The 47,908-nt window shown below is 43.4% G+C and carries 32 protein-coding genes (1 of these 32 running past the window's edge); 20 read left to right on the top strand and 12 right to left on the bottom strand.

The features are described 5' to 3' along the window. Positions 1-112: 112 nt before the first annotated feature. From K339_RS34000 to K339_RS33995, 6 genes are all read left to right on the top strand, one after another. Positions 113-829: a hypothetical protein gene (locus K339_RS34000; RefSeq protein ID WP_037300851.1), complete on the top strand. Its 717-nt coding sequence runs from the start codon at positions 113-115 to the stop codon at positions 827-829. Between the two features lie 102 nt (positions 830-931). Further along, on the top strand, positions 932-3,688 hold the full coding sequence (locus K339_RS0117150) for a hypothetical protein (RefSeq protein WP_028524693.1): 2,757 nt from the start codon (positions 932-934) through the stop codon (positions 3,686-3,688). Then, entirely contained in the window at positions 3,669-5,309 is a 1,641-nt protein-coding gene (locus tag K339_RS0117145; RefSeq protein WP_051398069.1) for an ArnT family glycosyltransferase, read from the top strand. Before K339_RS0117150 ends, K339_RS0117145 begins: the two co-directional genes overlap by 20 nt. After that, on the top strand, positions 5,309-6,283 hold the full coding sequence (locus K339_RS0117140) for a glycosyltransferase family 2 protein (RefSeq protein ID WP_229598760.1): 975 nt from the start codon (positions 5,309-5,311) through the stop codon (positions 6,281-6,283). The genes K339_RS0117145 and K339_RS0117140 overlap by 1 nt, the downstream gene beginning before the upstream one ends. A gap of 2 nt (positions 6,284-6,285) precedes the next feature. Beyond that, positions 6,286-7,260 (top strand): SDR family NAD(P)-dependent oxidoreductase, encoded by a 975-nt coding sequence (locus tag K339_RS0117135; protein ID WP_028524690.1) that lies wholly within the window; start codon positions 6,286-6,288, stop codon positions 7,258-7,260. Positions 7,261-7,299: 39 nt separating this feature from the next. After that, positions 7,300-8,718, top strand: a complete 1,419-nt coding sequence (locus K339_RS33995) for an undecaprenyl-phosphate glucose phosphotransferase (RefSeq protein ID WP_051398068.1) — start codon at positions 7,300-7,302, stop codon at positions 8,716-8,718. Positions 8,719-8,838: 120 nt separating this feature from the next. On the opposite strand, the gene K339_RS38120 is transcribed toward K339_RS33995, so the two are convergent. Further along, positions 8,839-9,027: a PIN domain-containing protein gene (locus K339_RS38120; RefSeq protein WP_374754649.1), complete on the bottom strand. Its 189-nt coding sequence runs from the start codon at positions 9,025-9,027 to the stop codon at positions 8,839-8,841. Between the two features lie 173 nt (positions 9,028-9,200). Beyond that, on the bottom strand, positions 9,201-9,428 hold the full coding sequence (locus tag K339_RS0117120) for a hypothetical protein (protein ID WP_028524689.1): 228 nt from the start codon (positions 9,426-9,428) through the stop codon (positions 9,201-9,203). 127 nt (positions 9,429-9,555) lie between these two features. Here K339_RS0117120 and K339_RS0117115 point away from each other — a divergent pair, with 127 nt between their 5' ends. Beyond that, positions 9,556-11,592, top strand: coding sequence for an alginate lyase family protein (locus K339_RS0117115; RefSeq protein ID WP_037300847.1), 2,037 nt, complete (start codon positions 9,556-9,558; stop codon positions 11,590-11,592). 13 nt (positions 11,593-11,605) lie between these two features. Here K339_RS0117115 and K339_RS0117110 read toward each other — a convergent pair whose 3' ends face one another. The 7 genes from K339_RS0117110 to K339_RS0117080 form a co-directional block, all read right to left on the bottom strand. Continuing rightward, positions 11,606-12,808 carry an exo-beta-N-acetylmuramidase NamZ family protein gene (locus tag K339_RS0117110; protein ID WP_169731870.1) on the bottom strand — a complete coding sequence of 401 codons (1,203 nt, stop codon included), beginning with the start codon at positions 12,806-12,808 and terminating at the stop codon, positions 11,606-11,608. 111 nt (positions 12,809-12,919) lie between these two features. Continuing rightward, entirely contained in the window at positions 12,920-15,403 is a 2,484-nt protein-coding gene (locus K339_RS0117105) for a hypothetical protein (protein WP_084332244.1), read from the bottom strand. Positions 15,404-15,418: 15 nt separating this feature from the next. Further along, positions 15,419-17,353, bottom strand: coding sequence for an FAD-dependent oxidoreductase (locus K339_RS33985; protein ID WP_084332243.1), 1,935 nt, complete (start codon positions 17,351-17,353; stop codon positions 15,419-15,421). A 38-nt stretch (positions 17,354-17,391) separates the two neighbouring features. Continuing rightward, positions 17,392-19,104: a RagB/SusD family nutrient uptake outer membrane protein gene (locus K339_RS0117095; protein ID WP_028524685.1), complete on the bottom strand. Its 1,713-nt coding sequence runs from the start codon at positions 19,102-19,104 to the stop codon at positions 17,392-17,394. A gap of 19 nt (positions 19,105-19,123) precedes the next feature. After that, on the bottom strand, positions 19,124-22,477 hold the full coding sequence (locus tag K339_RS0117090; RefSeq protein ID WP_229598759.1) for a SusC/RagA family TonB-linked outer membrane protein: 3,354 nt from the start codon (positions 22,475-22,477) through the stop codon (positions 19,124-19,126). A gap of 162 nt (positions 22,478-22,639) precedes the next feature. Next, a complete protein-coding gene (locus K339_RS36055) occupies positions 22,640-23,644 on the bottom strand; it encodes a FecR family protein (protein ID WP_051398067.1) in 1,005 nt (334 codons plus the stop codon). A 23-nt stretch (positions 23,645-23,667) separates the two neighbouring features. Further along, positions 23,668-24,219, bottom strand: a complete 552-nt coding sequence (locus K339_RS0117080; protein WP_229598758.1) for an RNA polymerase sigma factor — start codon at positions 24,217-24,219, stop codon at positions 23,668-23,670. A 285-nt stretch (positions 24,220-24,504) separates the two neighbouring features. Here K339_RS0117080 and K339_RS0117075 point away from each other — a divergent pair, with 285 nt between their 5' ends. From K339_RS0117075 to K339_RS0117055, 5 genes are read left to right on the top strand one after another with little or no spacing between them, the layout of a single operon-like run. Then, positions 24,505-24,705 (top strand): helix-turn-helix transcriptional regulator, encoded by a 201-nt coding sequence (locus K339_RS0117075; RefSeq protein ID WP_028524682.1) that lies wholly within the window; start codon positions 24,505-24,507, stop codon positions 24,703-24,705. Beyond that, entirely contained in the window at positions 24,698-27,223 is a 2,526-nt protein-coding gene (locus tag K339_RS0117070; protein ID WP_028524681.1) for an ATP-binding protein, read from the top strand. Before K339_RS0117075 ends, K339_RS0117070 begins: the two co-directional genes overlap by 8 nt. Beyond that, positions 27,220-27,873: a DNA-binding transcriptional response regulator gene (locus K339_RS0117065; protein WP_028524680.1), complete on the top strand. Its 654-nt coding sequence runs from the start codon at positions 27,220-27,222 to the stop codon at positions 27,871-27,873. Before K339_RS0117070 ends, K339_RS0117065 begins: the two co-directional genes overlap by 4 nt. After that, a complete protein-coding gene (locus K339_RS0117060; RefSeq protein WP_028524679.1) occupies positions 27,870-28,460 on the top strand; it encodes an HNH endonuclease in 591 nt (196 codons plus the stop codon). Before K339_RS0117065 ends, K339_RS0117060 begins: the two co-directional genes overlap by 4 nt. A gap of 1 nt (position 28,461) precedes the next feature. Beyond that, the gene (locus K339_RS0117055; protein ID WP_028524678.1) at positions 28,462-30,306 is read left to right on the top strand and encodes an HsdM family class I SAM-dependent methyltransferase; all 1,845 of its coding nucleotides are present in this window, start codon (positions 28,462-28,464) and stop codon (positions 30,304-30,306) included. Between the two features lie 115 nt (positions 30,307-30,421). Here K339_RS0117055 and K339_RS0117050 read toward each other — a convergent pair whose 3' ends face one another. Then, positions 30,422-31,930, bottom strand: coding sequence for a family 16 glycosylhydrolase (locus K339_RS0117050; protein ID WP_037300843.1), 1,509 nt, complete (start codon positions 31,928-31,930; stop codon positions 30,422-30,424). Positions 31,931-31,960: 30 nt separating this feature from the next. Continuing rightward, a complete protein-coding gene (locus K339_RS0117045; protein ID WP_169731869.1) occupies positions 31,961-34,384 on the bottom strand; it encodes a T9SS type A sorting domain-containing protein in 2,424 nt (807 codons plus the stop codon). 515 nt (positions 34,385-34,899) lie between these two features. Between K339_RS0117045 and K339_RS0117035 the strand changes: the two genes are divergently transcribed. From K339_RS0117035 to K339_RS0117005, 7 genes are all read left to right on the top strand, one after another. Beyond that, positions 34,900-36,702 (top strand): FAD-dependent oxidoreductase, encoded by a 1,803-nt coding sequence (locus K339_RS0117035; protein ID WP_028524675.1) that lies wholly within the window; start codon positions 34,900-34,902, stop codon positions 36,700-36,702. Further along, positions 36,672-38,495 (top strand): 2-oxoacid:acceptor oxidoreductase subunit alpha, encoded by a 1,824-nt coding sequence (locus tag K339_RS0117030; RefSeq protein ID WP_028524674.1) that lies wholly within the window; start codon positions 36,672-36,674, stop codon positions 38,493-38,495. Before K339_RS0117035 ends, K339_RS0117030 begins: the two co-directional genes overlap by 31 nt. Positions 38,496-38,556: 61 nt before the next feature. Continuing rightward, positions 38,557-39,609 carry a 2-oxoacid:ferredoxin oxidoreductase subunit beta gene (locus K339_RS0117025; RefSeq protein ID WP_028524673.1) on the top strand — a complete coding sequence of 351 codons (1,053 nt, stop codon included), beginning with the start codon at positions 38,557-38,559 and terminating at the stop codon, positions 39,607-39,609. A 170-nt stretch (positions 39,610-39,779) separates the two neighbouring features. Continuing rightward, a complete protein-coding gene (locus K339_RS0117020) occupies positions 39,780-40,934 on the top strand; it encodes a DUF4856 domain-containing protein (RefSeq protein WP_028524672.1) in 1,155 nt (384 codons plus the stop codon). Between the two features lie 95 nt (positions 40,935-41,029). Next, positions 41,030-42,166, top strand: coding sequence for an imelysin family protein (locus K339_RS0117015; protein WP_028524671.1), 1,137 nt, complete (start codon positions 41,030-41,032; stop codon positions 42,164-42,166). After that, on the top strand, positions 42,153-43,505 hold the full coding sequence (locus K339_RS0117010) for an HTTM domain-containing protein (protein ID WP_157607629.1): 1,353 nt from the start codon (positions 42,153-42,155) through the stop codon (positions 43,503-43,505). Before K339_RS0117015 ends, K339_RS0117010 begins: the two co-directional genes overlap by 14 nt. Further along, positions 43,483-45,906 carry a TonB-dependent receptor gene (locus K339_RS0117005; protein WP_028524669.1) on the top strand — a complete coding sequence of 808 codons (2,424 nt, stop codon included), beginning with the start codon at positions 43,483-43,485 and terminating at the stop codon, positions 45,904-45,906. Before K339_RS0117010 ends, K339_RS0117005 begins: the two co-directional genes overlap by 23 nt. A gap of 6 nt (positions 45,907-45,912) precedes the next feature. Here the strand turns inward: K339_RS0117005 and K339_RS0117000 are convergent, their stop codons facing one another. Continuing rightward, positions 45,913-46,932, bottom strand: a complete 1,020-nt coding sequence (locus tag K339_RS0117000; protein WP_028524668.1) for a LacI family DNA-binding transcriptional regulator — start codon at positions 46,930-46,932, stop codon at positions 45,913-45,915. A 278-nt stretch (positions 46,933-47,210) separates the two neighbouring features. Between K339_RS0117000 and K339_RS0116995 the strand changes: the two genes are divergently transcribed. Next, positions 47,211-47,908, top strand: partial view of a 3-keto-disaccharide hydrolase gene (locus tag K339_RS0116995; RefSeq protein WP_028524667.1) — the 5' portion only. Its footprint extends 658 nt past the window's final position; the window shows 698 of its 1,356 coding nt (coding positions 1-698); the start codon lies at positions 47,211-47,213; its stop codon lies off the right edge, out of view.

Below are 47,908 nucleotides of genomic sequence, written 5' to 3'. Positions count from 1 at the left end.
GTGACCCAAATCGGAGTTTGGGTCAAGCTTAGTAGTTGCGTCGGAGACGCGTTGCCGTTAGTGACCCAAATCGGAGTTTGGGTCAAGCTTATGCTTTATAACATTTTTGGATATGTATCGTAATATAGTGTCGTCTATCGTACTGGTATTAGGATGGCTAGTAGCAAGCCATGCCTACGCTACTTCCAGAGATTCGAGTGTTCGTTGGCAACCTGGTGGGATTGGCATTCAGGTAGGGCTGACGGGCGTGGGAGTCCAGCTTGCGTGGAAGTTAAAAACCAAGCCACGGCTGGTGTTGCGGGTAGGTGCCTCCTACGTGGGGTATAAAAAAGCCACGGTTATCGACATTGGAGAAGGATCGAAAATTGACCTTTTTCCCAATATTGTGATTGGATTGGTGCAAAGCTCCGTTAAATGGCATCCATTTAAGAAAGGTGCTTTTTTTCTTACGGGGGGCGTGGGTTATACGTGGCGGCCTGATTTGAGACTAACAGTACAAGCTCAAAACGATTTGAATTTGGGAGGTATCTCAATGAAAGCCGACGAGTTTGGTACGGTAGGCTTGGGCTTAAAATGGTCGCCGATTGTCGGGTATGCTGGACTGGGGATGGGTCGTTCGATTCCTAGAAGGCGATGGGGGGTAGGTTTTGAGCTAGGTTGCTACTATTTAGGCCCTCCCAAAGTTCAAATGGATTTGAATGGTTTTTTAGAAACAACGACGCTCGAAGCGCAAATTCCGTTGATTGAGCGTAACATGAGCGGGTACCGTTATTTGCCTAGCTTCCAATTGACGGTTTCGTATGCACTCGTAAAAAAAGCGTGGCGATAGGTGCAGCAGGTTGCTCAGAACCTGCTGGTTTTGGTGGGTGCAGTGGGTTGCTCACAACCCGCTGGTTTTAACGTACTGTCAATGCGTTTAACCTAAACACAGATGAAAAAGATTAATAAAGCCCTTATTTTAGGTTTCCTTGGGTTGGTAGGGTGGTTGACATCCTGCCAAAACCCCATTGAGGGGCTAGAAATATTTTTTAAAAAACCGTATCCCATTGCTTTAGAAGCGCAATATTACACGGCGGAGGGTACGGTTCCTGACAAAATACAGGTACAAATCACGGGCCCTGATCAAAAACGAGTGATTACGACGGTCAATACCAAAAAATTCAGAGTTACTTCCGATGGCTCATTGTTCTTAGCCATTGACTCGCTGGGGGTTCGGCCCAGTGCTACGCAGCCGTTGCGATTTACGGTGGTGGTGCAAGCCGAAGGTTTTTTCCCGTCGGTGCTGCCCCTTGAATACACCAGTGATAGCCCACGGTCGGTGGGGATTGTTTTGCAGCCGCTTTCGGGTGCATCTTCGATTAAACAAGCAACGACTTCGGCTGATGCCAAAGGAAGTATTACCAGTGCTTGGACTTTTGAAACCCCCACGGGTGAAGGAACGACCAAAGCCACGGTTTCTGCTGGCACGGAAGTAAAAGACCCCGCTGGACAACCCGTTTTGGGGAAAATTGAAGCTACTTTTCAAAGCCTAGCTATCACTAAACAAAACGCAAGTCTGTTGCCATTTCCAATTGATAATCAAATGATTGTTAAGCCATTGTTGGCAGATGGTACGGTGGGGAGCGATCAACAGCTTACGCAATTGGCAGGCGCGTTTTTGTTGCAAATGCACAACGAACATTATCAGGTTGTAAAAACTTTCTCTCAACCGATTGAAGTGAAAATGCCTGTGTCAGCCCAACTTTATAATACCAGGGAGCGCCGTTTGGTGGCGGAGGGAGATGCGATACCGTTGTTTAGTTACGACATCGCCACCAACCAATGGAAAGTAGAGGAGGCAGGAAAAGTGCAAAAACTGGCCAATGGTTCGTTGGAATACGTGGCACGTTTACCACATTTATCGGTATGGGTAGCAGGTTTTACCAAGCAAAAATGCGAAACAGGACTCAGTTTTAGGGTTAAAAGCACTTTGCCCAACAGCAGTAGTACGTACCAGTGCGAGGTGATTGATGAGGTCAGCGGTGCAAGGCTTCAAGTATTTAAGTCCACCATCAACAACGGTGAAATCATCAAAGTAACGGGCTTGGACAGTGACCAGCATGTACGCTTACGGATTACGGACAATTGGAGTACAACGATGGCTTTATCGACCTTGGTCAGTGGTTGTACGGCGGATGTGCAAGAAATAGATGTGACAACGTTCAAAAAACCGACCGTTAAATGTGACAACGGGCCTGGGTTTCGGATCAAAAGTAATTTCCCTCGGAGCGATTATCGCTATACTTGCGAGGTTATCAACGAAACGACGAAGGCAACGCTCCAAAGTTTTCAGACAACGGTCAATAACGGGGACGTGATTCGGGCTAATGGACTAGATAGTGACCAAAAAATTCGTTTAAAAATTTATGACATTGTGAGCGCGGCCACGGCCATTTCGGAAGTAGTCGAGTCGTGCGCTACGGATATTCAAACGCTTGACATTACCCACTTTAAGCTCCCACCGCAGGCTTGCGCCACTACGCCGACGTTTACCATAAAAAGTAATTTGCCCGATAGTGACCGCCAATATACCTGCGAGGTCATTCGGGCTGATACCAAGGCGCGTTTACAAATTTTTCAAACGAGCGTAAACAACGGTCGTCAAATCCGATTGGGTGGTTTGTATGACAATACAGGAAGTATCCAATTCCGAATTTTTGACATGGCCAGTTCAGCAGTGGTGACGACGAGTCCTTTGGATGCTTGCAGTGGTCAAGTAGTTACGGTAGAATTGGCCAACTTTAAAGTGCCCGCCCCCAAATGCGCTTCGCCGCTTGGGTTTAGGGTGGTGAGCACGTTACCCAATAGTTCGTTGGTGTATCAGTGTGAAGTGTTGAATGCCGCAACAAATGCCAAAATGCAGTCGTTCCAAACAACAATCAATAACGGAGAGGTAATTCGGGTCAATGGGTTGTACAGTGACGAAACCGTGAAACTCCGCATTTATGACCTTTCAAGCAATGCTGTCGCCACCTCTACTGCGGTCGAAGCTTGCAATGCGGCGATTCAAAGCATTGACGTAACTTCCTTTAAAAAACCAATTGTGAAATGTGCCTCACCTTTGTATTTTAGGGTTACCAGTAAACTCCCAACGAGCTCGCAATTGTATGGTTGTGAAGTAATTAATGAAAATACCAAGGCAGTGTTAGCGCGTTTCCAATCCACGGTCAACAACGGCCAAGTACTAAAAATCGAAGGATTAGACAGTGATCAAAAAGTACGCTTACGGATAGCCGATGTGGCGAGTTCGGCGGTGGCGACATCGGCTGCGGTGGATGCTTGCGCCAGCGAGACGCAACCCATCGACCTGTCTTCTTTTGCTACTTTACCGCCCATCGAAACGGGTGAAGTGCTCATTACCTTGCAGTTTCCTTGTACCGAAATTGACGCTACCAAGCTACCTACCCAAGAATTATTTGGCCGTTTTAGGCTTTCGGGGACGGTACAATGGCAAAATTTGCCCAGTATTAAGTACATTCAAGGCAAAACGACGTTTAGCACTACAACGACCTTGCTAAAGGTGGGCTCAACCTATGATTTTCAGGCAGGGCCTGCGCCAGGTTATTATTCGTTTAGTGAAAACAACTATAAACTTGAATCAAGTAACTGGGTTATCAAAATAAAAACGGATGAGTATTGCAAAAAGTAATAAATGGCATTTGTTGGCTGTGATTTTGGCAATACCTGCCCTTTTTTCACATTTGGGCTATATTCCGTTGGATATGTCAACCGACGAAGCGCGGCGGGCGCTGGTGGCGTTGGAGATGGATTTGACGGGAAATTATTTGACACCTACTCTAAATGGGGAACTTTACTTTAACAAACCGCCGCTCTATAACTGGTTGATTTTAGCCTCGTTTCGGTTTTGGGGCGATTACTCGTCATGGAGTCTGCGGTTTCCAATGGCGGTGTCGATAATTGGGTTTTCATTTACGATTTTTTACTGGCTACGTCGGTATGTACCCTACCAAATAGCGGCCATGGTGGCTTTGTTGCAGTTGGTCAACGGACGGGTACTTTTTTACGAAACCCTTTATGGGCTGATTGATATTACCTATTCTTGGGCGACGTTTACGGCCTTTATGGTGATTTATGAATATGACCGACGCAAAAAATATGGCTTACTGTTTTTGTACTCGTATGTCATTTGTGCTTTGGGGTTTCTAATGAAAGGACTGCCTTCGGTGGTGTTTCAGGGGATGACGTTGGTCGCTTGGCTGGGGTATCAGCGGAAGTGGCGTGTGTTGTGGCATCCAGCTCATTTTTTGGGAATAGCGGTTTTTCTCGGCATTGTGGGTACCTATTATGCCTTGAGTATCGTAGGGTTTGGTTTTCCGCTTCAAAAAGCAATCAATGTGCTCTGGGATGAAAGCATAAAGCGCACAGGTGTTGCGTTTGGGTTAACGGCTACGGTGCTTCATGTGCTTACTTTTCCGTTTGAATACATCTTTCATTTTTTGCCTTTTACGTTGTTTATTCTCTTGTTTTACCCCTCAACACCCCAAAAATCTTGGTCAGCGGCACTGGCTTCTTTGCGAAAATATACGCGTCCAATGGACTCCTTTTTGCGGTTTTGTGTCATTACTTTTGTGGCTAATGTGCTGGTTTACTGGGCGTCGCCGCAAGTGTATGCGCGTTATACGTTGATGCTCCTTCCGTTGTTTTTTACGCTGGTAGTAGTGGCTTATTACGAACAAGAAGGAAACTGGCAACGCCGCTGGATAGAGGTTTTTATGGGGGGCGTCATGTGCGTGACAATTTTTGCGATTTGGATAGCATTTGGCATTGAAGCTACCCGAAAACTGCCCTACGTGTGGGCCGCTTGTTTGGTCTCAAGTGGGGTATTTGGCGTATTGAGCTGGTGGTATTTTGGTCAAAAAGAATACCGTTTAGATATTTTTGTGGTGTTCTTGCTGGTGGTGCGTATTTCCTTTAATTTTTTGTTTGTTCCGCCCCGAGAGGCCAAGCGGCAACGGTATTTGGAAGATAATGTGAAAGCGGCACTGATGACCATGGACGCTGGGGGAAATGCCTTGCCTTTGAAGAGTTATAAAACGACCATTGGCAACGATGGCTCGACGGATGTCAATAGTTTTCACATCGAAGCCACGCGGCGAAAAATCCTACCCATCAGTTTTAAGAAAGAAAAAGGGGTGTATTACTTGGCTGATTCTAGTAACTTGGCGGGCGAAAAGTACAAAGAAATCGCCAGGCTGACGCTTTATCCAGAGCGCCCTGCCAAAATAGTCCGCTTCGACCTAGCACCTTAATGATGATAAACTCCCTGTCTCAACCAGTTCCACTTGTATCGGTTGTCGTTTGTGTATTCAATGAAGCCGAAAACATTCGTCCTTTGATTGTTGAAATAGATGACGCACTGCGTGGATGTTCCTATGAAATTATTTACGTCAACGATGGTTCAACGGATAATACGCTTTTGGAACTGAAAAATATTACGCACAAAAGCCTGAAAGTGATTGATTTTCAGCGAAATTATGGCCAAAGTCAGGCGCTGGCGGCGGGCATAGAGGCGGCATCAGGTGAGTATATCGCTACTTTGGATGGTGATTTGCAAAACGACCCTGCGGACATACCTGCTTTGCTGACTGTAGCCCAGCAAGGTGATTATGACATGATTGCCACGGTACGGTTGAAACGAAAAGATAGTTTTACCACCCGAAAACTGCCAAGTATCATCGCCAATTGGCTCATTCGTCATCTATTGGGTGTACACTGCAAAGACTACGGAAGTACGTTGCGGGTATTTAGGGCATCTTTGGCGAAAAGACTGCCTTTGTACGGAGAGTTGCACCGATTTATTCCAGTACTTGCTGCCTTGGAAGGAGCAAAAATGACCGAAGTGCTGGTGAAGCACCGTCCGCGGATTTCGGGGACGTCCAAATATAATTTGGGACGAACCAGTAAAGTACTTAGTGATTTGGTTTGGGTATATTTTATGAAAAAATACTTGCTAAAACCCATTCATTTTTTTGGAAAAATAGCGATTTGGATGTTTGTGGGCGCGTTTTTTGCGTGCTTATACATGGGGTGTACGTTGGTGGCGCGGCCAGAAGTTAGTTTGGCGTCTTGGCCAACGGCTGCGCTGATTCTTTCTGTTTCAGGGGTTCAGTTGTTGGGGATGGGCATTGTAGCCGAGCTTGTCATGCGTTCACTTTTTGAATCGCAGGGTAAAAAACCATACATCATTCGTCAGATTTATACTTCTCATAACCAACGACAGTAAGCATGGTCATTTTGATAACGGGTGGTGCTGGTTTTATTGGCTCCCACCTTTCGGAACAATTACTTCAGCAAGGACATCAAGTAGTATGTATTGACAACCTTGACGAGTATATCTATTGTTCGGCGTTGAAGCGTGAGAACCTCAGTACGTTGGCACAGTACGACAACTTTATTTTTATCAAGGGAGATATTCGCGATAAAGCGGTTGTACAACAACTTTTGGTGAATTATCAATGTGAACTGGTGATTCATTTGGCGGCGTATGCGGGCGTGAGGCCGTCGGTGATTGAGCCCGAAAAGTTTTTTGAAATCAATGTAAACGGAACATTGTCGGTGTTAGAAGCAATGCGAAATGCAAGGGTTCGTCGAATCATCATGGCGTCGTCGTCGTCGGTATATGGCAATAGTTCGGCGCGTTTATTTAGAGAAACAGACACCGCAGATCAGCCGATTTCACCCTACGCTGCGTCAAAAAGAGCGGCGGAGTTGGTCGCTTATTCATATCATTCGCTCCACCAATTTGAAGTAACGTGTTTGCGGTTATTCACGGTGTTTGGCCCAAGGCAACGCCCCGAAATGGCCATCCGAAAATTTATTGAGCACATTCAAGCAGGGCATCCGATAGAGATTTATGGCGATGGGCAGTCGATCCGAAATTATACTTACATCTCAGATGTTGTCGATGCGTTTCTAAAAGCGATAGACAAACCGCAAGGGTTCAATGTCTATAACATCGCTGGGCCAACTACCACAAGCCTTTTGGAAACCATTGAAGTGATTGAAAAACAGGTTGGAAAGAAAAGCCAACGTACCTATAAGCCAGAACAAGCAGGTGATATGCGGCAAACAGCGGCTGATATTTCAAAAGCCCAACAGGAACTTGGCTATATTCCTCAGGTTGAATTTGGAGAGGGAATAAGCCGAGTAATCGACTGGATGGTGAATGAGTCTTCAAAGCAACTGCTGGCTTCTACCTAGAATTACTCCTATTTTATACTTTTTGTGATTGTTGAGACTATGTCTATTTCTAACGCACATCCTCCGTCTCCCAATTACCGTATTCGGCGCCGAAAAAATCACCTTCGATTGCTGGTAGATTTTGCTATTATTGGGATTGTTTATGTTTTTAGTTCTATTTTTTACGAGCGATCGTTAAAGCAATTAGATATTCTGATTGTTGGGGGGCTTGTTTTGGCTTGGTATTTCTCCTCAAAAGTAAGTAAGTTATACCAAGATTTTCGGATGGCTTCTTTTATTGAGGAGCTACTGCCGTTGTTTCTTACATTATTTGTTCAGTTTGTCGCTTTAGCTATTTCATTATTTTTATTAAATGACCATTTCTACGCCCGTAGTTTTACGATTGTCTATACGGTTTCTTTGGTAGTTACGATTGGCCTAAAAATGTACGTTATCCGCCAAATAATGAATTATTGGCACACGAAAGGCACCAATCAAAAAAATGTAGTAGTAGTAGGAGATTTTGCTTCTGTACACGAGTTTATTGATTTAGTACAGCAGAAACCACATTATGGATATAAAATTGTAGGTGCGCGCGTTCATGACTTCGTTAAAAATGATAGAATTGTATTAAAAGAAACATTAAATTTTTTACAATTTACACCCACAAATGAAGTGGATGAGCTGGTGATTGCCATTCAAAAATTTAGCGAAATTTACGTAGCAGGTCTCATTGAGTGGGCAGATAAACAAGGAGTACTCGTTAAATTCACACCTGGATTTTTTCAATTTAATGCCTCTCGATATTCGTTTGAATTATTTGGTCAATATCCATTGGTGACAGTACGAAGTACACTGCTTGATTTGAATTATTGGCAAGGCGTAAAACGAGCTTTTGATGTTGTTTTTAGTGCGCTTTTTTTACTGCTGATTGCCTCATGGCTGTTTCCGATTATTGCCATTGCCATAAAAATAAACTCCAAAGGTCCCGTGTTTTTTATCCAAGGTCGTTGGGGGCAAAAAGGAAAAATTATCAAAGTTTGGAAGTTTAGGACGATGTATTACGGCGCATCGACCATCAAAATGGAGGGAGGCTTTAGCCAAACCACCTCCAATGATCCACGGGTGACGCGCGTCGGGCAGTTTTTACGAAAAACCAATTTTGATGAGCTTCCGCAGTTTATAAACGTTTTTTTGGGAAATATGTCAGTGGTGGGGCCTCGTCCACATGCTACAAAGCACAGTGAAGAAACCCTACCGTTGATTGATAATTACATGATTCGGCACCGCGTTAAGCCAGGTATTACGGGTTGGGCGCAGGTCAATGGCTACCGAGGCGAAACCCACGAGATTGGTCTGATGCGCAAGCGAGTAGATTATGACATTTGGTACATCGAAAACTGGAGCCTTTTGTTAGATATACAGGTAATTTTTAAAACGGTGTATAACATGTTCAAAGGTGACCCCAAAGCGTATTGATTTCGTTGAGGATTTTTTGTAGGTGGGAAGATAAAGCGAGAAATTTCTCGGGAGCTGGCTTTAGGGAGGGAAGAGTTGGGGAAGTTTAATGAGTTATTTTCTAAGCCAAGCTTTTAGAGGTTAATGTATTGGATTAAAAAGTTTTATGCCTTCTATTTTTTCAAAATCAGCAATATTATTGGTATTGAGTTCAGCGTTGTAAAGCAGTGCAGTGGCAGCTATTAGCGCGTCACCAAGTGAGTATTTGCGCTGTTGCTTTAATGAAACCGCAATGTTTATTACGTATTGGTCAATGGGTAGTTGAGGCACAACTTCAAAAACACTCTCAAAAAAACGTCATTCCTCTTCAGTTAATTTGTGGTAGCCCAATGTTTCGGCTTTTGAAATAACGGATACATGGACATCTTCTGAAAGCAGTAAAGGCCGTAAATACGCAAATTCATCTTTAGCTGCGTAAATAATGATGTTAGAATCAATTAATCTCATTCTGCTCTAAAAGGAAGTTTTCTGCCTTGACGAGCCTGTTTTACATGTTTTTGCATCTTAGCTACATCTAATGTATTCGCTCCGTGCATGATGATTTCTTTTGCACGTTCACGTTTTTTAGTTTCATTAGCCTCTACCTCAAAAGGTACTTGTAAACGAAGCCGAAGCTCAACGAGCCATTGAGCTTCGGCTTCGTTGGGTAGGTTGATGGTGATCTGGGTCATCGCTTTCTTTTTTACCCAAATATAACGATTTTACTAATAACTCGCCACGCTGGTACGAAAGCCAAAGGTAGAAATGGCAGGGTTTTGTCCTTACTGTTTTTAGGCCAAAACCAAAAAACATCCAACCATGAAACGTAGAAGTAACCTGCTTTTGTCTCTTTTATTTTTTCTATCCCTGAACCTTTTCGCTCAGAAATCTTGGCAAAAAATTGTGACGGTAGAGGATGTTTGTGAAAGTTATCCCAAAGAAATGCAACGGCTTTTGGAGCAGCTCAATTTGGAAACAAAAGGCTTGGAACAAACCCGTGAAGCATACCAAAAAGGGGACTTGGTAAATGCTTGCAAAGCCTTGTTGGCGTATTATAAAAATAATGGGAAAGTAGCTTTCTTACGCAAAACTCAGCCTGTTAAAGGCACAAAAACCGTGGCCAGCGCCGACACGATTTTGAAGGATGTGTTTGTGGTGCAAAATGTAAAAGGGAAAGTAGCGTATGGTGCCGATGGTCACCGTGATTGGTACTACAAAGGCCCCAACAACGACCGTGAATGGGCCTGGCTTTCTAATCGTCATAGTCAGGTGTTGGAGGTGTTTGAGGCGTATTTTGACACAGGAAACCCAAAATATGCCCAGTACATTGATGGTTTTTTGCGTGATTTTATCATAAAAAGTTGGCCTTATCCTGCTGCCAAAGGAAGTGAATCTATCTGGCGTGGACTGGAGGTGGCGGCTCGGGCAAAGGCATGGTCGAAGGTTTTTTACGGTTTAATCAACAGTGAATATCTATCGCCAGCTACTCAATTATTGATGTTGAGCAGTTTGCCTGACCACGCTCATTACAATCGGTATTTTCACGGAGGAAACAATTGGCTTACGATGGAAATCTCGGCTTTGGCAACGGTGGCTACTAATTTTTCTGAGTTCAAATCGTCGAATGAATGGCTTGATTACTCCATTGCCACGATGGCCGAGAGCATGAAAGGACAGGTCTATCCTGATGGAATTCAGACCGAACTAACCTCTCATTATCACAATGTTGCTTTGGATAATTTTGTGCTTTTCAAAGAGATTTGCGACCGTGCCAACAAGCCTTTGCCCGATTTTTTTAATCAAACCATCGAAAACATGTACAGCTACATTGCCCACGCGATTCGGCCTGATGGTTTTCGGATTTTAAACAACGATGGCGACCGAGGGAGTGACCGAGCAATCGTGTTGGAAGCAGCCAAAAAGTTCAATAAAAGTGATTGGGCGTATATTGCTTCCAACGGAAAAACGGGGACAAAACCTGCGGATGGGCCTTCCTATTTTTTCCCTTGGGCGGGGCAGCTCATTTCAAGAAGCGGCTATGATGCCCAGGCGCACTGGTCATTTTTTGACATCGGCCCTTGGGGAAGCGGTCACCAGCACAACGATAAGCTGCATCTGTCAGTTTCGGCTTACGGCCGCGATTTGTTGGTGGATGCGGGGCGGTTTGCCTACACGGGAGAAACGGCGGATAAATTTCGTCCCTACGCCAAAGGCAGCGAAGGACATAATCTTTTGTTGATAGACGGCCACGGTCAAAAGCCAGGCCCGACGCACGCCAAAAGCCCGCTGGGAGATTCGTATTTTAAGCTACACAAAGACTTTGATTATGTCTCCAATTCCATGAGTGATTTTATTGATTTGGAAGGCAAAGCCGAACACAGAAGGACACTTTTTTATGTAAGAGGAGCGTTTTGGGTGGTGGTTGATCAAATCAAAACCGATAAGCCAAGGCAAATTGAAGCGCTTTGGCATTGGCACCCGACCTGCCTGGTGGTCAAGGATAACGCAGTAGTAAAAACCCAAAATCAGTCTGGAAACTTGGCCATCGTTCCAGTTAGTTCACAAAAGTTTGACATAACGTTCATCAAAGGACAGGAAAAACCGACGATTCAGGGATGGTACAGTCGGGAGTATAATTTGTACGAGCCCAATACCATGAGCAAGTACAGTACGACCATCCAAGGCAATGATACGTTGGTTTGGTTACTACTTCCTTCTGAAAAAGAAACGCCCACGGTGAAAGCTAAGATTTTAACCCAAAACGAAACTGAAATGAGCCTTGAAGTGAAAATGAAGGGAAAAACATGGCAGTTAACCATTCCCTACGCGGATAGCCGTGGTGCAAGTATCAAATGAGAAAAATGACAAATTAATCTGGATATAGAAGATATTTTGCCCGAATCGCCTTGAATTTTTGCAATCCAGGCTCCCAACTTTTCCTGATGTCGGCTTCTGACATTCCCGCGATGATTTGCTTTCTAAGTTGATTTGTCCCTATACGTAAATCAAAGGGAGATACACCGTTGGCTCTTTCCTGCTGGAAGAAATTAGGTTTGTCAGGATAGGCATTGTATAGTTCAATGACCCACGCTAAATTAATCTGACGACTCTTGCGTAAAGGGCTTATGTCATAGCCACGAAGGTCGATTCCATAACAAACAGAATCTTTTTGATTGGGGCGTTCGCTCATTCCAGGAATGCTTACTGGTTTGTACGAAAACGAATATTTGCCTTTCAATGCGGGTGCTCCCAAAATGGTAAAGGGCATGTAAGTCCCTCGGCCTTCGTTGATTACTGTCCCTTCAAACATACATAAACTCGGAAAAAGTACCACCGCTTGCTGTGTATTTAAGTTTGGAGAGGGATTGATAGGTAGGTCATAAGGGGTAGTATGGTCGTAATTGGCAACTTTTATCACCTTAATTTTGCATGGTTCTTTGAGGTAGCCTTCACCGTTGAGGTAGTGGGCAAATTCCCCGATGGTCATGCCATGGGTCATAGGCGTATAATGTATCCCAATGGCCGATTTATATTTATCTTCCGTCATTACGGGGCCATCCACGACGTAGGCGTTTGGGTTTGGCCTGTCAAGAATCAGCAGTTCTTTGTTGTTTTCTGCACAAGCTTCCATCACATACTCAAGTGTATTGATGTTGGTATAATAGCGGCAGCCCACATCCTGAATGTCAAACACCATTAAGTCGATATCTGCCAACTGTTCCTTGGTGGGTTTCTGATTTTTACCGTATAGAGAGATAATCGGCAGACCCGTTTTTGCATCTTTTTCGTCGCTTACTACTGCTCCATTGCTAGCATTGCCTCTAAAACCGTGCTCAGGTCCAAACACTTTTACAATCTTAATTCCGAGACTTAATAAACTGTCCACACTACTTTTTTTGCCAATAATAGAACTCTGATTGGCAACCAGCGCAATTCGTTTTCCCTTTAAATAAGGTACATATTTTTCAGTCTGGTCGGCACCCGTAATAACTCTCCGCTTGTTGGATTGTGCAATACCTGTACAATTGGAGAGAGTCAGAAGGGTAAAAAAAAGGATGGAAGCAAATCTCATTATTTTAGAGGGACTTTATTGTTGGTTTTTGTAGGATACGGGGCTAAGTTAGTAAATTTTGGTTAGTTTAGACCTATAAGGTTTCAAAAACCTTATAGGTCTAAAGGTGAGTTATTTATACGTCAACCAAGCCGTAGCTTCGCAGTTTTTGTTGGCTGAAAAACGAACCCAGCGCGCTTGAAAACCAGCAGGAAAAGTGTAGTTGAAAGTTTCCCCCGCTCTCACGGTTACTTCTTTATAATTCATCCAAGGGCCATGACCAATCGGCTCTACTTCTACCGTAAAGGTGACGGCTTCGCTACTTTTGTGGGAAAGTTGGAGGCTTTTTTTGTCATAGAAACCAATCAAATACGGGTCAGAAGGGGTATTGGCACGTACTTGGCTATTTTTCCAAGGACCACCTTGTCCCGTAGGTTTTCCCAATTTCCAAAGGTCGTCGATGGTGCCTGCCCATACTTTTGCTTTACCATCGGTGGAAGCAATAATGTGGTTGCTGTTGGGTGTTTGGGCATCTAAACCTGTCATCACAAACAACCCACGATAAGAAGCATAATCGTGAATCGTCAACGAGTGAGAAGCTACTGGACGAATTTTGGCAAAACCGTCGGCGTTTTCGGCGGGTAGTTCGTAAAAAGTGCCGTGTACGTTCATCAAGTCGCGCTCGGTAGCCACTTCCCGACAAATCCGCAAGGAAGCATTGTTCGTTTTGGCGGTAAATGCTTCATCTCCTTTGGGTAAACGCCAGCGGCGGCCTGAGTCATCTACAATCAATACCGAAGCCTCGTCCACACTGACCACGTCTTTGGGAATGGCAAATTCTTTACGAATAAACTGCGCCGTGGCAACGTCCTCTTTACGGACGAGATTGAGGGCGCTATCGAGTTCATAATAACCGTTTTCGCTAAATTGCCCGTTCACAAAATCTCCCGCTAAAATCCCCAACTGACGGCGGTTTTTGCCCAAGCCGTACAAAAGCCCCGCTTTATAATTGTTGCTATTGATGTTGGTCAATCCGTCAAATGATTTATCTTTGGCAACGGTAAAACGACTTTCGTCTGTGTAGTTGAAGTTGACGGTAGCAGTGGTGTTTTTATTGGTTTTCACCCGAATCCATTCACCTTGTTCGGTTGCGGCAAAAGCAACTGATGCCGCTTGCCCCGCTTTTACGGTGACTGATTTGGCCGATTTCCAGCTTCCTTTGCCGTTGGTATCTATGTCAAACGTAAACGTCACGTCTTCGTTACCCGCATTTTTTACCCACGCCATGCGCTGTGACCAACCCGCAAACAAAAATGGGTCGGAAGCCACGTTTGCTTCTACTTTATCGTTGAGCCAAATCGCTCCTTGGGCTGTATTGGGGCCTAATTCGTCGGGCTTGCTGAGGGAGGTAAACCATAAATTAGAGTTCGACTGTCCTGGGCCTTCGATGTTTCCTTTGGTTTTGCGTTTGTTCAAAAACTCCTTTTGAGCTGAATCATCGCAGCCAAACACGAGGCCATTTTGCCAACGGGTAAAGTCACCAATGACTTTCAAATAAGCCGAACGGGGGCGAATGCCAGCGGTGTTTTTAGACGAAAACGTTTGAGGAAAACGCCAAAACAGGCCGTGCATGGTCATCAAATAGTCGGGAGATTGTGCGGTGCCAATGTCGCGGATTCGGGGCCATTCGGTATTCCAGCCGTGCGCACCGTCGTAGCTGTGACTGGCTTTGGGAAGTCTAAAAAACGACCATTTGCCGCTGTCGCGTACGGCCAAAAGTACCGAGCGATGGTCCCAGCCCGTTGCCCAAATGGGGTCGGTTTCGGGGTTTTTGTTGCCATAAATTCCGCCAGGCCCTGTCACCTCCACAAACTGATTGCGACGCACCACTTTCCAATCTTTTCCATTCCATTCGGCCAGCACACCAGCTTCAATATCAAACTGCTTGAGGGCTTGCGGGCCAGGCTCTCCGTTGTTGGAATACACCATCACGCCTTGTCCCGAATACAAGCCTTTTCCGTGCGCTCCTGGGAGCAAAGTGCCGTTGTGGTTGTTGGCTACATCGTTAGCTTTTTTGTCTTTGACGTTGCCGTCTTGGTACAAAAGTTTTGATTCTAAGGTGCTGACATCCACTTCATAAAACCCTTCCTCCATCGTGCCGTAGTAAATCTTGTGGGTAGGGTCGGTCAAGTGCCGTGCATTTCCCGTATGGCGGCCAGGCATTTGGGTGTAAGGAATAGTTCTGACCTTCCCGCTGTTGGCAATGGCATACGGGCCAATGAATAACTGATTACTTTCGGCATGAACCATGCGGTTGGCGGGTGTTCCACCGATGCTTTCCGAGCGGATGGTTTTGTGCAAATCAGGGGTGATTTCGTAAAGCCTGTCCGAAGAGCCGAAGGGCAAGTGCGGGCCGTACGTAATCACCCAGAGCTTTCCAGCCCAAGGGACTACGGCGCCAGTGCCGCACTCGCCTTCGTTGTTATAATAAGCAAGGTGTGGATATATGCCGCTGATTTGTCGGTAGTTGGACTTGTTTTGGGCAGTTGCATTGCTACATGCTAGCACAGCTGCCAGTAGTCCTACGGATAGGGACTTAATATTTGATTTAATCATGATTTTTAGTTTCGTCTATTCACTTTTTTCACTGCCAGGTTTTTGCATTAAACTGTGCAATTCACCCAAGTAATCAGTATAAACTCCCCTTGGGCTCGTTGATTTTTTAATGCAAACAGCGGCTGCTTTACCTACTATTTCGCCCATCATTCCACAAGTTCGCATCACCCTAACGGGGCCAAGTCCTGTCTTTGACACACTGATACACCTACCTGCCATGAAAAGGTTTTTGATGTTTCGGCTGTAAAGCGTTCGGTAGGGAGCCCAGTAAACTTCTCCGTATTGATATTCAGCACCACGGGTATAATCTGAAATGAATTCATTGCCCTCAAACCCATTTTGATATTCTTTTTTAGGCGTGTGGAGATCTACGTGCCAAGAACATGGGAAAGCAGTATCTTCAAATTTTCGCTGTTTTTTAAAATCCTCCGCTTCCAAAACCACATCACCCATCAGTCTGCGGGATTCTCTCTTGCCAGCAATAAAAGCCGACCAACCTAATCGGTGCTTTGGGTACATGTTATCTATATTTTTGAGTACATCCCAAGCACCGTACATGGCCCTGAAATTGTGGTCACGTATGAGTTCAACTTCATTGACTTGGTCTTTATTAAACCCACTTTCCCAGTACCACATATTGGCAAAAGATGAAAGGTCTTCCTTGCCAAAGGTTTTCACCCCTTTTCTCCCTGGAAATGGTTTGTCAGATAAATCCAAAGCCCAAGGACAGCGAGGGAAGGGCTGCTCGTAGTCGCCAACCTCACATTTTAGCGCCAAAGCACTTTTGTCTTTGCATTCACAGGCCAATACCTCTTCTTTGTTTGTTGTATCAAGTACATTGAAAAGATTTGAACTACCCATTAAATTTTCGACCTTATATTCGTAATCTGCTCCTGCTTTGAAACCAACAGTTGCATCGCCAGTACAATCGGCAAATAACTTTCCATGTAGTCTAAGCTGACGAGAAGTAAGTGTACTTTGAATGATTAGAGACTTAATTTCGCTGGCTTCGGTTTCTACTTCAACCACTCTATGATTCAATAAAAGGGTAATATTGGGTTCTGATTGGACCACCTTTGCTTTTCGGGCATCATCGTAATAAGTAGCGGCGACACCATTTAAAACCTCACCCGAACGCTTCGTAATGGGAGGAAGAATTTCATTGACGATATCACCTATGTGCGGAAAAAGGCTTTTATTGGTATGACCTTCTGGCCAAACGCGCACTTCTGAGCTACCGTTTCCTCCAAGTACTGGTCTGTCTTGCACAAGGGCAACTTTGATTCCATTGCGTGCCGCTGAAATAGCCGCACAAGTACCTGCTAAACCTCCACCAGTTACAATAAGGTCAAATTTGCCACCATTTTCAGGCTTTTGGGGAAGCCCAAGCAGTCGGCGCCGAAATTGAGTCAGCGCTGCGATGTCATTGGTAGGTTTAAAATTTGTGTCTTTACAAAACAAAATGGCTTCACAACGGCCTTCGAAGCCTGTCAAATCGTGAAGAGCTAGGGTAGCGCTTTTTCCCACGTTCACAATACCTCCGTCGTGCCAATGCCAAGTAGCACTTTTTGTCCCAAAGACTTCTGGAATTGCTTTTCCGTTTAGTAGCAGTTGAAATTTGCCTGGGGCACCTGGGGCATTCCAAGGAGCTACCCAATCTTTTGTGCGTACCCATACCCGATAAGAACCCGCTTTCGGAAATTGAATTTCTGTGGTGGCATCTTGTACTGGTATTCCTAAACCATGCGCCAAAAGATAAGGAGAACCCATTTGTTCCATGGATTGCTGGTCTAATTCCCATCCTCCATGATTGGCAAATTGTTCTGCTTCAACAAAGACAAACTCCTGGGCTGTTTTTTTGGGTTTACCCTGCCCCAGTGCGGGTAGTTTACCTGCCAATAAAACAAGGCTTGTATTTCCGAGTATTCCAATAAATTGTTTTCTTTTCATCTCTCAAAATGTTTACTAAAAGAACCAAAAGAGTGTTTTTAATACCCTTCGTTTTGTTTCATGTTGGAGTTGATTTGGATTTCGGCAGTAGGAATTGGCCACAAATATTGGCGGTCGTTCCAAGTGGTAGGGACTAAGTTTTTGATGAGTCCTGTTTTTTCCATTTCGCTAAAATCAGGCGTGCCGTCTTCGTCGATTTTGGGCGTTCCAGGGAAAAACCACAGGTTTTTATCGACCACTTTGGCGCGTAAGTCAACGGGGTCGAGCATTCCATAAATTGGGCGGTTGAGCACTTTGCCCGCAATGCGCCAACGAACGATGTCCATGTAGCGAAGCCCTTCAAAGGCCAACTCCATGCGGCGTTCCATGCGGAGTTCACGGCGCAATTCGGCTTGATTGGTAGTTGTAATAGCAGGGTAGGAGCCAGTGGCGGTCAGGGCTACCTTGTAGGCGCGAGCCCTCACAGAATTGATGGCATCCAAGACTGATTTGTCAATTTGATTTTGTTCAATTTTGGCTTCGGCATACATCAACAGTACATCGGCATAGCGGATGATAATTTGCTCAGGATCAATCATTCGTCCATTGAGCAACCACGAGTCGTCCACCCCTTTTTTCCAAACCAATCCGTTGAACGACGCAAATTGCGCGTTGGCACGGTTATCGTTGTTGGTCACTTTGGTATTGGTACTGATGCGGGTTACTTGTAGCGCGTTGGGGTGCGGGTCATAGATAAAACCTAAGTGAGGCTGACCAAATTCCACGATGGTAGCTGTACAACGCGGGTCGCGGTTTTTGAAGGGGTTGCGGGGGTCATAAAGGGGTGACTTGTCAATGGTTTTACCATCGGTGCAGAGGTAGGAACAAAACAAATCCCAACTCGGGTCAGCGGCGGCAAATCCGCCTGAGTTACGACTAATAATATCTGAGGTCGGGCCCGTGGTTACTTTTAATTCTAACGAGCGGGGAATGGAAAAAATAACCTCTCTTGAGTTTTTGGTACTTTGTAAAAACAAATTGGCATAGTCGGCATGTAACACGTATTGGTTCAAATCCATGCAGGCTTTGGCGGCATCGCTGGCGGTTTTGTAGTCTTTTTCGTAAAGAGCAAAACGCGCTTTCAAAGCCAACGCAACACCCTTTGTGGCGCGCTTGAGTGCCGAAGTGGCGTAGCTTGTAGGTAAATTGGCAATGGCATAATCAAAATCTTCGTAGATTTTTGTGGTCACCGTTTTTTTGTCAGTACGCCCTTTGGTGTACGCCTCTTCGATGCTGATGACACCGTCGCTATACACTACATCGCCAAACTTGTTGACCAGCTTCGCATATTGACTAGCCCGATGTAAACGTGCTTCTGCCAAATATATATCTAGTTTTGCTTGGTTTACTTTTGCCTTTGTTTCGGCACTGTTGAGGGCCAAAATAGCCCTGTTGGCGCGGGCAATAGTCTTGTAAGAATTACGCCAAAGTGCGGTCGAGAAAGCCCATTGACTCGTCACGGTGCCCGATTTAATGGGCGTGAGGGTTTGGCGGTAGAAACCGTCATCAGAAAGATAATTGATACTTGTACCATCTTCGTCCCACTGCCAAAATTCAATGTGGTAGAGGTCATTGAGCGCCAGTTGGATTTCGGTTTCGTTAGAGTACCACTTTTCAGCGGAGGGTTCAGCCAACGGATAAAGGTCGAGGGAGTTTTGGCAGGAAGCTAACAATAAGAAGCTAAAGACTGCGATGTATATGTTCTTTTTCATTGAAAGTCAAATGGTTAGATTAAAAGCCAATGGTGAAGCCACCCAACACGGTTGTCACGATTCCCATTCCTTCTGGATCCCACCCTTTGGGGTATTTGTTGAGTGAAAATACGTCGGTAGCATTGAGATACACTCGAATGTTGTTCGAGAGAATTTTGCGCGAAATCCGTTGTGGAATGGTGTAACCCAACGTGATATTTTTCAGACGGAAATAACCGCCGTTAAACAACCAAAAATCAGACATGGCGCGGTTCAAGCCCTTGTTGGTTTCGGTAAATCTTGGGTATTTGGCGGCTAGGTTTTGGTCGGTTGTATTGTTCATACTCCAAGTGCTTCCGTCCATATACACGGGAAAGACACCCCAGTTTTCGGCGTTGTAATCGGTGTAAGGCAACAGCGAAGTGCTTTGATAACCAATGCCCTGAAACGAAACGCCCAAATCAAATCCGTTGTAGTCCAACTTGAAATTTCCGCCGTACATCCACTGAGGCTGTGAGCTACCGAGCAATACACGGTCATACTCAGGAGAAATTTTGCCGTCAGGCACGCCGTTGGGGCCGCTGATGTCGGTGTATTTCATGTCGCCAACTTTGACGTTCGCGTTGATTTTGGGAGAATTATTAACGTCTTCTTGGGTTTGGTAAATTCCTTCCGAACGGTAGCCGTACCATTCGTCAAACTGGCTTCCTAACTTTCGGATGCGGTCGCCGATAAACTCAGTTCCGCCCAAATCGCCCATGACAGATTTAAACTGTGATAGATTGAAAGAAGCAGAGTAACGTAGTTTGCCGATGTTGTCGGTCCAGCCCAAATCCAAATCAATACCCTTCGTCGTCATAGTCCCTGTATTTTGGTTTGGGTTTTCAAACCCTACAAAAATCGGAATCTGCAAGGCCAACAACATGTCTTTGGTTTGCTTGTAATAGGCATCGGCGGTAAAACGCAAACGATTTTTTAGGAAATAAGCATCCAAGCCAACGTCGGTAGAGGTCGTTTTTTCCCACGAAATATCCTGAATGGCATATTGCACTTGGGCGGCGGTTTGTTGGGCTACGGCTACGTTGTTTTGGTAAAACAAGGCATTGCTAAAATTCATAATACCGACCGACGGATAGTTTCCGATGCGCTCGTTGCCCAGGTTTCCCCAAGAGGCACGAAGTTTCAAAAACGACATCACGTTTTGTCTTTTGAAAAAATCTTCTTCGCTTACTACCCAGCCCGCCGATACCGACGGAAACGTACCCCAGCGGTAGTTGGCATTGAAGCGCGACGAACCATCGCGGCGAACGTTGGCCTGAATCAGGTATTTATCCTTGAAACTATAGGTCAAGCGTCCGAAATAAGAGCGATAAGCAGTTTCAAAAGCTGACCCGAAGTTATCTCTTAACGCAGCAGGGCCTTGGTTGAGATAAGGATAGGTGTCAAACAAATATTGGTCGCGCGAAGCCCCCATCGACTCTCCTTTGAAGTAGTAGTTTTCGTAACCTGCCAACGCCGTAAAGTCGTGGTTACCAATGGTTTTTAGGTAGTTGCCCAAAAACTGAGCTGTCACACTAAAATTAGTCGTGCGGTTTTCGTCCAAGCGCGTAGTGAGGCCACCTCCAATCAACGATACAATAAACTGATTTGGGTCGTTGGCGGCATACACATCTACTTGTCGATTGAAACGTTTTTGAATGTTGAAATCGAAAATAGGTGCAATGATTCCTGATAGTTTCAAACCTTCAATGGGCTTTAAATCAAGGGCTAAACGTCCTCCTACTTGATTGTACGTGTTACGGTCGGTACCTCCGTATTTTACCTTGGCGTACATATTTTCTCCCGCTTTGCCGTCGGCAATCCGACCATCAGCCCAGAGAGCAGGATAAATAGGAGACGAAATTCTGGTACGGTACAAAGGGTCACTGGCAGTAGGGTCTAAGGCATTGGTTCGTTTAAAGTTAAAATCGACGGTACCTCCAATGAGTTTATTGATGGTAAAGTCGTTGTTTGAACGAACAAAAATCCGATTGTAGTTTTTGTTGTCGTAAAAACCACCCACTTTCTCAAAACGAACCGATGCGTTTGATTTTACAAATTTTGAACCACCTACAATGCTGATGCTGTGGGCTTCCCTGGGGGCGATTTTGTTGAGGGTCAACGCCATCCAATCAGTATCAGGATATTTGTCAGGGTCCGACAGGTGTTTTTTGTTATAATCTGTCAACAAATCTTGGCTGAACGTTGGAAATCGGTTGGCGCCGTTGCCCGCGTCGTTCCAGCGGAGTTCGTTGACAAGCTCCATGTAGCGCTGTGACCGCATGTAGTCGGGTAGCTGCGTAGGCGTGTCAATACCGTTTTCGTAGCTATACTGAATCGACGCTTGGTCGGTTTTAGCCCTTTTGGTAGTTATCAAAATCACCCCCGCTGCCGCGCGTGAACCGTAAATAGAGGCCGACGCTGCATCTTTTAACACAGAAAGATTCTCAATGTCATTGGGGTTCACTTGGTTAACATCACTTACTGGAACGCCATCGACAATCACCAGTGGATCAGAACTGCCAATCGTCGTAATTCCCCGAATCCGAATCGTGGCACCACCCATCGCACCATTGGCACCACTACGCGTCACCATCACGCCTGACATTGCCCCTTGCAGCGCTTGCGCTACTTGGGTTTCTTTGCGCTCCTTAAACATCTCAGCGTTGACGGTGGACACGGCGCCCGTGAGGTCTTTTTTCTTTTGAACACCATAACCTACCACCACCACTTCTTCCAGCGATTTGGTATCGGGCTTGAGCGAAATATTCAAAGAAGTCTGATTGGCGACATTTATTTCTTGACTCAAATAACCGACAAATGAGAAAACAAGGATGATGTTGTCGTCGGGAATCGAAAGGCGATAGTTGCCATTGGCATCGGTATTGGTACCACGCTGCGTGCCTTTTACCAAAATACTTACCCCAGGTAGCCCTACACCTTTTTCGTCCGTCACAGCCCCCGAGATATTTCTATCGACATTGCGGAATAATTCAAGGCTTGAGGCTTCGCCGTTTGGGAGTACTTCTTTCTCGTTTTTTACTTTTTTTAGCAAAATCCGATTTTCAATCACCTCGTACGTCACCTCGATGGGCTTCAGAATCTGATCCAATACAGTCGAAAGACGGCGATTGTTGAGACTAACAGATAGGCGTTGGGTTGATTTGATTTTGGTGCTATACACAAACTTGACGTTTGCTTGCTTTTCGATGTCGCTCAAAATTCGACTTAACTCAAGCTGCTCCCCCGCGACGGTAATGGTGCGGTTGAGCACCTCTTGGGCACGTGTATCGTGTGCGATTGCCATACCACTGCACAACACGATCAGCAGCAATTGTGATAAGGTAATTTTCATGAGATTCCACCAGATTTTGGGAATTGGTAACGGTTTTTGCATACATTTACTTGTTTTTTGATTGAAAAAATTGGAAAACTAGGCCCTCCCACAGATTGGCGTTTGTAGAGGGTTTTTACTCTTGGCCGAAAATGTTCGCTGCATTTTCGGCCGCTTTTTTACTTAGCAACCGTCTCCATAAATGAAGACCACCGTACCACGTTTTTCGTAAGTGGCATCTATGGATTTACAGATAAGTTCGAGTTGGGTAAACATCGAAAGCCCGTTGAGATCGGCCGTGATGTGGCAATCCTTGGCGTTGGGATTGGCAATCACAAACTCTAACCCGTACCTCAAAGAGAGGGAGTGGAGGACGTCCTCCAACGAGGTTTCTTTAAACACCAAAGGAAGATTCACGACCTCTGGCGCAACAATTGGAACGGGGTTGTCAACAATACCTGGGACGATGTTTTTGGAGGTGACATCGTAAAGCACCTTTTGATTTGGGGTTAAAATAACGCCGTTTTTCTCCGCTTTTTGGTTGGGCTTTTCGGTATAAACCGACACTTTTCCCGTCGTTACCGATACTTCGATGGTGTTTGATTTTTCGTGGTGACTTACCCAAAAACTTGTTCCCAATACCTCGGTCGTCAGCTCTCCCGCGTGTACCACAAAGGGTTTGGTAACGTTGCGTTTTACCTTGAAAAAGGCTTGTCCTTTCAAATAAACGGTACGCTTGGTTTGGTTGAAAGTTTTGTCATACACGATGCTGCTGTTTTGTTTGAGCCGCACAATTGTGCCGTCTTCGAGGCGCACTTCTTGTTCGTGCGTTGTCGTGTTTTTTACTTCGATACCCTTATTTTCGGTTTGTGTCGTAATGGCTTGTAAAGCGGTGTTTGAGTTTGTCGGTTCGTTGGCATTCCACCAAATGAAGCCCATTACCAAACAAGCCGCCGCTACCGAAACCCACGTCCAAGGCATTTGTAGGAGGCGAGCGCTAGGGCGGATATGCCCGTGGATGCGTTGCCAAAGGCGTTTTTCAAGCGTATTGCGCTGGTTTTCTGCTAGATTGGTGGGGTAGGAGGAAGGCTGTTGCTGAAGCCATTGCTCCAAAAATCGCTCCTCGTCTTCGGTAGTTTTCCCTTCTAGGTAGCGCTTTGATAGCTCGTTAAATTCCTGCTGAGTCATCTTGATAGGGGTGTGTTTATAGCCTAGTTGTAGGATTGATACGATTTTAGGTTTTCTTTCAAAAACTTGAGCGATTTGGTGATGTGGTACTCGACCGCTTTTTCACTCAAGTTGAGGCCATGGGCGATTTCTTTCACCGACTGATTCTCAAAACGGCTTCTCTTGAAAACCTCCGCACTTTTTTCGGGCAAAAGATTGAGCACTTTGTCCACCGCTTCGGCCAACTCTACGTAATTGACGATTTCGTCGGTAGTATAATTTTGATGGATTTCCTGAAATATGAGGTACTCTTGGTATTTGCGGTAGTTTACTTGCGACTTGATGTAGTCATATACCTGATTTTTGATGGCAATGGTCAGGTACAAATCCAAATGGCGAATGACGACCTCGGAGCGGCGATTCCAGATGGTTAGAAACACCTCTTGTACCAACTCCTCAGCTTCTTCCCGAACCCCCGTTTGGTGGTAGGCAATGCCGTAGAGTTTGTACCAGTAGCGGCGATAGATTTCTTCGAAAGCTGAAATTTGGCCTTCTCTGAGAAACTCCACCAATCGCTCGTCATCCCATTGCTTCATTGTCATTGTTGTGTGATTTACCAGTACAGTAGAGGAAAGGGAACAAATCCCTAAATAATTTTAAAAAATAATTGAATTATCTTGTTTTTGCTTGAAAGACCCAGGCCCTCAAATTGTTCTTAATGAATAATATTGACTTAAGAAATCTTGGGTACTGTTACCGAATATAGCTGTTACTACAAGCTACATAAGCATTTAAGCGTCTTGTCTCCAAGTGAAAAAACTATTTGTGGTAATTGGTTTCTTTGTTAAAATGTCAATATATTTGCATATTATGCAATTTTTATGAGTAAAAAAGTCATAAATAGAATAAAAGTAGTTTTAGCGGAAAAGAACTTAAGTAGCAAATGGTTAGCCGAGCAATTGGGTAAAAATGAAGCTACTATTTCAAGATGGTGTACAAACGAGGTACAACCACCAGTGAAGACTTTTGTCCAAATTGCTGAAAAGCTCAATGTAAAACTTACTTATCTATTCAATGATTAACAACACAATAAAAGTACCGTTTAAAGTTTCTGCGAGAACAGCAAAGTTGATTGGGTTAGAGAATTTCTCAACCGAAGAAGGTGCGGTCATTGAATTAGTAAAAAACACATATGATGCTGATGCAAGCAATTGTATTCTAATTTTCGATTTAAAATTAAATGGAGATGTTGTTGAAACTGAAATAGAAAAATTTGAAAAAGAGAGTAGCAGTATTTATATCATTGACAATGGAATTGGAATGAATGATACAATTATTCAAAACCAATGGATGACAATAGGTACTGATAACAAGTTGTATGAGCATACAACAGAAAATGGAAGGGTTAAAACTGGAGCTAAAGGTATTGGACGATTTGCATTAAACCGATTAGGCATGCTTACAGATATGACATCCCTACCTTCTATGTTAAAAGCCCAAGATCTAGATAACGTAGAAGTTGAGGAAGGTATAGAAGAAGCTTATAATGCCAAAGTAGTCCCCAATGATGATTGTGTGGGTTTTGAGTGGACTGTTGACTGGAAAGATTTTGATAAAAAGGGGGCTACTGTCTCTGATGTTGAAGCAGTTTTATCGGTTAAGAAAAACTTGAATATTAAACAAGAACTCTTGAGTAGATTTTCTTCGTACCCTAAAATAAATGAGGTGTTGGAAGGTATTGATTTTAAATCAGGCACGGTCATTGAAATTACAGAACTTAATGATGACTGGAATGAAGATAAACTAAGAAAATTATTTGGTAATCTGGAAATGTTGCTCCCCCCTGAAGAACAGAATGATTTTGGCATAGATTTTTTTTTACTCAATGATTTAGAAGAGTTTGGAACTGTAAAAAGGGCTTATTATGATGACTATGATTATAAGCTAAAAGCCTCATACAATCAATCCGATGATAAAGTGTTGACAGTAGAAATTTCACGGAATGAGCTCGATATTGATGCTTTGGAAAGTAGATATTCAAATATATTTGAGTTTGATATGATGAAAAACTCACCATATAAGCTCGAGGATTTTAAGAAAGAAAAGATTGAATTTAATATACCAATCGAAAAATTAATATCTGAAAAAGTAGATAGAAACTTATTGGATAGAGTAGGTAAATTTGGTTTTACCTTTTATTTCTTAAAAAATACCATTTCAGATGATAAGGAAGATGGGGATTTGAAAAAGTACCCATATAAAAAAATTGATAGTGCAATTAGGAAATCTTGGTTAAAAAAGTTTGGTGGTGTTAAAATATTCAGAGATGATTTTAGAATCAGACCGTATGGTGAAAATGGAGATGATTGGTTAAGATTAGGAGAAAGGCAGGCTCAAAGCCCAGGAGGTGCTGGTCAAAGACTTGGAGGATATAGAATCAGACCTAATCAAATTGCTGGTACTATTAAAATTTCAAGATTACACAACGAAAGTTTTCAGGACAAATCAGGTCGTGAGGGGATTATTGAAAATGACGAGTTTGAACTTTTTAAAAATATCTTGCTTGAAATAATTGGTCTCTTTGAGAAAGATAGAAATGTTGTAATGTACAACCTTTCCCAACTTCATTCACTAAAAAATGAAGAAGCTGAGAAACTTAGAAGAGCCAAAGAGGAAGCAGAAAAAATTAGGCAGCAGAAAGAAGAAAGAGAAGAGAAAAAAAACAGCTTCCAGACTCAGAGTGACGATAAGTCTTCGGGGGAAGATAAAGAATATTCCGAAGCTGAAGAGTATATGGCTGACGCTATATTGATTTTGGAAAAAGATAATGAGAAAAAAGACGAAGAATTAAGATTGTTGAGAAGCCTCGCAAGTGTTGGACTTATCATTTCCTCTTTCGCACACGAAGTCAGAAGCCTGAGAGCGAGACTAATTCCACGTACAAAATATTTAGTAGATGAGCTGAAAAACCATTTAAATGAAGACGAGTTAGCAAAAAAACTTGACAAGGATGATAATCCTTTTTATATGATTGATTTAATGCGTGACGAAGATGTCAAACTGAAACATTGGTTAGACTATTCGTTGAGTACATTAAAAATAGACAAACGAGAAAGAAAAAACTTATACTTCTCCCAATATTTTGAAAACTTTAAAGCTAATTGGAGTAAAGCCTTAGAGCAAAGAAATATCAGTCTTGAATTAAATAAATCAGATGATAATGAACATATAATTAGAGCCTTTGAAGTAAATATAGATTCCGTATTTAACAACCTATTGTCCAATTCAATTAATGCCCACTATGGATATAACAAGGAGCAAAAAAAAATAGAAATCAGTTGGCAGAAAAAGGGTAATGATGTAGAAATTTTATTTTCTGACAATGGTAAAGGATTGGATGAAAAATACAAAGACAATCCCGAGCAAATTTTTAATCTGAATGAATCTTCAAAGACCGACAATAAAGGGAACAAAGTAGGCACAGGATTAGGTCTTTACATTGTAAAATCTATTATTGAAGAGTATAATAATTCATCTATCTCAATCATTAAAATCAATAATGGATTGACATTGAAAATAACTTTCAAAACAAGAAAATGAAATACAGAATTGCGTATATAGATGAAGATAAAGGTTGGATAAATACCTTTTATCATACTTTTAAAAATGATTTTGATGTAACGAGAATTGAAGTTGATTCGGAATCCTCCATTGAGTCTATTTTTGTTAAGTTACGGGAAAGTAATCTCGATGCAATTGTTACCGATTATTTATTGGAAGAAAATGCAGAAGTACCGTTCAATGGAAATAAAATAGTTGAAGAAATAAAAAGAACAAGACCATATTTTCCGATTGTAATGCTCACTTCATATCCAACACAGGCAATCGGTCATACAGATGATGTGCATATAATTTATAGTAAAGATATTTTGACCGTAGAAAATGATAAAGAGGAGCTTGAAATTTTTAAAGCAAAAATACAGTCTAATATCTCAAATTATTACAGGAAAATTGAAGACACAAATACAAGGATTGAACAACTTATAGAAAAGCGAAATAACAAAGGATTAGATATTGCAGAGGAGGAAGAACTAACGAAATTGTACATTTTGTTTGACGAACTTAATCCTGAAGGAAAAGATTTGCCAGCAAATCTAATTCACAGAGATTCTATTTCAAAACTCAATGAGTTTGTAAACGAAACGAAAGAAATTTTAGAAGAGCTTAAAAAACTAAATCAGAATAAATGACTTTTCGACTCCATACCCCAAAAAGAAGAACTATTACAACTGTTGTCAATCATTACACTGACCATAAGAGTGATTTACAACTGGACTTTAAGAATAGGTGTGGCTATTGTAATGATATTCATACTTGGCGAGTCTTTTCTTTTGAAATAGATCACTTTATTCCTAGAAAAAAAGACAAAAAACCTTTTTTGACTATAAAAACGGATAAGGATTACAGTAATTTGGTTTATGCCTGTAAGTCTTGTAATAATGCAAAGAGCAATAAATGGCCAACAAATGACGAGAATATCCCTTATACAAATGATGAAGGTTTTATCGACCCATGTGATATCAATTATAATAGACAATTCACAAGGCTGAATAATGGGCAAATAAGGCCTATAACTAACTTGGGTAAATGGATGTATAATAACCTAAAACTTTACAAACCACAACATGAAATAATATGGAAAATAGAAGAGTTGGAAGATTTAATTGATGAATGTGAAAACGTTCTAAAAACAATAGATAATGATATTTTAAAAGATAAAGTATTGGGATTATATCGAGAGTATCGAGAATATACAAAACAATTAGGGGGTATTTAGAATGAAAAACGCCACAAGATATTTAAGTCAAAAATATTCTACAAACCCTTGGTTTGTAGACAGACTTATTATTTCTGCATTTTTATATATAAACAAAATACAACTTAATAACAATTTATTGTTATTAAGTTATTGCATTCAGGAAAATGATGACGATTTTAATAATTTAGTTGATTTTACAGAGATAATAATTAATATAAAACATGAGTTTCTTATTGAAGATTTAATTGAACTATTTGAATTTGTTATATCACCATCAGACAGAATTATCAATGGTGCAATTTACACACCTACTGAAATAAGAGAGTATATTGTTTCTCAAGCATTTTTGAACAAGAAAAAACACCTCTCAGATGCTAAGATAGCTGATGTTGCATGTGGTTGTTCTGGCTTTTTGTACACAGCAGCAAAAGAAATAAAAAAAATAACAGGAAAGAGTTACCAAGAAATCTTTAAATATCAAATCTTTGGTCTTGATATTCAAGAATATTCTATTACTCGTAGTAAATTATTGTTGACTTTATTAGCACTTTCAGAAGGTGAGGATATTGAAGAATTTCATTTTAATTTACATCAAGGAGATGCTTTGATTTTTAAATGGCAAGATTATTATGAAAATTTTGAAGGATTTCAAATTATTCTAGGAAACCCACCTTATGTGTGTGCGAGAAACTTGGAAGATAGTGTAAAAGAGAATTTAAAACATTGGTCAGTTTGTACTTCAGGAAATTCTGATTTATATATTCCGTTTTTTCAAATTGGGTATGAAAATCTCGCTAGTAGCGGTATTTTAGGATTCATAACAATGAATACGTTTTTTAAAAGCTTGAATGGTAGAGCATTGAGAAAGTATTTTGATGACAATAAAATATCGATTAAAATTATTGATTTTGGAACTTCTCAGATATTTAAGTCAAAAAGCACATACACTTGTATTTGCTTTTTAGAGAAAAAAGAGCAAGCCTATGTAGAATATTATAAATCTTCTGAGAGAGAATTTCCGAGCAATAATAAACAATATTATAAAATTGCTTATACTAGTTTAGATGCTAAGAAGGGATGGAATCTAAATAATAATAAGATTATTTCAAAAATCGAAGCTACTGGTAAGCCATTTGGTGAACTTTACAAGACAAGGCATGGAATAGCAACGCTCAGAAACGATATTTACATATTTAAGCCTGTGGCAGAGGATAAGGAATTTTACTATCTTCAAAATGGTAGTTTGTATCCAATTGAAAAAGGTATTTGTAAAGATATATTAAATTCAAATAAATTAAGTAGAGTAGTTGATTTTGAAGCGATAAAAGAAAAAGTTCTATTTCCATATAATGATGAGAAAAGACCAAAAGCACTTGAGGAGGAAGATTTAAAGGCGAGATTTCCTAAGGCATATACCTATTTACAAAAGAAAAAAGAGGAACTAAAAAAAAGGGATAAAGGAAATGGTAATTACGAAAAGTGGTTTGCTTTTGGTCGAACACAATCTCTTGAGAAAGTAGGGAACAAATTGTTTTTTCCAAAAATTTCTGATCAAACACCAAATTATTTGATTAGCAATGATGACGATTTACTTTTTTATAATGGTCAAGCCATAATAGGCCACGATGAAAGAGAAATGAGAGTCATCAAAAAGATAATGGAATCCCGTTTGTTCTGGTATTACATTAAAAATACAAGCAAACCATATTCTTCAGATTATTACTCTCTAAATGGTAATTATATTAATAATTTTGGAGTTTGTGATTTAAGTGCGTCAGAAGTTGAATATTTGCTAATAGAGGACGATAGAAAAAAATTAGATTGTTTTTTTGAAAAAAAATACGATTTGCAAATTTTAGAATAATATATTTTGAAAAATTTCAAAGCCGTAATTTAATAGTTTTGAGGCAAATACACCATAAAAACAAAAAAGGAGGCTACGCACTGTAACCTCCTTTGGTATAGTTATTTGGCCGATTTTATTGATAAACGCGCACAAAATCCACTTCCATCGAAGCAGGGAAAACGCTTTCATCAACCCCTTTGGCGCCGCCCCAATTGCCACCAACGGCTAAGTTGAGCAACAAATAGTGGGGTTTGTCAAAAGGCCATTCGTTGACCGTTTTGTGTTCGTTGGGAATGCTCAAATAAACAACGCCATCCAATAAGAAATCCATCTTCTCGGGCGTCCAGTCCACGGCATACACGTGAAACTCGGTATAAGGATTTTTGATGAAAATTTTCTTCGATTTCTGCGTTCCTTTGACGTGGTTGTAGGCCTGGGTATGAATCGTCCCGACGAGCGTATCGGGGTCGTAACCAACGTGCTCCATGATGTCGATTTCGCCGCACTTGGGCCAGCCTACTTCTTTGATGTCCTTTCCAAGCATCCAAATGGCAGGCCAAGTCCCTCGGCCTTTGGGCAATTTTGCCCGAATTTCAATTCTGCCGTAAGTCCATTCCCCTTTGTCGCGCGTCACCAAACGAGCCGAGGTGAATTTGCGATTTTCCATTGCCTGTGGACGGGCAGTAATGGTCAAAACACCTTTCCGAACGACGGCGTTGTTGGTGTCTTCTTTCGTATAATATTGCAGTTCGTTGTTTCCCCAGCCATTTCCGCCGATGTCGTAGCCCCATTTTTTTGAATCAGGTAACCCCGTATAATTAAACTCATCGCCTCCTACCAACTTGCGTTTGGTTTTGGCAAAATAGGCATCACGTTGGAGCCCTTTTTCAGGCTCATCGGTCGTAAGAAAATCAATGTTTCTACCCAAAAAATAATCCATGAGCAAGGTATCGTTGACGGTCCAAGCATTGGTGACAATTCCCTCTTTTTTAGCTTCGTCCAGCCATTGTTCATCCCGTTGAAAAACACTGAAATGGTAATCTGCGCCGTCAATGTTATCGGCTTTTAGTTGAGCCGCAGAAATATTCCCGTTGAGGTATTGTAGCTTCGCGTCTTTGTCGAGTTCGCGTACTTTTTTCAAAATGTCATAATCAAAGCTGATATAGACAATCCACTTTTGGGCTTTCATTTTTCGCACCATTTGCACCACTTTTTCGGCCAAAAGCACCGCCCGTTCTTTACCAGCTGGCGACGGCTTGATTTCGGTAACGAGCATGGTCTTTTTCTGTTTTTTTCCTTCCTTCAAGTATTCCTCCAGCGTAGGAAGTAGTTCGCCGTTTTTGAGGGTTTTTTTACGAAGTTCGGCAAAATCGGTTTGTTCGATGTCCATGCCTTCGTAGTGCGCGTCGTGGTTGATGACCAATACTTCATCTTTGGTCATTCGCACGTCAAACTCAGAACCTACGCAGCCCAATCGAACGGCTGCTTGTAAGGAAGCGATGGAGTTTTGAGGAACACCCGTTTTTTTCCAAGCGCCACGGTGTGCCACGATTTTGTTGTTGTGAAAAGATTGCGCACTACTTAGTTGAGTGCTTAAAAGTAGGATTGTGAAAAGGGAAATCAAATAGATTTTTGGAGTCATGATGAAAACAGGGATAGACTACTGGGTTGACTACTGTACTTTTATTACTTTCAAAATCGTTTGGGTATCTCTAAAATGAACACGTAAAAAATAGACGCCATTGGATAACTGACTGACGTTAAATTCTTCGTGGTGGATGTTCGTTTCGGGAACAAAAACCCGTTTAAAAACCTGACGACCTGAGGCGTCTAGTAAAATGGTTTGCACATCTTGCCCTTTGCTTTCTTGTACTTTCAGGCGAAGGGTGTTGGTGACGGGGTTGGGTATCACTTCGGCCAAAGCCCCGTTATCTGTCATTCGTTGTCCATTGTCCAAAACAACTGCTTTTTGCCGCAAGGCGCCTGCGCCAACGCCGTCTTTGGATTGAATTCGGAACCAATATTCTTGATAGGCCAAAACAGTTCCTTGTGGTTGCCGCGTCGAAGGGTAATTGCTGCCCCAGCCTTTCTGATTCCAGTAACGGATGGCCAACTTGAACAAACCTTTGGAAAAACCTGCATCGTGAATATTTACCCCTTGGTCATTCAGCTGATAAAAGCCGTAGGCGGGGTGGTTTTGGGCATAAAGTTCGGTAAAACCCTCGCGATTGGCAAACATAAAATAAGGGGCATTATTCTCGTGGGTATTGTACGAACGCACAGTGCCTGTTTCCGAAACGGTTAGCATGTCAAAGGTAAGTGAGCCGTCGGTGCCAAGCGCGCAGGTTTCAACGAAGGCTGTCCAAAAACGAGGTGCGGTTTTGTTCAGGTTTTCGCTGTAATAAATGGTCGGATTTGATTCGGTACTTAGTGGCAAAATGGGGCCTGCGTCGGGAGAAATGTACTGGGAAGTCCAAGCTGCCAGGTCGTTTGTTTTGATGGCCGATTTTGATTGCCCAACGTTGATAAGGCTAATATTGATTGGCGTAACCCGCACGAGGGCACTGCCGTTTAAGCTGGCTGAGGGTAGGGTTGCGCCACTGGCATCTGTCACCGACACCAAGGTATAAGTCGTCGTCAGGGTAGGAGTTACACTGATTTTCTGGCCGCTACTATAATTGTTGACGGTAAAAGTGCTACTTCCATTGCTATATATAAGGTTATATGGAGCGGTGCCACCCGTGATAACCGCCCTAATATCGGTACTTGTACCTGCACAAATGGTGGCTTCGCCGCTGAGGATGGCGTTGGTGAGCGGCATTGACGAGCAGCCAGGGACGGGCTGAAAACCAACGTCAGTACTTTGGTCAGAACCACTACTCAGCACTTGGTTGAGGTTGATGGTGCCGTTGCCTGCACTTTCAAACCCATTTCTTATGGTGGAGGGCGTCGTGGAGCCATGCCAGTTACAGTTTAGGGTGACAGTACCTTGGGTTCGGTGGATGAGCGCTTTGTGGGTGAAGCCAAAACTTAAATCATTTTGTTCAACGATGATTCCAACGGGTGTGGCATTGATTTTTCCAAATTCCCCAAAACGAATGCCATTTTGCGGCCCAGCAATCCGATTGTTTTTTAGGATAACCCCCGACAGCGTAGCAGGGAGGGTGTGGTACAGTGGTGCATCGTCTCGGGCTTTGATGGCAATGGCCGCAGCGCTTTGTGGGTCTAAGGCCGCCCCGTTTGCTCCCGAATTGGTAATATCTGAGTTTTGGAGGGTAATGTTGGCGTAGGTGCCGTATTTTAGGTTGATGTCGATGCCGTTGTTGAACTCATAGTTGGGGTCAGTGCCGTTGTTGTCTATCGTTAAATTAGACAACAAGGCGTTGCTCAGTTTTTCAAAATACAACCCCTTCTGAAAATTATTGCTAATGGTACTATTTTGAATAATGATTTGGTCAAAAGCAACGGGCGTGGTTGATTGGGTGACTAACATTCCTTGGGTATTTCCCGAAATTAGGCAATTGTCAATCAGCATTCCGTTGACTGCGTTGGTGGTGAGTACCTGAATCCCGACGGTACTTGCTTTTGCGCTGGTGCGTTGAATATTCGTTTTTGAAATGGTGACATTGGTTGTAAGGCCACTGAAATTGATTCCCTTTTGACAATAATCTACCAAAGCCATGTCTTGGAGCGTCGGACGAGCAACTCCGCTTATTTGTACAGCTACCTCATACTGGGTAAGGTACAATTGTTGAAGGGTGACGTTGGAAGCCGTAATGGTAAATCCGATTCCTTGGCAAGCTGACGTGGGCGTTAAAATAGTATTAGTGGCAGGGGAGTCGCCTTTTCCTGCTCCTTTGATGGTCAGTTCTTTCGTCACCATGACATTTTCTTGGTAAGTTCCTGCTGCGACGTTAATGACGTCGCCAGTTGACGCGGCATTGATGGCGGCTTGTATCGTACGTTTGGGCGACCCCGCCGATCCCGCATTTGAATCGTTGCCTGTGGTAGAAACATACCAATCGATTGACCAGCATACATTGGTAGTTATCAAAATGGTAACTAAACTAAGGAAGAAGGAGGCTGTTTTTTTCATGAAATTTGGAATAGAAAAGGTGTATGGGGGTAGGAGGCTAACAAGGATGTAAAAATACGCAGGTACACCAGAATTGCCTAGTTTTTTATTTTTTTTAAGCAGAAGATTTTTATTGTCTCTCAATGTCATCCTAAATGAGTGTATCCAAGGTGGATGAGATAAGTATGAGAATGGGTAGCTTTGTGTTTAAAGTACCTGTTAATCAGGTATTTAAAAAAGGTGTCTTTTTGACACAAGGTAAAGCGGCTCAATATACCTTTAAGTACCATCGCGCGTTTATAGTTTAGCCTTCAAAAAAATGGAAAACCGTTAAGTAATATTTGGATAACATAGCCTTTGTAATACCAAATGAAATTCCTTAATTGCCACCAAAAGGCAAATTAAGCACAATTAACTAATGAAATTACCCATCAAAACCATTGATTTCTGCTGCTTAAAAGACTATTTATCCTTTTAGCAATTGGTGCTTATTGTTAAAAAACTTACGAATAGCAGATCTTTCAAACCATACTTCCTTGAAACCGACAGAAATTAAAAACCCTGAGTATTTCCACAAAGTGGTGGATTGCCAGTACGCTTGCCCTGCGCATACGCCTGTACCAGAGTACATTCGGCTGATTGCGGCAGAGCGCTACACGGAGGCGTACATGGTCAACTGGGAATCCAATGTTTTCCCAGGTGTGTTGGGTCGTACTTGCGACCGTCCGTGTGAGCCTGCTTGCCGCCGTGGGCGCGTGGAGGAGGAACCCGTTGCGATTTGTCGCCTCAAGCGCGTTGCTGCCGACAACAAAGGGGATGTGAAGGCTTTTATGCCGCAAGGCCCTTTTGCTTCAAACGGAAAACGTATCGCTTTGATTGGTGGTGGCCCTGCCGCCCTCACCGTTGCGCGCGACTTGGCACCGCTTGGTTATCAAATCGACCTTTACGACGACCAAGACCGTGGCGGAGGAATGATGCGTAGTCAAATTCCTTCGTTTCGTTTGCCCGAAAACGTGCTGAACGAAGAGGTAAACTTTATCCTTGATTTGGGGATTCATACACATTTCAAAACGCGCGTCGATAGTCTTCGTGGCGTGTTGGACAAAGGTTATGATGCGGTTTTTGTGGGTACAGGTGCGCCCAAAGGAAAAGACTTGGCCGATTTGCCAGGACGTTGGGATTCGTCTGGAAACATCCACATTGGGATTGAGTGGCTGGCGAGTGTAGCGTTTGAACACACCCAAAAAATCGGTAAAAAAGTACTTGTCTTGGGTGGTGGAAACACCGCCATGGACTGCTGCCGCACGTCTCGCCGATTGGGTGGCGAAGAGGTGAAAGTGGTGGTTCGTAGCCCTCGCAAAGAAATGAAAGCCTCGCCTTGGGAAATCGAAGATGCCTTGCACGAAGATATTCCTATTTTTGAAAACCACGTTCCCAAAGCGTTTGTGACCGAAAACGGCAAGCTGGTAGGGATGACGTTTGAGAAAGTAGAGCCAAAATACGAGAATAGCCGCCGTAAGCTTGTGCCAACGGGTGAACCACTGGTGTTTTTTGAAGCCGATGATGTATTGATTGCCATTGGTCAAGAAAACTCTTTCCCGTGGATTGAGCGCGATTTAGGCTTGGAATTTAACGAATGGGGCTTGCCTGCGTTGAACGAAACTACCTTCCAATCGACGGTTCCGAACGTATTTTTTGGTGGTGACGCTGCACTAGGGCCGAAAAACGTAATCACGGCCGTAGCACAAGGCCACCAAGCAGCGGTGTCGATTGATTTGTACTGTAACCAACAATCGCTTACTGAGCGTCCGTCGCCTTACACCAACTTGATTAGCCAAAAAATGGGTATTCACGAGTGGATTTACGATAGCGATGTGACGACTGATATTCGCTACAAAGTTCCGCACGCCGATAAAAGCTTGACCCTAAAAGACCGCAAGAAAGAGGTGGAGTTGGGCTTTAGCCAAGATACGGGCTTCAAAGAAGCACAACGGTGCCTCAACTGTGACGTTCAAACCGTCTTCTCTGAAAGCCGCTGTATAGAATGTGATGCCTGCGTGGATATTTGTCCAACGACTTGTATTACGTTTACCACAAATGGCGAAGAAGAAGATCTTCGTACTCGTTTGAATGCTCCCGCCAATGATACTAGCCAAGACCTGTACGTGTCTGACTCGTTGAAAACAGGACGGGTGATGATAAAAGATGAAAACGTGTGCTTACACTGTGGCCTTTGCGCCGAACGCTGTCCTACATCGGCGTGGGACATGCAGAAATACTTATATTCAGTTACCAAAGCAGGGAATCAATGCGGAATCTTACAGGAATTAACGACTTAGTAGTACGATTTGCCAACGTCAATGGGACAGGGTCGGCCAGTGCCAACAACATGTTTGCGATGTCTATTTTTAGAATGGGCATTCCCATGACGGCTAAAAATATTTTCCCCTCTAATATCCAAGGATTACCAACTTGGTACGAGGTTCGGGTGAGTGAAAAAGGCTACTTAGGCCGCCGTGAAGGGGTGGACGTGCTTGTGTGCGTCAACCCACAAAGCATGAAACAAGACATTGCCTCGGTCAAATCGGGGGGATATTTTGTGTATGATAACACCAAAAATCTCCACAAAGATTTTATCCGCGATGACATCAATTACATCGGAATCCCGATGATTGGTATCTGTATGCGTTTGTACCAAGACCCCCGTCAGCGTCAGTTGTTCAAAAACATGATTTACGTGGGTGCCTTGGCTGCTTTGTTGGACATTGAGTTGGAGGTGGTAAAAGGAATCATTGCCGATGAGTTTGCTAAAAAACCAAAACTCATTGAACCCAACGTGCAAGCAATGATGGAAGGTGTAAAATATGTGCAGGACAATTATAGTTATCCGCTCCATGTACGCGTCGAACGCCGTGATTTGGTGGGCGACAGCATCGTGATTGACGGAAATACGGCTTGTGGTCTTGGCGCTGTTTATGCGGGAGCGACCGTCGCGGGTTGGTACCCGATTACTCCTTCTACCTCACTGGTAGAAGCTTTTGCCAAATACGCCAATAAATACCGTCTTGACCCCGAAACGGGACTGAAGAAGGTGGCGATTGTGCAAGCGGAAGACGAGCTTGCAGCTTTTGGGATGGTCTTAGGGGCATCTTGGAACGGAGCGCGCGCCTTTACGGCAACGAGTGGCCCTGGGGTTTCGTTGATGAACGAATTTTTAGGATTAGCCTATTTTGCCGAAATCCCAGCAGTATTGGTGGATGTACAACGTGGAGGCCCTTCGACGGGGATGCCAACCCGTACGCAGCAGTCTGACTTGTTGTTGGCTGCCTATGCGTCGCACGGGGATACCAAACACGTTTTGTTGTTGCCAAGTACGCCTACGGAGTGTTTCAATTTGATGGCGGATGCGTTTGATTTGGCAGAACGTTTGCAAACACCTGTCATTGTGATGACAGACTTGGATTTGGGAATGAACGACCACTTGACGGCTCCCCTGAAATGGGACGATAGCCGTCGCTACGACCGTGGTAAAGTATATACTGCTCAAGATTTGGACGATTTGACGGCGGTGGGTAAGCAATTTGGGCGTTATTTGGACGTGGATGGCGACGGCATTCCGTACCGTACCATTCCAGCCACGCACCCCACCAAAGGTTCATTCTTTACACGCGGTACATCGCACGACGAATATGCCCGCTATACCGAAGATGGGGTGAAAAATGCCGAAGTGCTCAACCGTTTGCTTAAAAAATGGGATACGGCCAAAGAAATTACGCCAAAACCTGAGTTTTATCAAACTGAAAATAAGAGCAATGTCGGGGTAATTTTCTTCGGAACGACGACCTATGCGGCTTTGGAAGCCATGGACTTGCTCCGTGAGGAAGAGGGTATTACGCTAGATGCGATGCGTGCCACGGCCTTCCCATTCCATTCGTCGGTAGAGGAATTTATTGCGGCGCACGACCAAGTGTTTGTGATCGAGCAAAACCGTGATGCGCAGTTCCGTACGTTGTTGATCAACGAACTGGAAGTGAATCCGAAAAAACTCATCAAAATCCTCAATTACGACGGAATGCCAATTACGGCAGAAGCAATTCGCCGTCAGATTGCGGGAGTGTTAGCCACGGTGTAAATAAAATTCCAACCTCCCGAAAGTTCTAAACTTTCGGGAGGTTACAAATTTGACATTCAAAATGACTTACATAAAACCAAAATTTCGTCACCCTGAAATGCCCAAAAATACCATTGGGTACGCCAAAGCCGATTATGAAGGGGTGATTTCGACGCTTTGTGCAGGTTGCGGCCACGATTCCATCAGTGGTGCCATCGTACAAGCTTGTTATGAAATGGCGATTGAGCCGCATCGCGTGGCCAAATTGTCGGGGATTGGTTGCTCGTCTAAGACGCCCAACTATTTCTTGAACAATTCACACGGCTTTAACTCCGTTCACGGCCGTATGCCTTCGGTGGCGACGGGTGCTAACATGGCCAACCGCGACTTGATTTACCTTGGTGTTTCGGGTGATGGCGATACGGCTTCCATCGGAATGGGGCAGTTTGTTCACGCCATTCGTCGGAATTTGAACATGCTTTACATCGTCATGAACAACGGTTGTTATGGATTGACCAAAGGGCAGGATTCGGCAACGGCCGATCAAGGTTCAGTGAGCAAAAGTGGCTCGGTCAACCCGTTTGAAGGCATTGACTTGCCTGGCATGGCGCTCGAACTTGGAGCGACCTTTGTGGCACGTAGTTTTTCGGGAGATAAAACCCAACTCGTTCCACTCATCAAAGCCGCGCTTTCTCACAAAGGGTTTGCGTTGATTGACGTGATGTCTCCGTGCGTAACGTTCAACAACAACGCAGGTTCAACCAAATCGTACGACTACGTTCGCGACCACATCGAAGCTTTGGCCGAAATTGGTTTTGTGCCTGAAAAAGAAGAAATTACGGTTTCTTACGAGACGGGTACAACGGTGGATGTGGAGTTGCACGATGGTTCGGTAGTGCATTTACAAAAATTAGCCGATGGCTGGGATCCTCGCGATCGTCAAGCGGCGATGCGTCGTTTGCAGGCCGCAAAAACAGAGGGAGAAATTCTGACGGGGTTGTTGTATATTGACCCCAATAGCAAAGATTTGCACGAAGTGATTAAGTCTGATTCGCGTCCGTTGAATAGCCTTAAAGAAGAAGACTTGTGTCCAGGTTCTGCTATTTTAGACCTAATCAATGAGGATTTTAGATAGCAATAAACGCTAACGTATTTTAAAAAGTGGACCCTAACAAGTCCACTTTTTTGTTTTTTGTCTATGCAGAGATAAATCAATTTCGCTCAAATTTTTCTACTTTATATTTGTAATAAGTCTAAATAATAGTAATCTTTGCGGCTGTATTTCTCACCAAGCCAATAAATACTATGTTTAAGCATCTTTTATCTATCCGTTTTGTCGCAGCCGTGTTGGTAGCTATCAGCCTAACATCATGCGAAAAAGAAACGACAACTCCTCAACTTCGCAAAACGATTGACTACGCAACTTTAACAGAGACGACCCCTTACAGTAGCTTATTTGTGGACGAAACGGGCAAAACAACCGTTGACCTGAGCAATGGCAACAACCGTTACAAGATGTTTCAGGCGTTGAATACCTATATTAGTTCTTCTATTAGTGGAAATAAGCAAGTGGATGCTGCTGTGTTGAAAAACATGTTTGGTAATACAGGGAATGCCTTTGCTGATAGTACAAAACTCAACACTTCAGGGGTACAATTACGGAATATAACTGCTTCATCTTGGTCAACGACCGAAGCAGAGAAAGTAAGAGCTTATTTTGAAACATACTTTACGCTGACTGCCGAAGCCAGTAAATCGGTGACTGCGACTGCTGCAAAAGGAAAAGCAGGCAAACTTGGAACGTACCTAGTGGACGAACGAGGAATTGAGCCCATTCAAATCATTCAAAAGTCTTTGATTGGAGCTATGCAGTACGATTATATCGGAAATGTGTTGTTAACCAAAGGGTTAGATGCCGATAATTCTACGTTGGTATCGGGCAAAAATTACACCCAATTAGAACAAAACTGGGACGAAGCCTATGGATTGTTGACCTTGAACCAAGTATATCTTAAAGGTTCAACGGATGCTACCAGAGGAACTACGGAGTTTGCATTGGGCTCTTACATTTGGGAATACAACAAAGGTGCGTATGCTAAAATCCACCCAGCTTTCTTAAAAGGACGTGCGGCGATTATAAACAATGATAAAGCCGAACTCAAAAAACAAGCTGATTTTATTAAAGCTGAAATAGAGAAAGCGCTTGCGGCTTCAGCGTTGGGGTATTTAGGCCCTAAATACATCGCAGCTACCACCGACGCAGCCCGTGCACACGCCATTGGCGAAGGTCTTGGGTTTATCTATTCACTGCGTTTTGCCACGGTAAATGGGGCAGATGCGGCTTTTTCGGATGCAATCATCAAAGCGTTGGTCTTGGATTCGGCAGGTGGTTTTTGGGATTTGACTCCTTCAAAACTCACGGCAGCTTCTGACGCCATCAAAGCCAAATTCAAATTGTAATATCTGACTTATCCACACCATTGATTTCTAAGCAAGAGGGTAATTGGCTTTCAGCCTTTTGCCCTCTCTTTTCTGTTTAAAAAGCTATGTTTAAAATGAATACTTTCAAACGAACTATTGCAGTTGTAGCGCTATTGAGTGGTTTTTTGTGGGCATGTGGAGAGAGTTCAACGACCGAGCCAGCACCAGACGACGATTCTAAAGACCGTAAAGCCGTTTTGACTCATTTGGCGGACGAAATTATTTTACCAGCTTACGCCAATTTTAAGCCGAAATTGGAGACGATGATTGCAAAATCGCAGGCATTTTCGGCCAAGCCTGATGCGATTACCTTGAGCGAATTTCGTCAAGCGTGGGTGGATGCTTATACTGAATGGCAAAAAGTAGAATTGTTTGACGTGGGGCCTGCCAACAAAACGGGAATTCGGAATTACTATAATATTTATCCAACAAATGTGACGGGTATCAATGACTACATGGCCGACCCGTCGGTCAATTTGGAAGTGGCTTCTTCGTACGACAAACAGGGGTTTCCAGCGTTGGATTATTTGATTAATGGCGTTGGGGCAACCGATGCACAAATCGTAGCCTATTATACTGCATCAGTGGAAGGCCCCAAACGATTGGCTTACATAAAGCGTATTACTGACCACATGAATGCTTTGATTACGAAGGTGATAGCCGATTGGAATGGTTCGTATCGAACAGAGTTTACTACCAAAACTGGACTCGACATTGGCTCGCCGATGGGAGAGTTGGTCAATGGGTATGTGCTTCATTATGAGCGTTATATCCGTTCTGGGAAATTCGGTATTCCGTCGGGAGCAATGCTCAATGGCGTGGTCGCTTCCGATAAAGTAGAAGGTTTTTACAAAAAAGATATTTCTAAGATACTTGCTCAGACCGCTCACCAAGCTGCCGTTGATTTTTTTAATGGAAAAAGTGTAAAAACGGGAACGAATGGCGCAGGGTTTAAAACGTACCTCGATGCGCTTGGAGCAAAGGATAGTGCTACTGGAAAAACACTTTCCGAAACAATCAACGCACAGTTTGACATTGCTAATCAGAAAATAAATGGGCTCAAACCTAATTTTTACGAGGAAGTAAAAACAAACAATGCCGCCATGGTACAAGTTTATACCGAAATGCAAAAAGCGGTGCGTATGCTAAAAGTGGACATGACTTCGGCCATGAGCATCGTTATCACTTATACGGATAATGATGGAGATTAGGGAGGTAAAAACAACTTCAGCAGCCCCTTTGGCAGTTTTTAGGATTGTCTTTGGGGCTATGATTTTTTTGAGTGTGATTCGGTTTTGGTACCAAGGTTGGATCAAATCATTGTACATTGATCCCAAGTATTTTTTTCCATTTTATGGTCTCGAATTCATAAAGCCGTGGGGCGAATATACCTATATTCTGTTTGTTATTTGTGCTTGTTGCGCCTTGATGTTGGCTTTAGGCATGTTTTATCGGATAGCTTCGATTGGTTTGTTTTTTAGCTTTACATACATCGAACTTATGGATAAAAGCACCTACCTCAACCACTATTATTTTGTAAGTTTGGTGTGTTTGATGTTGGTCTTTCTGCCAGCGCAGATGTATTTCTCAGTAGATGCGTATCGCAACAAAAACCTACTTTCTGATGCTATCCCCGTTTGGTGTCTTAGTTCGCTGCGGCTTTTTGTGGGGCTTCTCTATTTTTTTGCAGGCTTGGCCAAAGTAAACAGCGACTGGCTGTTGTTAGCACAACCCCTAAAAATTTGGCTACCAGCTAAAAATGATCTGCCAATTATTGGTTTTTTGTTCAACTATTCGTGGATTCCCTTCGTATTTAGCTGGTTTGGCTGCCTTTACGATTTGCTAATTCCTTTTTTGTTATGGAATGCAAAAACGCGACTTTGGGCCTACGGAGCCGTGGTTGTGTTTCATGGTTTAACGGCTATTTTGTTTCCCATCGGGATGTTCCCTTACGTGATGATGGTGACGGCTTTGGTCTTTTTTTCGGGAGAATTTCACCAAAAAATCATATCTCAAATAGGGAAATGGTTGCAACTTCCAGCGACTTTTTTGCATCCCAATCGAATATATGCTTATTCGCCAACTACGCAGCGAATTTTGCTTTTGGGATTTGGAGGCTTTTTTTGTTGGCAATTACTTATGCCGTTTCGGTATTGGTTGTATCCAGGAGAATTGTTTTGGACAGAAGAAGGCTATCGGTTTTCGTGGAGAGTGATGCTGATGGAAAAAGCGGGCTACGCCCAATTTACAGTGCTTGACAAAGAAGGGCGGCGAGAAGTGGTTAATAATCAGCAATTTTTGACGCCATTACAAGAGAAAATGATGTCAACTCAGCCTGATATGCTGCTGTATTATGCCCATATTTTACGCGATTTTTACCACCAACGTGGTTATAATAACCCCCAAGTTTACGTTGATTCTTACGTAACTCTCAACGGGCGCATGGGGAGGCCGCTGGTCAAACCTACGACCAATTTGGCGCAAGAAGAAGAGTCTTTCAAACCTAAAAAATGGATTACTTCCTTTGATGACACAATTACGGGTTTTTAGTTTTTTAATGACATTTAGCGTCATTTTTTCGGCTTTTGGCCAATATCAGCTTACTGGACAACTTTTAGCCAAACAAGATAGTAGTTTTGTAAAGGGTTGTCTCGTTTCGTTGAATGTCGGTAATCGAACTGCTACTACGGACGATGAAGGACGCTTTTCTTTTGGAAAATTGGCAAAAGGTACCTACGAGCTCTATACCAATTGTGCAGATTTTAAGTCTGCAAAAATCTCGACGACGCTTTCGGCCGATCATCATTTTGTGGCTATCTGGTTGGTGGGACGTAACGAAACGTTGAATGAAGTGGTCGTCACCGAAAAACAAGCCGATTTTGGTTTTACACGGATGCGTGCCGTCGAAAGCATGGGAATTTATGAAGGAAAAAAATCGGAGGTTATCATCCCAGAACAGTTAGTCGCTAACCTAGCAACCAACAACGCCCGTCAGGTGTATGCCCGCGTTGCAGGGCTGAATATTTGGGAAAATGAAGGTGCAGGGTTGCAATTAAGCATTGGTGGCCGTGGTCTTGACCCCAACCGAAGTTCTAATTTTAACGTACGCCAAAATGGTCACGACATCAGCGCAGATGCGTTAGGCTATCCCGAAAGTTATTATACACCTCCCATTGAGGCTGTTGGAAAAATTCAAATCGTGCGGGGGGCGGCTTCGCTTCAGTACGGTACGCAGTTTGGGGGATTACTCAATTTTGTGATGAAAAAGCCTGTCCTGAACCGCAAGTTTGAGCTAGTAGCGCGACAATCTATTGGCTCATTTGGGTTTTATAATGGCTTTGTCAGTGCAAGCGGAACCGTCGGAAAACTGAGCTATTATACCTTTGGACAATACAAGCAAGGCAACGGTTGGCGTCCCAATTCGCATTTTACAAATGGGACATTTTATGCTGATGTGGACTATCGACTGTCCGAAAAAACAACGCTTGGGGTGGACGTAACGCATACGTCATACTTAGCCCAACAGCCTGGCGGGCTCACCGACCAAATGTTTCGGGATAACCCGCGTCAAAGCAACCGAGAACGTAACTGGTTTAAGGTAAATTGGAACATGCTTGCGGTGCATTTTGACCATAAATTCAACGTAAATCATGAGTTTAACCTCCGCTTGTTTGGCTTATCGGCCTATCGTTACTCGTTGGGTTTCCGACCCAACCGCGTTGCAAGTATCGACGACAATAGCGAGCGTGATTTAATCAAAGGTGATTTTACCAACTGGGGAGCCGAAGCGCGCTTTTTGAAACGCTATTTTTTGGGTAAAAAACAAGGCGTTTTACTCGTCGGAACGCGTTATTATCACGGTTTTAACCATAGTATTCAAGGACTAGGAAGTAAAGGAAAAGACGCCGATTTTACCTTTGTAGATGACCCGCAATCGGTGGCTTCGGACTACCGTTTTCCCAATCGAAATGTGTCGGCATTTGTAGAAAATATACTGTATCTCAACGACAAACTTTCAATTACACCTGGCCTTCGTTATGAATACATTTACACGACGGCGGATGGGTTTTATGGGACGATTTTACGCGATTTGGCGGGGAATATCATCAGTTCAACCCGCACCAACGAACGCCGCACCAACGGGCGTCAGTTTGTGATAGGGGGGATAGGTGTTAGCTTTAAACCTACTTCAACAATAGATGTGTATGCCAATGTTTCGCAGAATTATCGCTCTATTACGTTTAGCGACATGCGCATCACCAACCCTTCGTCGGTGATTGACCCCAACATGAAAGACGAGCGTGGCTATTCGATGGATTTGGGCATACGAAGCACGCAAACGACACTCTATAATTATGACGTAAGTGGGTTTTATTTGAATTACAATAACCGCATTGGTGAAGTACAATTTTATGATGAAAACCAACGGGTTTTACGCCGTCGTAGCAACATTGGACAAGCCATTATTTATGGCTTAGAATCGTACGGAGAAGTGGATGTTTGGCGGGCACTTTCTCCTGATTTGTCAAAAGTGAGTGGGGTACTATTTGCCAATGTTGCCGTAATTCGCTCCAATTATAAGGCAAGTGAGATTGCGGGAGTTAAAGGGAAACAGGTGGAATTTGTCCCAAAAATTAACCTCAAAAGTGGGCTTCGGGTAGGCTATAATCATTGGAAAGCATCGTTTCAATATACCTATTTGTCGGAGCAGTTTACGGAAGCAACCAATGCCCGCGACGGTGGTGTGTCGGCGGTCGTTGGGATAATCCCCGCTTATACCATTTTGGATGTAAGTGCTTCCTACGAATTTCGCCGTTTCCGAATCGAAACAACGGTAAACAACTTAGCCAATCGTGCCTATTATACCCGTCGTGCCACGGGGTATCCAGGCCCAGGGATTCTTCCTTCCGACGGGCGCAGTGTTTACGTTACTGTCCAAGTAAAAATATAGGAACACCTACGTTTTTCGCAGCGACGATGCCCGAATCACCAAGTTGGTATGTAAAACTTTGGTGATTGATTGGGTGTTTTCGTTGGGCTTTTTGATGAGTTTAATGAGCAGTTCTGCGGCCGAACGACCCATTTCAAAGGCAGGTTGTGCGACCGAGCTCAACGGTGGGTTGAGCATGGCAGCCATGGGCAAATCAGAGAATCCAATCAAAGCAATGTCCTTGGGCATGGTCAGTCCTGCTTCGGTAATGGCCGCGTGGCATCCAATGGCAATGTTGTCGCTGGCGGCAAAGATACCGTCGGGATGAATAGCGCTTTTGAGCAATTGCCGCGCCACTTCAATCGACTGCTGTGAGTCAAAATGGGTGGACCATACATATTCTTCGTGGTACGGCAACCCGTGGTCGAGCAAGGCAGTTTTATACCCTTGAAGTCGCCTTTTGCTGATCAACAAATGTGGCGGCCCCGAGATATGAACAATCCGCTGGCAGCCTTGGTCTATCAAGTGTTTGGTGGCATTGTAGGCCCCTTCATAGTCATCGACGGCCACTTTATGGGTGTCTATTTCTTCGTAGATGCGGTCAAAAAATACAATCGGAAAGCCTTTGTCGTGCAGGTTTTTGAAGTGCGAGAAGTCGGTAGTATTGGTCGCGACGGCCACTAAAAAGCCATCTTTTCTTCGATTATAAATGTGTTTGACGTTTAACACTTCGCGTTCGTAGTCGTCGTGGCTTTGATAAATCACAACGTGGTATCCTTCGGCAAAAGCAACGTCTTCGATTCCCGCAATCACAATTGCAAAAAATGGATTAGAAATATCTGGAACAATCACCCCGATGTCGTTACTGTGGCTGTTTAATAAGCTCAGGGCAACGGGGTCGGGGGTATAGTCTAGCTGTTCGGCAAGTTCAAGAACCTTGCGTTTGGTTTCGATGCCAATTTCGTGACTGTCTCGCAGCGCTCTCGATACGGTCGAGGTCGAGAGGTTCAGCTGTTTGGCAATGTCTTTTATCGTGACTTTTCTCATGGGAGTGCAAACCTAAAAAAGTCCTATTTAATTCTCAAAGTATGGTCTTTAAATAAGAAACATAAATATAACAGTAGGCGCTTATTTTCCAATTTTAAATCAAAGAAAGCTGGGTGGTGCAACCGTTCCCGAAAACGTTTGCGTAAATAAATGAATCTTACTTCTTTCATAAGCGGGCATTAAATTCTAACATCATGGAAGAAAAATGTCTCATCGCTCTTATTTAAGCGATACAAAATCTAAACATAATACCATTTTATTTACTAAAAATTGTACGAATGAAAAAGCAACTAGCTATTCTTTTCACTTTACTTTGGGTATCGGGTACTGTCTTTGCCCAAAAAGAAAAATGGACACCTTTATTTGATGGAAAATCATTCAAAGGATGGAAGCAACTCAATGGCCAAGCAAAATATACCATTGAAAATGGCGAAATCGTAGGTTCTACGGTGGCCAATACGCCCAATTCATTCATGGCTACTGAAAAAGAATACGGCGATTTTATCCTAGAATTAGACCTAAAGGTCGATAATTCGATGAACTCAGGTATTCAGATTCGTAGTTTGTCAACGCCCGATTACCAAAATAGCCGCGTACACGGCTACCAAATCGAAATCGACCCGTCAGACCGTGCGTGGTCGGGTGGGGTGTATGACGAAGCACGCCGTGGTTGGTTGTACAACTTGAACTTTAACCCTGAAGGTAAAAAAGCTTTCCGTCGCGATGCGTGGAATCACTATAGGATTGAGGCCATCGGAAACGTGATTCGGACGTGGATCAATGGCATTCCAACCGCGCATTTGATTGATGACATGACTCCGAAAGGGTTTATTGCGTTACAGGTGCATTCCATTGGAAAAGACGGAAAAGAAGGCACGCAGATTCGTTGGAAAAACATTAAAATTCAAACCGAAAACCTAAAAGCGAGTCCTGTTGATAATTGCCCTGTCGAAAACTGGATGATTAACAGCTTGTC

Source organism: Runella limosa DSM 17973, assembly GCF_000482465.1.
GTDB lineage: Bacteria > Bacteroidota > Bacteroidia > Cytophagales > Spirosomataceae > Runella > Runella limosa.
The sequence above is the reverse complement of the archived record's forward strand: the minus strand, read 5'-3'. Positions and strand labels throughout refer to the sequence as shown.

Excerpts from the sequence above, each read along its gene's own strand:
- K339_RS0117015 (WP_028524671.1), top strand. The coding sequence starts at position 41,030 with ATGAATACTTTCAAACGAACTATTGCAGTTGTAGCGCTATTGAGTGGT.
- K339_RS36055 (WP_051398067.1), bottom strand. The coding sequence starts at position 23,644 with ATGACTCAGCAGGAATTTAACGAGCTATCAAAGCGCTACCTAGAAGGG.
- K339_RS0117095 (WP_028524685.1), bottom strand. The coding sequence starts at position 19,104 with ATGAAAAAGAACATATACATCGCAGTCTTTAGCTTCTTATTGTTAGCT.
- K339_RS33995 (WP_051398068.1), top strand. The coding sequence starts at position 7,300 with ATGTCTATTTCTAACGCACATCCTCCGTCTCCCAATTACCGTATTCGG.
- K339_RS0117055 (WP_028524678.1), top strand. The coding sequence starts at position 28,462 with ATGAAAAACGCCACAAGATATTTAAGTCAAAAATATTCTACAAACCCT.
- K339_RS0117020 (WP_028524672.1), top strand. The coding sequence starts at position 39,780 with ATGTTTAAGCATCTTTTATCTATCCGTTTTGTCGCAGCCGTGTTGGTA.
- K339_RS0117000 (WP_028524668.1), bottom strand. The coding sequence starts at position 46,932 with ATGAGAAAAGTCACGATAAAAGACATTGCCAAACAGCTGAACCTCTCG.
- K339_RS0117120 (WP_028524689.1), bottom strand. The coding sequence starts at position 9,428 with ATGACCCAGATCACCATCAACCTACCCAACGAAGCCGAAGCTCAATGG.
- K339_RS34000 (WP_037300851.1), top strand. The coding sequence starts at position 113 with ATGTATCGTAATATAGTGTCGTCTATCGTACTGGTATTAGGATGGCTA.
- K339_RS0117045 (WP_169731869.1), bottom strand. The coding sequence starts at position 34,384 with ATGAAAAAAACAGCCTCCTTCTTCCTTAGTTTAGTTACCATTTTGATA.
- K339_RS0117115 (WP_037300847.1), top strand. The coding sequence starts at position 9,556 with ATGAAACGTAGAAGTAACCTGCTTTTGTCTCTTTTATTTTTTCTATCC.
- K339_RS0117010 (WP_157607629.1), top strand. The coding sequence starts at position 42,153 with ATGATGGAGATTAGGGAGGTAAAAACAACTTCAGCAGCCCCTTTGGCA.
- K339_RS33985 (WP_084332243.1), bottom strand. The coding sequence starts at position 17,353 with ATGAAAAGAAAACAATTTATTGGAATACTCGGAAATACAAGCCTTGTT.
- K339_RS0117080 (WP_229598758.1), bottom strand. The coding sequence starts at position 24,219 with ATGAAGCAATGGGATGACGAGCGATTGGTGGAGTTTCTCAGAGAAGGC.
- K339_RS0117110 (WP_169731870.1), bottom strand. The coding sequence starts at position 12,808 with ATGAGATTTGCTTCCATCCTTTTTTTTACCCTTCTGACTCTCTCCAAT.
- K339_RS0117075 (WP_028524682.1), top strand. The coding sequence starts at position 24,505 with ATGAGTAAAAAAGTCATAAATAGAATAAAAGTAGTTTTAGCGGAAAAG.
- K339_RS0117050 (WP_037300843.1), bottom strand. The coding sequence starts at position 31,930 with ATGACTCCAAAAATCTATTTGATTTCCCTTTTCACAATCCTACTTTTA.
- K339_RS0117090 (WP_229598759.1), bottom strand. The coding sequence starts at position 22,477 with ATGAAAATTACCTTATCACAATTGCTGCTGATCGTGTTGTGCAGTGGT.
- K339_RS0117135 (WP_028524690.1), top strand. The coding sequence starts at position 6,286 with ATGGTCATTTTGATAACGGGTGGTGCTGGTTTTATTGGCTCCCACCTT.
- K339_RS0117105 (WP_084332244.1), bottom strand. The coding sequence starts at position 15,403 with ATGATTAAATCAAATATTAAGTCCCTATCCGTAGGACTACTGGCAGCT.
- K339_RS0117025 (WP_028524673.1), top strand. The coding sequence starts at position 38,557 with ATGACTTACATAAAACCAAAATTTCGTCACCCTGAAATGCCCAAAAAT.
- K339_RS0117070 (WP_028524681.1), top strand. The coding sequence starts at position 24,698 with ATGATTAACAACACAATAAAAGTACCGTTTAAAGTTTCTGCGAGAACA.
- K339_RS0117060 (WP_028524679.1), top strand. The coding sequence starts at position 27,870 with ATGACTTTTCGACTCCATACCCCAAAAAGAAGAACTATTACAACTGTT.
- K339_RS0117065 (WP_028524680.1), top strand. The coding sequence starts at position 27,220 with ATGAAATACAGAATTGCGTATATAGATGAAGATAAAGGTTGGATAAAT.
- K339_RS0117140 (WP_229598760.1), top strand. The coding sequence starts at position 5,309 with ATGATGATAAACTCCCTGTCTCAACCAGTTCCACTTGTATCGGTTGTC.
- K339_RS0117005 (WP_028524669.1), top strand. The coding sequence starts at position 43,483 with ATGACACAATTACGGGTTTTTAGTTTTTTAATGACATTTAGCGTCATT.
- K339_RS0117145 (WP_051398069.1), top strand. The coding sequence starts at position 3,669 with ATGAGTATTGCAAAAAGTAATAAATGGCATTTGTTGGCTGTGATTTTG.
- K339_RS0117030 (WP_028524674.1), top strand. The coding sequence starts at position 36,672 with ATGCGGAATCTTACAGGAATTAACGACTTAGTAGTACGATTTGCCAAC.
- K339_RS0117150 (WP_028524693.1), top strand. The coding sequence starts at position 932 with ATGAAAAAGATTAATAAAGCCCTTATTTTAGGTTTCCTTGGGTTGGTA.